The sequence below is a fragment of the Tepidiphilus sp. J10 genome (assembly GCF_006980785.1).
Lineage (GTDB): Bacteria > Pseudomonadota > Gammaproteobacteria > Burkholderiales > Rhodocyclaceae > Tepidiphilus > Tepidiphilus olei.
In genome coordinates, this window is the sequence record NZ_SBHP01000007.1 from 1 (window position 1) to 56660 (window position 56660).

The following is a 56660-nucleotide window of genomic DNA, read 5'->3' on the forward strand; positions in this document are numbered from 1 at the left end:
CATCGAGCGGCGCGGCGATTTTGCTGCCCTGCGTCGCGGGAGTCTCAAATGAGCATCGAAGTCCGACATATCTGCAAGCGTTTTGGCGCCTTCACCGCGCTCGACGACGTCTCGCTCGCCTTTCCCGACGGGGAACTCGTGGCGCTGCTGGGCCCTTCGGGCTGCGGCAAGACCACACTGCTGCGCGTGATCGCCGGTTTGGAGCCGCCAGACTCGGGGCAGGTACTGTTCGACGGCGAGGACGCTTCCGGCACCCACGTGCGCGAACGCCGCGTCGGCTTCGTTTTCCAGCATTACGCGCTCTTCCGGCACATGAGCGTGTTCGACAACGTCGCCTTCGGGCTGCGCATGAAACCACGGCGCGAGCGTCCGAGCGAGGCCGAGATCCGCCGCCGCGTGATGGCGCTGCTCGAACTGGTGCAACTCGATTGGATCGCCGATCGCTTCCCTTCGCAGCTCTCCGGCGGGCAGCGCCAGCGCATCGCGCTGGCCCGGGCGCTGGCGGTCGAGCCCAAGGTGCTGCTGCTCGATGAACCCTTCGGCGCGCTGGATGCCAAGGTGCGCAAGGAGCTGAGACGCTGGCTGCGTCGGCTGCACGACGAGCTGCACGTCACCTCGATTTTCGTCACCCACGACCAGGAAGAGGCGCTGGAAGTGGCCGACCGCGTGGTGCTGATGCACCGCGGCCGCGTCGAACAGGTGGGCACGCCCGAAGCGGTCTATCACCATCCCGCCACCCCTTTCGTCTACGACTTCCTCGGTTCGGTCAACCGCTTCGAGGGGCGGGTGGAAGAAACGGGGCTGCGGGTGGGCGAGGCGCTGCTGCCGCACGAGGCGCCCTTTCCTGCCGGTGAGGAGGTGGTCGCCTTCGCCCGGCCTTTCGAGCTCGACATCGTTGCGGCCGAGTCGGGGCAGGGCGTGCCGGCGCGCGTGGCTCGCGTCCTTGCCTTCGGGGCGAGCGCCCGGGTGGAACTGGACGGGGAGGGCGAGCCCGCGCAGCGCTTCGAGGTCGAACTGCCGCGCGAGCGCTGCGCCGCCTTGGCGCTTTCCCCTGGCCAGCCGGTGCGGCTCGTGCCGGCCCGGCTGCGGGTGTTCGCGGCGCACTAACGTACTAATTCAGTAGTCTTTTTCCAGGTCCTCCACCACGACCGAGAGGGCGTTGGTGGAGATCAGCACTTCCGCGAGCGACAGCAGCAGGGAGAGCACCAGCGCGGCGAGGCTCGTGCCGAAGAGGATCTTGCCGAGCAGGGTCTCGTGCACGAAGAGGGCGAACATCGACAGCGCGCACAGAAGAAATCCGAGCACGCCGAATCCCTGCATGTATTTGATGAGCAGGATGCGGCGTTTCAGGCCCGGGATCTGGCGGCGGACGACTTCGGCCTGGCGATCGGGAAGCGCGTGCAGTTGCCGGATGATCTGGGCGAGCGCCAGGAAACGGTTGCCGTAGGCGAGCAGCACGAGCGAGATCGCCGGAAAGAGAAGGGCGGGCGTGGTCAGATCCATGGTTTGATTTTACCTTCGCCGGCGCGCCAGCAGCTCGCGATAGAAATTGAGCACCGAGCCCTCGTCCTCGCGCTGCTGGCGCCAGGCGAGCGGGGCGTGCGCTGGATCCATCGGTTGCCAGGGCTCGGTACGCGAGAATCCCGCCTGCGGGCGGTGCGCGTCCCAGGGAATGGGGGTGCGCGAGAGGTCGCGGGCGCTGCGGTTCATCTCGGCAAGGATCGCCGTATCGCTCATGCCCTGCGCCCGCAGGGCGGCGATGCGGCGCAGGCTCAAGGGGTCGCGCAGGTCGGACAAGCGGGTGAACCGCGCATTCGGCAGGCCCAGTTCCTGCCCCTGATAGAGCACGGCGAGCCCGCGCTGCAGGTAGGTGGCGGCGGCAAAAGCCTTGGCGGCCAGGGTGCGACGCTCGGGCGGGGCCCAGCGCGAGACGATGCGCGGCAGGTCGTGGTTTTCGAGGTAGAGCGCCGGCAGCGCCCCGTGCGGGGCGAGCGCCCGGTACCAGGCAAGGGCCGTGTCGGAGAAAGCGCGGGTGTCGAGCCCGGGGCGGCCTTGCGCGTCGGCCGTGTCGATGTGCCACAGCTCGAAGTGCAGCAGCGCCGACAGCGGCCCCTGCGGCTCGCCTACCCAAGCGGGGGCGTCCGCGGCGGCGATGCCGTTCGCCTCGCCCAGGGTGAGGTGATCGCGCGTGATGCCGGCGCGTTCGGCGAAGTCGCGCACCCAGTCGAGGAGCCCCGGACGGGCGAGAAAGCGCGACCAGGCCGGGCGCGGGCCGCCGGGTTCGCCAGGGGCGACGTCGGGCAAGCCTTCATCCTTCTTGAGCACGGAGAGGGCGTCGAAGCGAAATCCGTCTACTCCCTGATCCAGCCAGAAGCGGGCGACTTCGGCGAGCGCCTGGCGCACCGCCGGGTTGCTCCAGTCGAGGTCGGGCTGCTCGGGAAAGAAGAGGTGCAGGTAGTATTCGCCCGTGACTTCGTCCAGGGTCCAGGCGGGGCCGCCGAAGATGCTCTCCCAGTCGTTGGGCCGCGCCTGCCAGTAGTACCAGTCGCGCTTGGAGGCGGTGCGGCTCGCGCGCGAGTCGACAAACCAGGGGTGGCGCTCGCTCGTGTGGTTGATGACTAGATCGAGCAGGAGGCGCATGCCGCGGCGGTGAACTTCGGCCAGCAGGGTGCGGAAGTCGGCCATCGTGCCGAAATCGGGGTGCACGTCCAGATAGTCGCTCACGTCGTAGCCGTAGTCGGCGTTGGGCGAGGGGTGGATGGGTGCGAGCCAGATCGCATCGACGCCGAGCCAGCGCAGCTCGTCGAGCCGTTCGGTGAGTCCAAGCAGATCGCCGATGCCGTCGCCGTTGCCATCGGCGAAGCTGCGCGGCCAGACGGTGTAGACGACGCTTTCCTGCCAGGGGCGGGGAGGGAGAGGCATGACGCGGGTTCGAGTGGGGGCGACCCTTCCAGTGTAGCAGCGCCGCCTATAATGAGGCCATGATCCGGTCCGGGAGAGGGCGATGGAACGCGTACGCGGGGTGAATCTGGGTTCGTGGCTGGTGCTCGAGAAGTGGATGGTGCCCAGCCTCTTCGAGGGGGTGGAGGCCACCGACGAGACGACGTGGTGCGTGGCGCTGGGAGATGAGGCTGCGCCGCGGCTGCGGGAACACTGGGCGCGCTGGATCACGCGGGAGGATTTCGCCTGGATCGCCGAGCGGGGTCTGAACGCGGTGCGCATTCCCTTCGGGCACTGGGTGCTGGGCCCGCCTTATCCCTACCATCCGGTCTATGGGGCGCGGCGCGAGCCTTTCGTCCCCGGCGGCGTCGAGGTGCTCGACCGGGCGCTGCGCTGGGCGCAGGAATTCGGGCTCAGGGTGGTGCTCGACCTGCACGCGGCCGCCGGTTGCCAGAACGGCTTCGACAACGGCGGCATCTTGAACGTCTGCGACTGGCACACCAGGGAAGAATACATCGATCATTCGGTGGAACTGCTGGGCCGGCTGGCCGCGCGCTATCGCGCCGAGCCGGCGCTCTTCGCCTTCGAGGTCCTGAACGAGCCCCGCTGGGACGTGCCCACCGAGATCCTGAAATCTTACTATGAACGCGCTTATGCGGCGATCCGGGCGCACTGTCCGGCCGCGGTCGGGGTGATGTTCCACGATGGTTTCCGCGACTGGCGTGAGTACCTCGGCTTCATGAACGCGCCGCCGTACGAGAACGTCTGGTTCGACGTGCACCGCTACCAGTGCTTTACCCCTGAGGATCTGGAAGCGGACATCTACGAGCACCTGCGCAAGACGGTGGTCGACCTGCGGGCCGAGGCTGACGCCATCGTCCGCGAGCTACGTCTGCCGACGGTGTGTGGCGAATGGAGCCTGGGGCTCAAGCTGCAGGAGGTGTCGCTGTGGGCCGACGGGCCGACGACGCACCCGCTCGAAGGATTGGACGCCTTCCAGCAGGAGGTGGCGCTGCGCGGCTACGCGGCGGCGCAGCTCCTCACCTTCGAGCGCTACCGCGGCTGGTTCTTCTGGAACTACAAGACCGAGACCACCCCGGCGTGGTGCCTGCGCGAGGCAGTGGCGCGCGGCTGGCTGCCGGCGCGCTTCAATTGAGGAAAACGACGCGCTCTACCCCGGGATAGGGCTGGTGATGCGGCCAGAAGATCACCAGCGTCGCTTCGGGCAGCCGCTCGCGCAGCAGCGCCACCGGGTCGAACCTGCCCGGCGCGGGCAGGGCGTCGACCGGGGCTTCGTAGAACACCCACGTGGGCCGTTCGAGCAGCGTGCGCGCGAGCGCGAGCCGCTGCTGCACCGAGGCGGTGAGGGTGCGGTTCCAGTCGTCGCTCTCGTCGAGCCGCTCGATCAGGTCGTCCGCCCCTACGGCATGCAAGGTTTCGACGACGCGCTTGCGTTCGATCTGCGCGGGATCCCGGGGGTAGGTGAGGGCAGCGATGAGCGGCCCTTCGGGCAGGAAGGGCCGCTGCGGCACGAAGGCGAGCGTCTCGCCGTCGGGCAGCGCGATGTTGCCCTGACCCCAGGTCCACACGCCGGCGATGGCCTTGAAGAGCGCAATGCCGGTGTTCGGCTCGCCCACGAGCTGCACGGTCTCGCCGCGCGTGAGGATGAGCGAGAAATTCCCTAGTACGGGGTGGCCGTTGGGTAGCGTCAAGGTGAGCCGTTCGATCGCGAGCTGCCCCGCCGGGCCGACGCTGCGGCAGACCTGCCCCGGCAGGCACAGGCGCTCGATCGTCTCGATTTCGCCGAGGTCGTGGTATAGCGCCGCGGCGCGTTCGATCGAGGCGCGGCAGCGGGCGATGTCGCCCATGCTGTGGATGGGCCAGGAGAGCGCGTTGGTGAGCCGCTCGAAGGCCTGTGCCGCCTGCATCAGCATGCCGAGCGTGAGCGCGCCGGCGATGTAGTGCGGCGCGAGCACCAGGATGGGGAAGACCGGCAGCAACGTTCCGTAGGCGGTGGAGAACGACACCAGGCCGAGGTAGCCGAGGGACTGCTTCCACCAGGTTCGCGCCAGCGATTCGAACCGCTCGCGCGTCAGACGGCGCTCGGAGGCTTCACCTTGGGCGAGCGCGATCGCTTCCGACTTGTCGCGGATGTGCGACAACCCGTAGCGAAAGTCGGCCTCGCGCGACTGATGCTGGTCGGTGGCCCGGGTGAGCGGCCGGCCCAGCAGCACCCCGGTGATCGTGCCGATGCCGGCATAGGCAAGCGCAAGCCAGACCATGGTGCCGGGAGGCGAGGCGTGCGGCTCGGCGCCGACTACCCACAGTACGTCGACGAAGAGCACGATGGAGGCGAGCGAGTAGAGCAGCGAGTGGAAGAGTTCGACGGACACTTCCGTGGCGATGCGTACGTCTTCGGCGATGCGGGCGTCGGGATTGTCGTGAGCGCCGGGCAGGTGGCGCAGGCGGTGGTGGTGTCCCCGGCTGAGCCAGTTCTCGAGCAGCTGCTCGGTGAGAAAGCGTCGCCAACCGAGTTGCCAGCCGCGTTTGACGAGGAGGTGGATACCGGTGACGGCCACGCTCAGCAACAGGATGGTGAGGAAGGTGGCGATGAGGGCGGGCAGTTCGACGAGGTCGCGGCGCTCCAAGGCGTCGAAAAGGGCACGTTGCCAGTGGTTGGTCCATAGCGCCAGGCCGACCTGGGCGAGGGTGAGGGCCACGAGCACCGAGGCGCCACCCCAGGCCCGCGGCCGGCGGTAATAGCGCAGGCCCAGCAGGAGGAAGGGCAGCAGGGGGACGGAGGGGGGCGGTGCACTCATGCCCGAGCTCCGGCGAGCAGGCGACAGGCGAAGGCGGCAGCGCCCTTCAAACCCAGCAGGGGATCCTCGGCGAGCAGGATCGGCAGGGTGGCGAGTACTCTGGCATGACGCTCCTTGGCGGCGAAGGCGGCGCGGAAAGTCGGCGCATCCAGCCAGGGGCGCAGGGCAGCGGCGAGCGCGCCCACGAGGTAGACGCCTTCCACAGTCCAGCCGATGAGGGCGAGATCGCCGGCACAGGCGCCCAGCGCGCGCACGAAGGTATTCACCGCCGTTTCGGCGAGCGGCTCTCCTTTTCCGGCCGCGGCGACGATGGCCGGCGCATCCGGCCAGGGCGCGCTTTGGCCGCGTTCGGCGGCGAAAAAGGCGGCAAGCCGCACCAGGCCGGGACCGCAGAGCAGGCTTTCCCAGGAGGCGGTGCGCCCTTCGCGGGCGAGCCACGCGCTCCAAGCGGCGAGAAAAGGAGGGTCGAAACCGCCGAGGTCGGCGTGTCCGCCTTCACTGGGGAAAACGCGCAAAGTCTCGCCCTCGCGCAGGAAGAATCCCATGCCCAGCCCCGTGCCCGGGCCGAGCACGGCGGCAAGCCCCGGTCGGTGTTCCCCTTTTTGTAGGACGTGCAGCGTCCCGGGCGGTGCGGTGGCCAGCCCGAACGCCTGGGCGGCGAAATCGTTCATCAGTTCCACGCGGGGCCAGCCGTAGCGGGCGCTCAGGGCATCGGCGTCGATCGTCCACGGACGATTGGTCAATCTCGTCCGCCGTCCGGTCACGGGGCCGGCGAGCGCGATCACGGCGAGTTTCGGTTCTGCCTCACGGGGACATTCGGCGAGGAAAGCCTTGAGGGCTGCGTCGAAATGGGGAAAGTCGTCGTCCGCGAACACGCGCTGGGATAGCGGTTCCCAGGGCGAATCGGCCTCCGGTCCCCGCCAGCGGGCGAGGAGGAAACGCGCGCGCGTGCCGCCGACGTCGGCGGCGAGAAAGACGGGGGCGCCCCTGGTATTCACGCATCGCCTCCGAAGGGCAAGAAGCGTGCGCGCCACAGGGCTTGCCGTTCTTCGCGGGGAAAAGAGGCCGCGAGGGCGGCGGCCACGCGGGCGGCGGGCGCGGAGAGGATGCCGGCGGGGAGGGTGCCCAGGCGCTCGTCGACGGGGTGCGGGAGCACCGGCCCCAGAGCGCAGCGGCTCGCGCGCACCACGAGGAGCCCGGACGCGGTCGCATCGGCGATCGCCGCTTCCCAGAGTTCGGGCACGCTGCCGTGGCCGGGCAACAGCAACACCGCGGCGGCGGCCCCTGTTTCTTGGGCCTGCCTCAAAGCCTCGGGCGCATCGAGCGCCGTCGCCGCAAGGAGGGCGACCGTCGGCCATGAGGGGGGGATGGGTAGCGGCGAAGGACGCGCTTCGATCGGCGGCAACAACCAGGGGAAGGTCGTACCGAGCGCACCCCGCGGTTCGGCGGCAAACGGCTGGAGCGCGAGCGTGTGCGCCTTGCGTAGCCCCAGTGCGGGGAAGACCTCTTCGCCGAAGACGAGGAAGACGCCCGGCGGGGTGTCCGGATCGGCGGCGAGGCGAATCGCATGCAGGAGGTTGCGCGGCCCGTCGGCTCCTGCCTCGGCGGGCGGGCGCATGGCCCCGGTGAGCACCACGGGCTTGGTCGGTGCGAGGGTGAGCGCCAGCAGCGTGGCCGTTTCTTCCAGGGTGTCGGTGCCGTGCGAGACGACGAGGCCGGCGAATTCGGGACGCGCGAGCGCTTCCGTGATCGCCGTGTGCAGCCTCAGCCAATGCTGCGGCGTGGCGTCCTTGGAATCGATGGCGTAGGGCGAGGCGAGTTCGAGCTCGGCGTACCGGCCTGCTTCGGGGAGCGCTTCGAGCAAGGACTCGGGCGAGAGCGCTCCGGCGCGGTAAGCGATGCCCCGGCCGGCGGCGGCGACGGTGCCGCCGGTGGCGAGCCAAAGCAAGCGCGGGCGAGGAGGTGCGGCCATGGGGAGTGCACTGAAATGCTGTCGTGAAAGTTTAACAGTTCGTTCCCACGGCGCGACGGTTTTGCCGTGACTCATCCCTGGAGGGCTCTGGGGGCTCCCGGCGAAACCACTGCGAACGGGGGCGGGCTTACACGGCGTGGGGCTGGAGTGCGTCTTCTTGGCGCTGCTGGTGGTGCCACAGCTCGGCGTAGCGTCCGCCCCGCGCGAGCAGCTCGGCATGCCGGCCGCGTTCGACGATGCGCCCTTCTTCGAGCACCAGGATTTCGTCGGCGTGCATCACGGTGGACAGACGGTGCGCGATCACCAGCGTCGTGCGCCCTCGGGCGACGCGTTCGAGCTGTTCCTGGATGGCCCGCTCGGTGGCCGAATCGAGCGAGGACGTGGCTTCGTCCAGTACCAGGATACGGGGGTTCTTCAGCAGCACGCGGGCGATCGCCACGCGCTGCTTTTCGCCGCCGGAGAGCTTGAGCCCGCGCTCGCCCACCCGCGTCTCCAGACCCTCGGGCAGACGGGCGACGAGCTCGTCGAGTCGGGCGGCGCGGATCGCGGCCCAGACTTCTTCGTCGCTCGCCTCGGGCCGGCCGTAGCGGATGTTGTAGCCCAGCGTGTCGTGGAAGAGCACCGTCTCTTGCGGCACGATGCCCACGGCACGGCGCAGGCTCTCCTGCTTAAGGTGGCGCACGTCGATTCCGCCCACGCGTACCGCCCCGCCGGTGACGTCGTAGAAACGAAAGAGGAGCCGCACCAGCGTGGATTTGCCGGCGCCGGAAGAGCCGACGACGGCGACGGTACGCCCGGCGGGCAGGGTGAAATCGACTTCGTGCAGGATGGGTCGGCTGGGGTCGTAGTGGAAAGAGACTCGCTCGAAACGTACGTCCAGCGGCCCGTCGGGGAGCTCGATCGCGTCGGGGGCGTCGCGTACTTCCTCTCTTTCGTCGAGCAGGGCGAAGAGCCGTTCGAGATCGACCAGCGCCTGGCGCAGCTCGCGGTAGACCACGCCCAGGAAGTTGAGCGGCAGGTAGAGCTGCAGCAGGAAGGCGTTGACGAGCACGATGTCGCCCAGGGTCATCACGCCTGCCTGTACCCGCGCCGCGGCGAGCCCCATCATGGCGACCACGCCGACGGTGATGATGGCCGCCTGGCCGAGATTGAGCCCAGAGAGCGAGAGCTGGTTGCGGATCGCGGTTTCCTGCCAGCGTTCGAGATCCTGGTCGTAGCGTCGCCGTTCATAGGCTTCGTTGGCGAAGTACTTCACCGTCTCGTAGTTGAGGAGCGCATCGACGGCGCGGCTGTGGGTCTGCGCGTCGATCTTGTTGAGCCGGCGGCGCTGCACGGTGCGCCAGTTGGTGACGACGACGGTGAAGGCGACGTACGTCATGAGCGTGGCGAGCGTGATCGCGCCGAAGGCCGGTTCGTAGCGCGCGAAGAGGATGGCGAGCACGAGCGTGATCTCCACCAGCGTCGGGGCGATGGAGTAGAGCGTGAAGTTGATGAGGCTGCCGATGGCGCGCGTGCCGCGCTCGAGATCGCGGGTGAGTGCCCCGGTTTGCCGTTCGAGGTGAAAGCGCAGCGACAGGGCGTGCAGGTGGGAGAAGACTTCGAGCGACAACGCGCGCACCGCGGCCTGGGTGACCCGTGCGAAGAGGAGCTCGCGCAGCTCGGTGAAAAACGCGGTGCCGAAGCGCGCGAGCCCGTAGGCGAAGACGAGGGCGAGCGGCGGCAAGGCCCAGCGTGGCGCCTGCGGCGGCAGCGACAGGAAATCGACCAGCTCCTTGAAGAGGAGCGGCACGGCGACGTTGGCGAACTTCGCCGCGATGAGTGCGGCAAAGGCGCCGAGCACCCGCCAGCGATAACGCCAGAGGTAGGGCCATAGCCGCCTGATCGTCTCGCGCAGGTGCAGAGGGCGAGTCGCGCCCTCGGCCGGTGGCGGCAGGGATGAATGCGCGCGCATCGCTCAGGCGGGTTGCGCCGCGGCCTCGCGGTAGCGGCGCAGCAGGCGTAGGAGCTCGTCTTCGTCGTAGGGTTTGCCGAGATAGGCGTTTGCCCCCAGCGCCATCGCGTGCGCCTGGTGCTTCTCGGCGAGCCGGGAGGTGATGAACACCACCGGGAGGTCGCGAGTGCGTGCGTCGGCCCGGATCTGGCGCAGCAGCTCGAATCCGTCCATGCGCGGCATCTCGATGTCGGAGAGGATCGCCACGGGCAAGTGCTCCAGCGAAGCGAGTTTGTCGAGCGCATCCATGCCATCTTTGGCGAGGACGACCTCGTAACCCGCCCGCTCGAGGAGCCGCCCCGTGATGCGCCGCACGGTGAGCGAATCATCGACCACGAGGACCAAAGGTTTGGGCTGGGAAACGCCGCTCGGCCGATCGGGAAGCTCGGCCGCGGTCGCTTGGGCGGGCGTGCGCGCGAGCGCCACGGGGTTGAGGATGAGCGTGATTTCCCCATCGGCGAGCAGCGTCGCGCCCAGCATGCCGGCGATACGCTTGAGATGCGGCCCCGCTGGTTTGGCGATGACTTCCTGGTTGCCGGCGAGTTCATCGACGTGCAGCGCGAGCCGCTCTTCGCCGGAAGCGAGCAATATCACCCAGTTACGCCGCTCCAGGGGTTCGACTTGATTCGGACGATCGAGCAGATGGGGAAGATAGCGCAGCGGATAGGCTTTTTCTTGCCAAATGACATGCCCCGTCTGCTGCGCGGCGCGCAGCGCCTCGGCGGGGAGGCGTGCGGTTTGAACGATCAAGTTGGCCGGAATCGCCCAGCGGCGCTCGAGGGCACGCACGAGCAGCGCCTGCGTGATCGCCAGGGTGGCGGGTAGCAGGATGCGGAAGGTCGTGCCGTGAGCGGGGGTGCTCACGAGGTCGATACGTCCGCCCAAAGCCTGGATTTCGCTGTGGACGACGTCCAGCCCCACCCCGCGGCCGGCAATCTGGCTGACTTCTCCGGCGGTGGAGAACCCAGGGAGGAAGACGAGCCGAGCGAGGCCGGCTTCGTCGGGTCGAGCGTCGGGGGCGAGTAGCCCGGCGCTGCGGGCACGTTCGAGGATGGCGGCGTAATCGAGACCTCGACCGTCGTCTTGTACCAAGAATTCGATTTCGCTGCCGAGATTGCGCACGGCCAGCGTGATCTGGCCGAATTCGGCTTTGCCGGTAGCCTGCCGTTCTTGGGGAAGTTCGATCCCGTGGGCGACGGCATTTCGCAGGAGATGTTCGAGCAGCGGCACCATGCGCTCGAGTAGCGCCCGGTCGAGAGTGATTTGCCCCCCCTCGATGTCGAGATTGACGCGTTTGCCCAGTTCCTTGGCCGTCTGGCGCACGACCCGGTGGAGACGCGCGGCGACGCTGGCCACCGGAGCCGAGCGGATCTGCATCAGTTCGTGCTGTACCTCGCGGGTGAGCCGCGCTTGCTGGTTGAGGGCGGACTCGGCATTGTCGAGATGCGAGAGGGCGCTTTGTTGGATGGTGGCGACGTCGGCGATGCCTTCGGCGATCAGGCGTGTGAGCTCTTGTAGGCGCGTGTAGCGGTCGAGTTCGAGTGGATCGAACTCGGCGTGCGTCGCGTCGGCTGTGAGGATGCGCGTCTGCATCTGGGTTTCGGCCTGGATCTCGAGTTCGCGCAGATGGGAGCGCAGACGGATGACGTCGTCGGTGAGCTCGAGCACGGCAGCGCGTAGGGCGTGGAGATCTTGCTCGGCGCGGGCACGCAAGATGCCGATCTCGCCGGCATCGTTGACCAGCCGGTCGATGGTGCCGGCCTGGACGCGCAGGCCGATCTGGCTCTCGGCAGGCTCCCGGGTAGGAGCTCTTTCCGTTTCCGGCATCGCCGCTGCGCTCGCCGCCCCTGGGGTCTGCTCCGGGGGAAAGGCACCAATCGTCGTCGCCGTCGCCGTCGCCGCCACGGGCATAGCTAGTTGGCGGAACATGGCGTAGGCCGCGTCGATGCCGTTGCGTGCGAGATCCCTGGCGGCTGGTCCGGCTTCCTTGAGTTCTTGTTCGAGACGATGGATGCGCTCCCCCAGTTCGAGGGCGCCGGCCATGCGGGCGCTGCCTTTGAGGGTGTGCAGCGTGCGGGCGAGGGCCTCGCGGTTTTTTTCTTCGTTCGTTTCGTCCCAGCGGTCGAGCCGCTCGAAGAGCGTTTCGAAGAGCGCTTCGCCTTCGTCGAGAAAGACCGGTAGAAGCTGGGGGTCGATCTCTTGGGGGAGAGGATGCGCGGCCTCGAGCGATTCCGGCGGGGCTTCCGGGGCCGACCGGGTGGGCAGGGCTGCCGCCTCGGGCGGAGACGGCCGCGGGGAGGTCGTTTCTGCTTCGGGCGGAGACGGCGTCGCGGCGGCGGTTTCGGTGACCGTGCCGACGGCTTCCAAGGCAGACGGGAGTTCGCCGGAAAGTTCGGGGATGCGCCCGGCCTCGACGTGTTCGAGCGCCGTGTCGAGCCACTCGGCGGCGGCACACAGGAGGTCGCGCTCGAGTGCGTCGGGGGGCGTGTGCGACTTGGCCAGCCGTTCGAGTCCGAGTTCGAGCGCGCGGGCCAGATCGTGCATCTCGAAGATCTTGGCGGTGGCCGAGATGCCGGCAAGCGTGTGGACGTGCCGTACGAGCGTGTCGTCGGGTGGGGTGGAAGCCTCCTCGTCGAGGTAGCTGCGCAAGGCGGTGAGCCGTTCGCGCGCTTCCTGGCGAAAGGCGTCGAATACGGTGCGTGAGACGCTACGATCCCCGAAAACGTGTTTCGGCGGTTCGGGGGGGGGAAGAGGTTCGGCTTGCGGTGCGGTTTCGGGGCTTTCGAGCGAGCGCAGGCGCTCGGCTTCGGCCGCGAGCGCGGCGGCCCGCGCCGGAGTTTCGATCCGGCCGGCAGCGATCGCCTCCACCCAGTCGGCGAAGAGGCGGTGGGCCTGCTGGAGCAACTGAATCAGCACCGGGGTGGCTGGCCATTGGCGCTGTAGCCAAGCGTTGAGGGTCTGCTCCAGAGCCCAAGCACATTCGCCGAGCTCGTTCAGGCCGACCATGCGGCCACTGCCCTTGAGCGTGTGGATGCTGCGACGCACTTCCGTGAGCGCGTCGACATCGTCCGGTCGTTCTCGTAGCTCCGGGATGCGGCACTCCAGGGTGGCGAGGACTTCGCGGGCCTCTTCGAGGAAGATGTCGAGCAGTTCGTCCTCGGCCGCCGCTTCTTTTTGTTCTTCGCTGGGCGGCGCGGGGATGGGCTCGATCGCTTGCTCGGGAAGAGGGGACGGAGCGAGTTCCGGAGCGAGTATCGACGCTTCCTCGGTGGACGACTCTTCTTCGAGCAACAAGTCGGTACCCAGCGCTTCTCCTTCCTCGGCGAAGAGTTCTTGCAGGGGAACGGCGGTGGCCTGGGGAACGGATGCCGCGGATTCCTCGAGGGATTCACCACGCGCCAAGGCTTCGGTTCGGGTATGGAGATAGGCGAGCGTCTCGACGAGCTGGCGCTGCTCGGAGTCTTCGAGGATGCCCTGTTCGGCCAAGCGCTCGACCAAGGGAGGCAGTTGGGCGAGCGCCTTGGCCTCTTCGTCGGCGCCGATGAGCAGCAAAGTGGCGCGTGCCTCCGCGAGCAGGCGGTTGACGTGGGCCTTGTCGAGGAGCTCGGTCGGATCGCGATAGTAGCGGTCGAGCAGGGTTTCGGCTTCTGCCAGGAGGCGCGAGAGTTCTTTGCCGATGCTGCGGCTGTCGGCTTCGGTGGCCTGGGCCTCGAATTCGGGGAGAGGACGGCCTTCGACGAAGGCGCGCAAGCGCTCGATCTGGGTTTGGAGGCGACGCTCGATGCGTTCGTCCCAATGGGCGGCGCGGCAGTAGGCCGAAAGGATGAGGAGCGTGCGGGCGAGCTCCAACTGGGCCTGAGCGGCGAGGGATTCGTCGGGTTGCTCTTCCATCCACTGCACGAGCGCGGCGAGCGCCTCGATGGCCCGATCGATGCTTGCCCGGCCCAAGGGTTGGGCGAGTCGGCGCAAGGCGTCGAGTTCTTGGCTGAATGCCCCAAGCGGCGGACTCGACGCCTGGGTGAGCCGCTCCCAGTGTTCGATCAGCCGGTCGATCCCCTCGGCCAGGGTGTCGAGCTGGGCGCGAAAAGGGATTTCGGCCAGAGGAAGATCTTGGTCTTCCAACGCTTCGGCGAGCCGCCAGTGTTCGTGCAACAACCGCTGCGCCCGGCTGCGGGGTTCGAGCCGGGCGACGGGATAAGTGAGCGCTTGCAAGAGCCGGCGCGGGGGCTGGGGGCATTCGCCAGCGTGGCGCATCGTACGATGCAGATCGTGCAGGATGCGTTTGGAGACCTCGTCGCGCGGCAGGCGAGCTTCACGCAGCGCGTCGGCGTAGGCGAGGGCGGCCAGCCACAGCGGCTCCAGAGGACGGCCGGCATCCAGCTTGAGGAAGCCGGCGAGCGCCTCGCGTATGGGCGTGAGGGCCGCGATGGCCTCGCGCTCGTCGGCCGGTTTGAACCAGCCGACCAAACCCTTTTCGAAGCGACGCAGCAAGGCGGCACGGATGCGCCCTTCATCGGAGACGACGGGTTGCGGTCGAGGTTGGGTCGAGACTTCGAATTGGAAGAGATCGCTCACCGCGGCGCTGGGTTCTCCGGCGAGTGCTGCGAGCTCGAGGTAGTACCGACCTAGCCGTAGGGGTTGGTCTTTGCCGGAGTGGATGAGCTCGAGGAAATAATTTTCGGCGGCGATCGCGGCGCGCTGCAATCGATCCATCGCTTCCGGATCGGGATCGGGACGAGTGGAGACTTTCTCCATGGCCCGCCCCAGCATGTCGAGGTACTGGGCGAAGCCTTCGAGGCCGGCGACGATGAGCACGCCCCGGGTCTCGTGTAGCGACGATGCCGTTTGCCGTAGTGTTTCGGGGTCGTAGTGTGGGTCGTAGTGTGCGCGGGCCCGCTCAAAGGCCAAGCGCGCCCCTGCAAGGACGCGTTCGACTTCGGGGGCGATCCAGGATAGAGGCTCGGGGGCTGGGCGATGCACCATGGCCTTCGTCTCGGGCGATCAGACGCGGAAACCGGCGACCGAACCGCGCAGATCGGCGGCGAGTTCACCCAGGGATTCGATGGACTGGACGGTGCGCTCCGTTCCTTCGCGGGTCTGCTGGGTGATGGCGAGGATCTCGCGCATGAGCGCGGAGACCTGGGCGCCTCGTTCGGCCTGAGCCTGGATGTCGTGGGCGATCCGGGTGATGCGGGTGGCGGTTTCCTTGGCAGCGCGCGAGATTTCTTCCAGTGCGGCGCCGGCCGAATCGGACAGGGCCGTTCCGGCGACGACCTCGCGCGTGGCGGCTTCCATCGAGCCGACCGCATCCTGGGTATCGGTTTGGATGGTCTTGACGATGGCGGCGATCTGCTTGGTGGCTTCGGCCGAGCGTTCGGCCAGCCGCTGCACTTCCTCGGCCACGACGGTGAACCCGCGTCCGGCTTCGCCCGCGGCGGCAGCCTGGATGGCGGCGTTGAGCGCGAGCACGTTGGTCTGGTCGGTGATGTCGGAGATGAGCTCCACGATCTCGCCGATCTCCTGGGAGGATTCGCCCAGTCGTTTGATGCGCTTGGCGGTTTCCTGGATCTGGTCGCGGATGCGGTTCATGCCCTGGATGGTTTCGTTGACCGCCTCGGTCCCTTTGGCGGAGGCCTCGAGCGAGCGGCCGGCAGTACCTGCCGCTTCTTCGGCCGAAGCGGCCGTCTCGCGCAGGGCGTTGGCCACGTCTTGGACGATGGCGTCGGCTTCCTCGATTTTGTCGGCTTGGGTTTGAGCCGCCTCGAGCAGTTCCCCGGAGATGCGGCGCGCTTCTTCGGTGGAGTCGGTGATGCGTTCTGCCGTGTCGTTGATGCGGCGCACGAGCGAGCCGAGTTCTTCGATGGCGTAGTTCACCGAGTCGGCGATCGCCCCGGTGACGTCTTCGGATACGGTGGCGCGAATGGTGAGGTCACCGTCGGCCAGGTCCGAGATCTCGTTGAGCAATTGCATGATGGCCTGCTGGGTACGGGCGTTTTCTTCCTCGAGCCGTTGGCGCTGGCGCTCGGTTTCGAGCTCGCGGGCGCGGGCGTCATCCAAGTAGGTTTTGCTCAACGCAACGAAGACGCCAACGATGACGATCGCAGCGAGCATGATGAAGAGGTAACGCGTGGAAATGGCGGTCTCGCCGGCGATCTGGACGGCGTCGCGTAGCTCGTTGGCGTCGGCGATGAGGCGGTCGATTTCTCCGAGCAGCTTGAATGCGCTCTCGGTGAGCTCCTGTGCTTCGGGCGCAGACTCGCGAAAGGCGCGCAGCGAGGGTTCGGCGTCGAGGAATCGTTGCAAAAGAGGCTGTATCAGTCGCCAACGGGTTTGCAGTTCGGCGGTCTGGGGATGTTTGGCGGCTTTCGTGACCAGGACGGAGAGGGATTCGTCGAGGGTGCGGCGGTTTTGCCGCAGGGCGGTGAACGCTTCGGCCTCGCCGCGCAGCGTCCAGGGTAGGGTGCGTCCGAGCGCATGAGCGGCGTCCTTGACCCGTTCGATCGCGGCGATACGCTCTTCGACGGCGAGCCCGGCCTGGTTGACCGAGACGACGAGCCAGCCAATGGCTGCGACCATCACGATCAATACGCTCGCCAGGAGGATCAGACGGCGCCGCAGAGCGTCTGGCGAGAGCCGAGGGGGGGCGTCGGTGTGTTCATCGGATGCGCTACCAGCAGGAGCTTGGCTCTTGAAGAGACTGAACGCCATGATGATTCCTCGTTGCTCGGATACGTGTCGGGTGTCAGGGTGCGCCGGGGGTTCACCCCGGCGAGGTGATGCCAAAGAACAGAGGATCCGCCACCAGACGCGCCGTGTCGATCAGGAACCAGGGTTCGGGATCGTCGGCGCTGTGGTAGGCGCGCGCGTGCCAGGGGTGGATACCGGATTCGTTGTCGACGGGGGTGAATGCGTTCATTGGGCGCAGACCGGCCGTTTCCTCGAGTAGCAGGGCGGTGTTTTCGATGAGGCGGGGTGCCAGAACGAGCAGCAGGGACTGCTTGCCCAATGTGGTTTCGGTGCCATTCTCCAGCCAGCCGAGATCGACGACGCCGACGAGGTTGCCGCGCACGTTGGCCAGCCCGCGATAGCCGCCCGGCGCATGGGGAATGGGGGCGAGCGCGAATTCGTCGGCGATGGCCGTCGCGTCGGTGAGCGGCAGGAGCAGGCGCCGTCCACCGGCACGGAGTACCAACCAGTGCTCGAGGCGGCTTACGGAAGCTTCGTGCAGCCGCTTGGCGAGCTGCTGCTGGAAGTCACGAAGGGAAATCCGCCGGGCCATGGATGGTTAGCCCATGCTGCGGATGGCGGCAAGCAGCGCCGCTTCGTCGATGGGCTTGACGAGATAGGCCACGGCGCCCTGTCTCAAGCCCCAGACCCGGTCTGCTTCTTGGCCCTTGGTGGTGCAGATGATCACCGGGATGTGCTTGGTGGTTGCGTCGCGCTGCAGCTGGCGTGTGGCCTGATAGCCATTGATGCCGGGCATGACGACGTCCATCAGCACGAGATCGGGCGATTCGGTACGGGCCAACGCCAGGGCCTGATCGCCGTTCTCGGCAGTGATGACCTGGTAGCCTTCATGGGTGAGGAGCTCGGTGAGCGCGAGTCGCTCGGTGGGGGAGTCGTCGACGACGAGAATGCGGCGGATGGGCATGGGATCATTCTCCTTGCACTGAAGCGTGCGCTTCGGACTTGGGCGGCCAGTGCCGGGCGATCGCCGCGAGCAGCTCGTTCTTGGTGAAAGGCTTGGTGAGGTATTCGTCCGAGCCCACGAGCTGCCCACGCGCCCGGTCGAAGACGCCGTCTTTCGAGGTGAGCATGATCACGGGGATGTGGCGGAATTTGGGATTTTGCTTGATGAGGGCGCAGGTCTGGTAGCCGTCGAGACGGGGCATCATCACGTCGATGAAGATGATGTCCGGCATGAAATCGACGACCTTGGCGAGCGCCGAGAACCCGTCCTCGGCCAGCACGATCGTATGGCCTGCCTGGCCGAGAAAGATTTCCGCGCTGCGGCGGATGGTATTGCTGTCGTCGACCACCAGGATGCGTGGTTTGCGTTCGGTGTTCACGTCGGATCCCCGTTCTCGGCATTCAGGCCGTTTTCAGGCCGTGGCGGCGATGATCCATGATACCATGATTCAATGCAAACGCGTTTTTCTCGGCTGCCCGGACGCGGCCTGTATCTGATCACCCCCGACGAACCCGACGACGACGTTCTCCTTGCGCGGTTGCGCACGGCGCTGCTCGCCGGGCCGGTGTTGGTGCAATACCGCAACAAGGCGCTCGATGACGTTGGCCGATCGCGCCAGCTCGAGGGCATCGCGCCGCTGGTGCGGGCTGCCGGGGCGGCGCTCGTCGTGAACGACGACGTCGAACTCGCCGCCCGGTTCGAGGCGGGCGTGCATCTGGGGCGTGAAGACGGTTCGATCGTACGGGCGCGGGAGCGGCTCGGACCCGGCGCGCTCATCGGGGCGAGCTGCTACGCCGATCTCGAACGGGCGAGGGCAGCGATCGCGGAAGGGGCGAGCTACGTCGCCTTCGGCGCGATGTATCCTTCCCCGACCAAACCCCAGGCGCAATGCGCCTCGCTCGAGCTGCTGCGCCGCGCCCGTGCCGAGCTGGCGGTGCCCATCGCCGTGATCGGCGGCATCACCCTCGAGCGCGCCGACGAGCTCGTCGCGGCCGGGGCGGATTGGCTCGCCGTGATCTCGGATCTCTTCGCCGCGCCCGATCCGGTCGAGCGGGCGCTCGCCTGGGCGGCGTGGCACAATCGCGTTTTCGGCACGGAAGGGAAGAAACGATGACGGATCGCAACGAGGCGTGGTTCGAACGGGCCCGGCGCGTGATTCCGGGCGGGGTCAATTCGCCGGTGCGGGCGTTTCGCTCGGTGGGCGGCACGCCGCGCTTCATTCGCCGCGCGCAAGGCGCCTATCTCTGGGACGAAAACGGGACGCGCTACATCGACTACGTCGGCGCCTGGGGGCCGGCGATCGCCGGGCACGCGCACCCGAAAATCGTGGAAGCGGTGCAGCGGGCGGCCGCCGACGGCCTCTCCTTCGGCGCCCCCACGGCGCTGGAGGTGGAGATGGCCGAGCGGCTCACGGCGCTTCTGCCTTCGCTCGAAATGGTGCGGCTGGTGAGCTCGGGCACCGAGGCCACGATGAGCGCCATTCGTCTGGCGCGCGGCTACACGGGGCGCTCGCGCATCGTCAAGTTCGAAGGGTGCTACCACGGTCACGCCGACGCGCTGCTCGTCAAGGCGGGCTCCGGCGCCCTCACGTTCGGGCACCCGAGTTCGGCCGGCGTGCCCGAAGGGGCGGCGCGCGATACCCTGGTGCTGCCCTACAACGAGCTGGCAGCCGTGGAGGCGGCCTTTGCCGAGTGCGGCGACGAGATCGCGGCGGTGATCGTGGAGCCGGCCGCCGGTAACATGAACCTCGTCAAGCCGCGTCCCGGGTTTCTCGAAGGCTTGCGCGCGCTGTGCGACCGCCACGGCGCGGTGCTCATTTTCGACGAGGTGATGACGGGGTTCCGCGTGGGGCTGCAGGGGATGCAGGGGCGCACCGGCATCCGGCCCGACCTCACCACGCTGGGCAAGGTGATCGGCGGCGGCATGCCGGTGGCCGCGTTTGGCGGGCGGCGCGAGATCATGGAGTGCGTCGCTCCGCTCGGCGCGGTGTACCAGGCGGGCACGCTCTCCGGTTCGCCCGTGGCGGTGGCCGCCGGGCTTGCTTCGCTCGAGCTCGTCGCCCAGCCGGGTTTCTACGAGCGGCTCGAAGCGCTCACCGCGCGCCTCGTCTCGGGCCTGCAGCGCGCGGCCGAGGAGGCGGGCGTGCCGTTCTCGGCCGATTCGCTCGGCGGCATGTTCGGCCTTTATTTCGCGCCTCAGGTGCCGGGTTCCTACGCCGAGGTGATGGCCTGCGACGTCGAGCGCTTCAAGCGCTTCTTCCACGCCATGCTGGCGGCGGGGCATCATTTCGCGCCCTCCGCCTTCGAGGCAGGGTTCGTGTCGGCCGCGCACACCGAGGCCGACATCGACGCCACGGTGGAGGCGGCGCGTCGGGCATTCTCTCCCCTTTGATCCTCAGCCCGTGAGCGCGGCGCGCAGGCGTTCGTACACCGCCTGCGCGTCCGGGCGCACGCCGCGCCAGAGGAAGAAGCTCTCGGCGGCTTGCTCCACCAGCATCCCCAGCCCGTCGGCGGTGCGCGCACCGTGGCGCGCCGCCTCGCGCAGGAACGGGGTGGGCGCGGCGCCGTACATCATGTCGTAGACGAAGGGCCGCGCGGCGAAGAGCTCCGGCGGCAGCGGCGGCAGCTCGCCGGCCAGGCTCGCGCTCGTGGCGTTGATGACCACGGTGAACGGCAGGCGTAGCGTTTCCCACGTATGTACTTCCAGCCTCACGCCCGTTTCGTCGGCGAGCGCCGCGAACGCCTCGGCGAGCGCCTCGGCGCGGGCGGGGGTGCGGTTGGCAAGCACCAGGCGCTGCGGCCGTTCGCGCAGCAGCGGCCCCAGCACGCCGCGCGCGGCCCCGCCCGCGCCCAGGAGGAGCACTTCGGCACCGGCGAGCGGTACGTCGTGGCGCTGCGTCACATCGCGCACCAAGCCCACCCCGTCGGTGTTGTCGGCCAGAAGTCGCCCCTCGCGCGCGATGAGCGTGTTGGCGGCTCCGGCCTCGCGCGCGCGCGGCAGCGCCTCGTCGGCGAGCCTCAGCACCTGCTCTTTGAAGGGCAGCGTCACGTTGGCGCCTTTCCCGCCCTCGGCAAAGAATCGCCGCGCGGCCGCGGCGAAGCCCTCGGCGCCGGGGTCGATCGCCTCGTAGCGCAGGTCTTGCCCCGTTTGCTCGGCAAAAGCGTGATGGATGAAGGGAGATTTACTGTGCGCCACGGGATGGCCGAAAACGGCGTAACGATCGGTCATGGTTTAGTTCCCTTGCAGGCGCGATTCACGGGTGAAGGTCCAGGTGCGCTTGATGACGATCACGTCGGTGTCGGCACGGATCTCTGGCGGGAAGGGCGCATAAGGGGCACCGAGCCGCACGATGCGCAGCGCCGCCTGGTCGAGCACCGGATGGCCAGAGGAGCGTTCGATGCGTGCCTCGAGCAGCTCGCCGTCGGCACCGATCGCCACCGACATGAGCAGGCTACCGTAGAGCTTGCCTCGGGCTTCCTCGGGGTAGTTGAGCGTGCCGATGCGCTCGACTTTCAGCCGCCAGTCTTCGATGTAGCGGGCGAAACGGTATTCCTTCACGTTGGCCCCGAAAAAGCGCCTGCGCGGTCCGTTCAGGGGCTGGTTCTTTTCGTCGAGCGCCGCATGCAGGCGGGCGATGCTCGCCGTCTGATCGAGCAGGTCCAGTCCGCTCGGGGTCGGAGTGCTGGGCCGAGTCTGCGGGGAATCGGACGCCGCTGTTTCGCCGTTGCGGCGGCTGAGCGTGGGTTTCGCCGGGGAGGGTTTCTCGCTGTGACGGGCGCGCGTCTCGACGGGGCTTTCCGTGGAACGTTCGCGCTCGCGCGGTTTTTCGGTCGTGGTCGGCGTGGGCGCGTTTCGTTCGCTTCCTCCGCCGATGAGGGAAGACTGTCCGAGGACCTTGGCATCCGTTGGTGTTTCGCGGTTTCGTGCATTGACGAGCACGATCTCCAGACCTTCGTCTCGTTTGGCCGACGCGGAGGGTTCGGGAGGCGTGAATTCGAGGGCGAGCAGCACGAGGTGCAGGCTCACGGAGAGGAGCATGGCCCAGGCGAGGGGCCAGTGCCGGACCCGGCGCCATAGCCGTGGCAGCGCAGGAGCTGCAAAGGAGGGCAGGAAAGACGCGTTCATTGCACCGTGGTGGTGGATTCGTCGGGCGCGGCTTCGGTCGCCTCACCTGGTCCGATGAGACGCCGGAATCGCAGTTTGAGTTCCAGGTCGATGAGTTCGGTGCTTTCCACTTCCAGCTCTACCCTGCAGCCGGGGTCGAGCGGAGGGAGGGAAGGAACTTTCACGATCAGCGGCAGGCGCTCACAGCGTACGAGATCGTCGCGCAGCACCGTGGCGTAGAGCCGCGCGATGCGGTGCTGCCGTAGCCAGCGCAGGCACCAGTAGCGCTCCATGTGGCGCTGGAACTCCTGGTAAGAGAGATAGGCTGCCTCGAACTGGCGCACGATCGAGAGAAGCTCGGGGCCGCGCTCGGGGAAGGGCGCAGGGGTGCCGCGAACCGTAGCGATCAGCTGCATCTGGTTCACCAGATCGACGTAACGGCGCAAGGGGGAGCTCGACCAGGCGTAGCAATCGACGCCCAGTCCCTCATGGCTTTCGGCGGCCAGTGCCATGCGCACCTTGCCGCCGGCAGGCTGGACCCGATAGATGCCGGGCAGATCGTGCTCGGCCAGCCGCCGGCCCCAGGTCTGGTTGGTGAGGATGGCGAATTCGCTCACCAATTTGTCGATGGGCGCCCCTCGCGGCCGCGGCGTGATCGTTACCCAGCCCGGCCCGTCTTCGGTCGTCACCGCCCAGTCGACATGGAAGATGTAATCCATCTGGTTCTGCGCCACGGATGCCTTGCCGCGCCCGGCTTCCAGCACCGTGGCCAGCTCCCAGAGCAGTTTCAACTCGGTTCGCCAGGGCAGATCCTCGGGCAAGGCGTCCTGCAGGGTTTCCTCGTTGAAGAAGGGTTCGAGCGCATGCAGGCGCAGATTGGCGGCGATGGGCACCCGTTCGAGCCGCGTCTCCATGCCCTGGATGGCGAGCGAGGCGTCTACGTCCAGATAGAGCGACAACGCCGGCGGAGTGTGCCCCTCGGCGAGAGTGAATCGTTCCACCACCGCCGGAGGGAGCATGGTGATCTTGCGCCCTGGCATATAGACCGTGGACATGCGGTTGCGGGCGATGGCATCGATCGTGTCCCCGGGGGAGATTCCCAGGGCGGGGGCAGCGATGTGCACGCCGATGCGCCAGCCGCCGCCGGGGCGGGGCGAGACCGAGAATGCATCGTCGATCTCGGTGGTGGACAGGTCGTCGATGGAGAACGCCTCGACGTCGGCCGTGGGCAAATCTTGCGGCAAGGCCGGCACGGCATGCTCGGGGAAATCGAGTCCGTCGGGAAAGGCCTCGAAGACGAAACGGCCAAAGTGATAGTCATGCGTCGAGGCGATCGCACCCACCGAAAGCAGCAGCTGGGCGGTCGAGCAGCGCAGGGCGACGCTGGCGGCTTCCAGCGCCTGGGTCTCTGGGCGGTTGCGATCGGGCCGGTAGAGGATCTGCGGCAATGCGGCGGCGATCTCTCCGGGCAGCTGCCCGGCCAGGAGCTCGTCGCGCATGCGCTCGATCGCCTCCTGGCGCTTGCGTTTCTTTTCCAGGCCGGCGAGCGCCGCCTGCAGGATCTCGGGCGGAGCCTTCTGGAACCGCCCCTTGCCCTTGCGGTGAAAGTAGATCGGAGCAGCGTGCAGCCGCAGCAGCAGCGCGGCCGCGTCGACCGCGGAGGGCTCGGCGCCATGGTATTCGCGCGCAAAGTCGAGGAAGGAGAACTCGTCCTCCCCGCAGACTTCCCACAGGAAATCGACGTCCAGCGCTTCGGCCCGTGCCTGCGCTTCGTCGAGCAAGACCTGGGGCGGCGGCTCGTCGAAGCGTAGCAAAACCGCGTTACGCTTGACCTTGAGGCGCCGCCCGGAGGGGAGCTCGACGTGCAGCGTGGTTTCTTGCTCGGAAACGACCGTGCCGGCCTTGAATGCGCCGGCGTCTTCGAAAAGGACGAACATGGAAATGACATCGTAGGGCGGAATCCAGTGCAGTTTACCCGAAATCCACGTCGGTGCCGCCGCCTTCGGGAGCTCAAGTTTTTTTCGCTACTGCCGATAACGAACGTATCGAGAGCGGCTGGGCGCGGCGGAGCGGGTCATCATGGGACGCGGAATCATGACGATACGATGGTGGAGACGTCTGCTCGTGCTGCTCGTGCTGGGTGCGCTTGGCACGGTGGCGCGAGCCGAATGGCAGACCGTGGCCCGTGACCGCGACCGCCTGGTGCAGATCGATCCGGATACGCTCATCCCCGCCGAAGGCGGGGTCAAAGTCGTATGGGGGCGGGTGACGTTCAGCCCGGCAGAATCCCGGCGGCGGGGTTATGCCGCGGTGAAGGCGCTCAACCGCTTCGACTGCCAGCGCCGTACCTACACCACGGTGAAGCGGGTGTATCTCGACGCGAACGATCTTCCCGTGACCGAAGAGACGATCGAGAGGCCGCAACCGGCGCCGGTCTTGCCCGGTACGGTCGATGAGCGCCTGTGGATGGTAGTCTGTAGCCCCCCTTCGGCGGAAGCCTTGCAACGCATCGCCCAAGAGGTCCTCGCCTCGGCCGGTAGCGCCATGGAAGGAAACGGGACCAAGCCGTCTGTCGCCGCGCCTCCGGTCTTGCCCCTCGGGGTGGACCTCGTGGATCCGAAGTCTCTCCCGCCCGAAATCGCCGGTTTGCCGCTTCCCTCGCCACCTGGGGGCACTCCGATGCCGCAGCAGCCGCGGCCTACGCCCCCGGCGGCATCCCCACCGGCACCTCCCCCGGCCCCTTCACGCCCGCCGCCGGGGCTGCTTGCTCCGCCGGTGGTCACTCCCGCTCCGGCGCCGAGCCGAGTCGCCACGACGCCGCCTCCGCCGCGCAGGGTCGCGTCGGCCCGCGCCGCGCCGCGTCCCATGCCGGAGGAATGGACGTACGCCGACGGCCCGGCCGGTCCCGCCCGCTGGCACCTCCTCTCGCCCGACTGGCGCCTGTGCCGCGAGGGCAAGCGTCAATCCCCCATCGCGCTCGAAGGCGCCACGCCGGCCGATATTCCGCCCCCTTTCTTCCGCTACCAACCCAGCCGCGTCGTCCTGAAGCAGGACAAAACGGGCTTGCTGCTCGAACCGACGCGGGAACAGCGCCTGGGGTGGCAAGGAACGTGGTATCGGCTGGAGCGGATCGGCTGGCATCACCCCGGAGCGCACCGGCTCGGGATGCGCGTCGCTTTGGGAGAGATGGTTCTGCAGCATCGGGCGGAAGACGGCTCCCGGCTCTTCGTGGCACTGCGCGTGGTCGCCGCCGAGCGCACCCATCCGCTGCTCGCCGCGCTGGCGGACTGGGCGGAGCAGGGAAGCGCCGCGCCGCGCGAATTGCCGCTCGACCTGCGCACGCTCGAGCCGGTCGACGTCTCTTACTTCACCTACGAGGGCTCCGAGCCTTGGCCGCCGTGCCGTGAAGACGTGCGCTGGATCGTCTTTCGCGAACCGCTCGAGGCCATCCCCGCCGAGATCGCCCCGCTCACGCAAGGGCCGCGCACCAGCCGGCCGCTACAGCCGCGCCATGACCGGCCCCTGTTCGGCGTCGTGCGCTGAGTCGGTCTCACAGGTCGGAAGGCAGTGGCGGCTGGTCGGCGGCCTTGTCGAGCACCGCCAGCGCTGCGGATTTGTCGCTGGTTGCGGCAAGCTCGCGCAGCCGCTGGAGGTAGAGGCGCTGCTCGTGCATCAGCAGACCGTCGTGAATCAGCTCGGCGTAGAGCCGGTTTTCCGAAACGCCCAAGGCCTCGGCCACCCGTTTGGCGCGCGCGTTCGTCTTCATCGAGCCGCAGGGGATAGGAAGTCTTTGCCATCGTCGTTTTCTCCCTAGATGAGATCGGCGGCCATTCTTATCTTGTTGGCGGTCATGGGCAAACCGGCTCGTTCCAAAATGTCGGCAAATTCGCTCGGACCCGAACGAGGTTTTTTGCGACGGGCACGCATTTGCTTGAATGCCAAGATCGCCCCGATGGGATCCATATCCCACTGCTCGATGATGAAAGAATCGGGATCCGACAAGATTATCCCGTGTTCATTCAAGATGTCTCGTGGAAAGTCCTTGAAATTGAAAGTAACTATGTAATCTGCATTACAGGCGATGGCTGCGGCCAGGACGTGCGCGTCGTTCGGGTCAGGAAGATGGATACCTGGCACCAAGGGGCCCCAGGCCGATTCCGGGACCTCCCAGTCTTGGATGGCTTCTCGCATGCTGTCACGGCGGACCCCCAGTTTGCCGACGAGGTCTGGTCGCTGCCGCTCGAGCGCGCCCATCCACTCCTCCTCGATGCGTACGGTCCATTTGGCTGTGAATACCCCTTCCGCGGCCATGCTTACGAGGGCATCGGCTATTGCAATGGGGTACAGAACGCACGCATCCAGAATCGCTGTGTGAAGGGGGGAGACGATCATCAGTAGTCCAACCCCAACTCGCGCTCGTTTTCTGCCAGGCGTTCGAGCGCTTGCCGTTGCCTTGCCCGCATCTCCTTGGCGTACGCCAGAAGATCATCGAGGGCAACGCGCCGATGCGAGCCCACCTTGCGATACGGTAGGCGGCCGGCCTCCATCTCTTTGATGAGAAATGGGCGTGAGACATTGAGCAGATGCGCCGCTTGCACCGTCGTCAGCTCTTGAGTGCCCGGCATCAGCACGACGGTATGCCCCTCGCTCAAGGCCCCCAGCAACTGGCCGATCAATCTCAAGGTGGCCGGCGGCAGCTCGACGACGGGGGAAGAACCTCCCTCGTCCGTTCGCAAGGTGATCGTCGCGGCCCGCGCATGGTCCAGCGAGGCCATGATGCAGCGCTGAGCGGCCTTGGCCAGTTCCTTGTCCTCATCGGAAAGCAAAGGAGGGGAAACACGGTGAAGATGATCGAGGGTACGCATGGTTCGCTCCTGAAGCAGTGATCCTTGCCAACCTTAGCACAATAAGTGCAACAAGTGAAACGCCCTGCACCTAAATTGACGCTCGAGGCGTTCCTGGAATGCCGACGATGAGTCGTTTTCCGCGCAGCGCCTCACACGGCAGGCCGTTCCTATCACGACCCCGCGCTCCCACGTCGCAGGCTCGAGGAACGCTATAGATCGGAGGGAAGTGGCGGCTGGTCGGCGGCCTTGTCGAGCACCGCAAGCGCTGCGGATTCGTCGCTGGTTGCGGCCAGCAGCGCGAGCAATTCCTCACCCCAGCGCTCCCGTTTGCGCGCACCGATCCCTTCGATTTGGGCGAGTTCCGCGAGCGTTGCCGGGGCGCGGCGCGCGAGTTCGCGTAGGGTCTTGTCGTGGAAGATCACGTAGGCCGGCACGCCGTCGGCCTGGGCCTGCTGCAGGCGCCAGCGCCGCAGACGCTCGAAGCGCGCCTGCTCGGCCGGCGAGAGGGTGTCGCTTGCCGGCACCGTAGCCGCGGTCGCGTCGCGGGCCGAGCCCTTGGGCGTCGCGCTCGGCAGGACGAGGGTGAGGGATTCCTCGCCGCGCAGCAGGGGCCTCGCGCGGGGCGTGAGCACCAGGGCGCGATGCCGCTCGAAGTCGATCGAGAGCCGGCCGCGCAACAGCAGCTCGTCGAACACCGCCTGCCAGGTCTCTACGGGCAGATCGACCCCCAGGCCGTAGGTACTCAGCCGGTCGTGCCCGCGGCGCACCACCGCCTCGGTGGCGTGACCGCGCAGCACGTCGATGAGGTGCGCCGCGCCGTAGCGCTGGCCGGTGCGATAGACGGTGGAGAGCGCCTTGCGCGCCGCGTCCGTCGCCTCCCACGGCCGCACCGGCGCGAGGCACCGGTCGCAGCGCCCGCAGGGGCCGACGGTCTCGCCGAAATAGGCGAGGATCGCCTGCCGCCGGCAGCCGGTGCCCGCGACCATGTCCACCAGCGTGTCCAGCCGCCGGTGCGCCATCTCCTTTTGCTCCGGCAGCATGTCGGAGGTCTCGATCATGTGCCGATGCCACACCGCGTCCTCGCCGCTCCACAGGAGATGGGCTTGCGCCGGTTCGCCGTCGCGGCCGGCGCGTCCCGTCTCCTGGTAGTAGCCTTCGAGCGAGCGCGGCAGATCCAGGTGGGCGACGAAGCGCACGTCCGGCTTGTCGATGCCCATGCCGAAGGCGATGGTCGCCGTCATCACCAGGCCGTCCTCGGCAAGAAAGCGCCGCTGGTGGCGCTCGCGCACCTCGTGCGTGAGCCCGGCGTGGTAGGGCAACGCCGGGATGCCCCGATCGTTCAGCCAGCGGGCGAGTTTCTCCGTCTTGCCGCGCGACAGGCAATAGACGATGCCGCCGCCCTCCGGCTGCCGCCGCAGGAAGGCAAGGAGCTGCGCCCGTCCGTCGCCGCGCTTGCGCTCGGCGGCGTAGAAGAGGTTGGGGCGATCGAAACTGGTGACGAAGCGGCGCGCCTCGTGCAGCGCCAGACGAGCGGCGATCTCCTCGCGGGCCGCCGCGTCCGCCGTGGCGGTGAGCGCGATGCGCGGCACCCGGGGGTAGCGCGCCGGTAGCATCGCCAGGTGCAGGTAGTCGGGACGGAAATCGTGCCCCCACTGCCACACGCAGTGGGCCTCGTCGATGGCAAAGAGCGCGATCGCCCCCCGCGCGGCGAGCGCATCCAATAGCTCGAGGAAACGGCGCGTCTGCAGACGCTCCGGCGCACAATAGAGGAGTTTCACCCGCCCCGCGCGGGTCGCCTGCTCGATCGACTCGGCCTCTTCCGGGGCGATGCCCGAGTGCAGCGCCGCCGCGGCCACGCCGTTCTCCCGCAGCGCCGCCACTTGATCCTCCATCAGCGCGATGAGGGGCGAAATCACGATCCCCACTCCCTCGCGCAGCAGTGCCGGCAGCTGGTAGCACAGCGACTTCCCGCCGCCCGTGGGCATCAACACCAGCGCGTCGCCGCCGCGCGCCACGTGCGCCACGATCTCGGCCTGCGGTCCGCGAAAACGCGCATGCCCGAAGACACGGGCGAGCAGCGCCTGCATGCGCGCGGCGAGCGCCGCGTCTTCCGATTCCGCTACGGACGCGCTCATCGTCTCGACGCTATTCGGGACGATAGAGCTCGGCCCCACCGCGCACGAATTCGTCCGCCTTTTCCTCCAGGCCCGCGGCGAGCGCCGCTTCTTCGGAGAGCGCTTTCTCCTCGGCGTAGACGCGAACTTCCTGCGTGATCTTCATCGAGCAGAATTTCGGCCCGCACATCGAGCAGAAATGCGCCACCTTGGCCGATTCCTTGGGCAGCGTCTCGTCGTGGAATTCGCGCGCCTTGTCCGGGTCGAGCGAGAGGTTGAACTGGTCCTGCCAGCGGAACTCGAAGCGCGCCTTGGAGAGCGCATTGTCGCGGATCTGCGCCCCCGGATGCCCCTTGGCGAGATCGGCCGCGTGCGCCGCGAGCTTGTAGGTGACGATGCCTTCCTTCACGTCGGTCTTGTTCGGCAGCCCCAGGTGCTCCTTGGGCGTGACGTAGCACAGCATCGCCGTGCCGTACCAGCCGATCTGCGCCGCACCGATGGCGCTGGTGATGTGATCGTACCCCGGAGCGATGTCGGTGGTGAGCGGTCCGAGCGTGTAGAACGGCGCCTCGTCGCACCATTCGAGCTCCTTCTCCATGTTTTCCCGGATGAGCTGCATCGGCACGTGTCCCGGCCCTTCGATCATCACCTGCACGTCGTGTTTCCAGGCGATGCGGGTGAGCTCTCCCAGCGTCTTCAGCTCCGCCAGCTGCGCCTCGTCGTTCGCGTCGTAGATCGAACCGGGGCGCAGCCCGTCGCCCAGCGAGAAGGCCACGTCATAGGCTTTCAGGATCTCGCAGATCTCCTCGAAGTGCGTATAGAGGAAATTCTCCCGGTGGTGTGCCAGGCACCACTTCGCCAGGATCGAACCCCCGCGCGAGACGATCCCCGTGAGGCGCTGGGCGGTGAGCGGGATGTAGGCGAGCCGCACGCCGGCGTGGATGGTGAAGTAATCCACCCCCTGTTCGGCCTGCTCGATGAGCGTGTCGCGGAAGAGCTCCCAGGTGAGCTCCTCGGCCTTGCCGTCGACTTTCTCCAGCGCCTGGTAGATGGGCACCGTGCCGATCGGCACGGGGCTGTTGCGGATGATCCACTCGCGCGTCTCGTGGATGTGGCGGCCGGTGGAGAGATCCATCACCGTGTCGGCCCCCCAGCGGATCGCCCAGGTCATCTTGTCGACTTCCTCCTGGATGTCGGAGGCGAGCGCCGAGTTGCCGATGTTGGCATTCACTTTCACCAGGAAGTTGCGCCCGATGATCATCGGCTCGGATTCGGGGTGATTGATGTTGGCCGGGATGATCGCCCGGCCGGCGGCCACTTCCGCGCGCACGAATTCCGGCGTGATCTCCTCGGGGATGTGCGCCCCGAAACGCTGCCCCGGATGCTGGCGCGCGAGGATCTGCGCAAGGCGCTCGCCGCGCGGCCCGCTTCGCGCCAGCGCCTCGAGATACGCCCGGCGGTTTTGGTTCTCGCGGATGGCGATGAACTCCATCTCGGGCGTGATGAGGCCGCGGCGCGCGTAGTGTAGTTGCGTCACGTTGGCCCCGGGCTTGGCGCGGCGCGGCGTGCGCGCAAGGCCCGGAAAGCGCAGCGCGGCGGTGGCGGGATCCTCCAGGCGCGCCCGCGCGTGCGCACTCGTCGGCCCGGGCAGCACCTCGGTATCCCCGCGCTCCTCGATCCAGGCCCGGCGCAGCGGCGGCAGACCCCGGCGGATGTCGACGTGCGCCTCAGGATCGGTGTAGGGGCCGGAGGTGTCATAGACGTAGATCGGCGGGTTGGGCTCGGCGCCGAAGGAGGCCGGCGTGTCCGCCTGCCGGATCTCGCGCATGGGCACGCGAAGGTCGGGGCGCGAGCCCTGCACGTAGATCTTGCGCGAATTGGGGAAAGGCTGGACCGCGGCGGCATCGACGCGCGCGCTCGCGGCGAAAAAATGGTCTCTGGCGTTCATAGGCGCGCTCTCTGTATGGGGGCCGGGCGACATGCCCGTCGGCTCATTATAGCCAGAGCGCGTGGAAGTGATGCAGCGGCCCGTGCCCGTGGCCGACCGCGAGTGCGCCGCTCGTCGCGATCGCCCCTTGGAGATAGCGATGCGCCTCGGAGACCACTTCGCGCATCGCCGCGTCGGTGCGCGGCGAGCCGGCGCGGGCGGCGAGCGCCGCGATCGCCGCGGCGTAGGTGCAGCCGGTGCCGTGGGTGTTCTTCGTCGCCGCCTTGGGAGCGACGAATTCGTGCAGATGCTCGCCGTCGAAGAGCAGATCCACCAGTTCGCTCCCCGGCAGATGCCCGCCTTTGAGCAGCACCCAGTGGCCGTCGTCGGTGGGCAGGAGCGCGCGCAGCGCCTCGGCCGCGCGGATCATCTCGCGCCGGCTCTCCGGCGCCGTGCGCCCCAGCAGCACCGCCGCCTCCGGCAGGTTGGGCGTGATCACGGTGGCGAGCGGCAGCAGCGCCTCCACGAGCGCGCCCACCGCCTGGCGATCGAGGAGCGTATCCCCGCTCTTCGCCACCATCACCGGATCGACCACCAAAATGGGGCTCTGCCCCTGCGCCCGCCAGTGGGCGAGCCGCTCGGCCGTGGTCTCGATCACCGCGGCGCTGGCGAGCATCCCCGTCTTCGTGGCGGCGATCGCCACGTCGGCGAAGAGCGTGTCGAGCTGCGCACGCAGGAACTCCACCGGCGGCACGTGCACCGCGCGCACGCGCTGGGTGTTCTGCGCCGTGAGCGCCGCCACCACGCCGCAGCCATAGGTGCGCAGCGCCGCGAAGGTCTTGAGATCGGCATAGAGCCCCGCCCCGCCGGAAGGGTCGATGCCGGCAATCGAGAGCACGTTGGGCACGGCCTCAGGCATGGGCGGGCACCTCCGCACTCATGCCCTGCGTCAGCCACGCGCGCAGTTTCTTGATCGCCGCCGCCTCGATCTGGCGGATGCGCTCGGCCGAAACGCCGTATTCCGCCGCCAGCGCCTGCAGCGTCTCCGGCTCCTCGGCCAGCCAGCGCCGGCGCACGATGTCGGCACTGCGCGCATCGAGCTTGGAGAGCGCTGCGCGCAACCCCTCGTCGGCGAGCCAATGCGCCTCGGCTTCCAGCACCGCCTCCTCGGGCGTCGCTCCCGGATCGGGCAGATAGGCGATCGGCGCGGGGAGCGCATCTTCCTCGTTTTCCCCCGTGGGCGCCTCCAGCGGCACCTCTGCTCCGGCAAAGCGCGCCTCCATCTCCAGCACCTCTTCGGGCTTCACCCCCAGCTCGTCGGCGATCGCCCGCGCCTCGGCCGGCTGCAGGGCATTGCTCGAGCCTTTCAGGCGGCGCAGGTTGAAGAAGAGCTTGCGCTGCGCCTTGGTGGTGGCGATTTTCACCAGACGCCAGTTGCGCACGATGAACTCGTGGATCTCCGCCTTGATCCAGTGCACCGCGAAAGTGACGAGCCGCACGCCGCGGGTCTCGTCGAAGCGGCGCACCGCCTTCATCAGCCCCACGTTGCCCTCCTGGATGAGGTCGGCCTCCGGCAGACCGTAGCCGAAATACTGCCGGGCGATTGCCACCACGTAGCGCAGGTGCGCCAACACCAGGCGCCGCGCCGCCTCTAGATCGCGCTCCAGCCGCCAGCGCCGGGCGAGCTCCTTTTCCTCCTCGGCGCAGAGCGGCGGGATGCTGCGCACCGCCCGCACGTACTGCTCCAGGCTGGAGACGGGGCTCGGCAAGCCCGGGGCGTATCCCAGCGGTACGACTGCATTGCTCGTCATGCTGCTCCTTCCTCGATGGTTTGCTGTGGTGAATTTAGCACTCGATACCTGAGAGTGCCAATACGCTCAGGGGTTCCGCGTTGTTGCATCGGTGCAACAAGAATGCGCGTTTCTTCCGGGGATTCGCATTCGGGCTCTTGTCAAGGGCTCGGGGCGTGCGCAACAATGCATCTCAAGCTTCGCCGACGGTGGTGATGCTTTTGGGTGGGCGGAGCGGTTCCGCCCCAAACGGGCTTCCTTCTTGCAAGAGAGGAGAAACACATGCAAAAGAAACTGATCGCACTGGCGGTGGCGGGCCTCGTCTCGGCGCCGGTGTTCGCCCAGTCGAACATCCAGGTCTACGGCGTGGCCGACGCCTACTTCAAGGCTGGCGATTTCATGGGTGACAGCACGATGGGCGTCGACTCCGGCGGTCTGGCAGGCAGCCGCCTCGGCTTCCGCGGCGAGGAAGACCTCGGCAGCGGGCTGAAGGCCGTGTTCGTGCTGGAACAAGGCTTCAACATCGACACGGGTAAGTCGACCGCGATGTCGAGTGGTGATAACAGCGACACTAAGGGCGACCAAACCTTCACCCGCCAGGCCTACGTCGGCCTGAAAGGCAACTTCGGCCAGGTCGCCCTGGGTCGTCAATACGCCCCGGGCTACTTCACCAGCGAGTACGACGCTGTGCGCAATGCCTACATCAGCCCGATGAGCCTGCTGTCCGACTTCACCCGGCTCACCATCACCCCGAACTCGGCTGCGCGCTGGAACAACTCGGTCACCTACAACGGCACGTTCCAGTCGGTGAGCGTGGCCGGTATCTACTCGGCGGGTAACCAGGAGACCGACTCCAAGCTCGGTACGGGTGCGGATTACAGCGACGACGACAAATATGGCATCTCGCTGAAGTACGACAACGGTCCGTTGAAGATCGGCGGCATCTATCAGGCGGTGAAATTCAAGTCTGAGAACGCTGGAGCTCCAGGCGCTTTCAGGCCGCGAACTACCAACAACGAAACCCAGAAAGAATGGCTGATCGGCGCCTCCTACAACTTCGGCATGGCCACGCTCGCCGGTTCCTACCAGCAGGCCCGTGACGTGGCTGGTATCAATAACCTCGACGTCGATCTGTGGCAGCTCGGCGTGATCGTGCCGGTGGGTGCGGGCAACATCCATGTCGCCTACGCCCAGGCGGACGTCGATAAAGTTCCGAGCCAAGGCCTCAATAAAGACGTCAAACCCAAGGCCTTTACCGTCGCCTACACCCATGCACTCTCCAAGCGCACCACCGGCTACCTCGGCTACACCAAGGTCGATTACGACGATCTGACGTGGGGTAATGTTACGGGTCTGAGGTTGGGTGGTATCTCTGACTCCAATGGCCACGCTGGTACTGACAGAGTGGACGACACCGACCTCTTCTACGTCGGTATCAACCACCGCTTCTGATCCAGCCTAGCCGCAAGGCGAGTCTGATCCAGGGAAGGGAAGAGGGTACACCTCTTCCCTTTTTTTCGTGCGCTCGGGCTCCCGGGTGTGCACTCGCCGTGTGGAGACGGCGGAAGTTTCCGCGGCTCGGCGTTCGTTTCCAGGATCCGCTCGTTGCGTCGCGCCGGGGGTCGACACGATGAAATGCTCTCCTTCATGCTTGGCGCGAGTCCTCGCGCCGTGCGCCCTGCTCTTCGCCGCCTTGCCGGGGTGGGCGGAGGAATCCGTGGTCTACCGCTGCACCGCTGCCGACGGTAGCATCCGCTTCGAGGCGAACCCCTGCGGCCCCGATGCCGCGGCGGTCACGCTGAGTCCGTCGCCGGCTGCACCGCCGGCAGCGACCAAAAAAACGCGCGAGGCGGTGGCCGAATCACCGCAGTCCTTCGCCCTGCGCCAGCAGCGGCTCGCGCAGATCGAGGGTGAGCTGCGCGATCTGGCGCGCGAGCGCGAGGCGCTGCGCGCCCGCCACGCCGACGAGCGCATGGCGCTGGCGGTGCGGGAGGCTCCCGCCGACCTGAAACCCGCCCAGCGCGCGGCGTTCGAGAAAGCCCGGGTGCGTGAGCGCGAAGGGGTGGAGCGGCGGCAAGTGAAGGAGATGGAGCTGCTCGAGCGCCGCGCGGCTCGCCTGGAGCGGGAACGCACGCGGCTGCTGCAGCCTGCGGGCCGCTGACATCCATCGTCGGGTAGGGCCGGGTGCATGATGCGCGCGCCGGCCTGCTCCAAGCCATCGGCGAGGCCGTTCTTTTCGGTTGACGTTGACGTCAACGTCATCTTCGCGCTACATTCCCGTTCGAGAAACCGCATCGAACGAGGAGGGACATTTCATGAGCGATCCGCACATCCAGCAGAAAATCGCCCCGTACAAGCCGAAGAACAAGGTGCGCTTCGTCACCGCGGCGGCGCTCTTCGATGGGCACGACGCCTCGATCAACATCATGCGCCGCATCCTGCAGGCGACCGGCTGCGAGGTGATCCACCTGGGGCACAATCGCTCGGCGGGCGAGATCGTGCGCGCGGCGCTGCAGGAGGACGTGCAGGGCATCGCTGTGACGAGTTACCAGGGCGGGCACGTCGAGTTCTTCAAGTACATGGTCGATCTGCTGCGGGCGAACGGCGGGGAGAAGATCAAGGTGTTCGGCGGCGGCGGCGGGGTGATCGTGCCGCCCGAGATCCGCGAGCTCGAGGCCTACGGGGTCGAGCGCATCTATTCGCCCGAAGATGGCGCCCGCCTGGGGCTGCAGGGCATGATCAACGACGTGGTCCGGCGCGCCGACTTCGACCTCAGCCACGAGGCGCCGGCGACGCTCGAGGCGATCCTCGAGCGCTTGGGGCAGGGGGACTGGCGCACGCTCGCGCGCGTGATCACGGCGCTGGAGAACGACGCCTATCCCGATTCCATCCGCCGGGGGCTGCTGGAGGCGGCCGCTTCGCTGCGCGTGCCCACGCTCGGCATCACCGGCACCGGCGGGGCGGGCAAGAGCTCGCTCACCGACGAGCTGGTGCGTCGCTTCCGGCTGGATCAGGGGGATCGGCTGAAGATCGCCGTCATCTCCATCGACCCCTCGCGCAAGCGCACCGGCGGGGCGCTGCTGGGCGATCGCATCCGCATGAATTCGATCGAGCACGAGAACATCTACATGCGCTCGCTCGCCACGCGGGATACCGGCAGCGAGGTGTCGCGTTCGCTCAAGGAGGTGATCGCCGCCTGCAAGCTCACCGGTTACGATCTTGTCATCGTCGAGACTTCCGGCATCGGTCAGGGGGATGCGGCCATCGTGCCGTACGTGGATACCTCGCTCTACGTGATGACGCCGGAGTTCGGCGCCGCGAGCCAGCTCGAGAAGATCGACATGCTCGATTTCGCCGATTTCGTGGCGATCAACAAGTTCGACCGCAAAGGGGCGGAGGATGCGTTGCGCGACGTGCGCAAGCAGTATCAGCGCAACCGCGAGCTCTTCCATCTGGCCCCGGAAGAGATGCCCGTGTTCGGCACCATGGCCTCGCGTTTCAACGACGACGGCGTCACCGCGCTCTACCAGGCCATGCTGCCGCGGCTGGTGGCGCAGGGGTTGAAGGCGGAGATTCCGGGCAAGCTGCCGCTGGTGTCGGTGCGCGCGTCCAGCAAGGGGCGGGCCATCATCCCGGCCGAGCGTGCCCGTTATCTGGCCGAGATCGCGCAGACGGTGCGCGACTACCATCGCCACGTGCAGGCGCAGGCCCGCATCGCGCGCGAGCGTCAGTCCCTGCGCATCGCCAAGGCGCTCTTCGAGCGCTGCGGCAAGCCGGCCGAGCACTTCGACGAGCTCATCGCATGGAAGGACGGGGAACTCACGCCGCACGCCAAGAAACTGCTCGACCAATGGCCGACGCTGCGCGAGCTCTATGCCCAGGACGAGTACGTGGTGAAGATCCGCGACAAGGAGATCCGCACCAAGCTCTATCACGAGTCGCTCTCGGGCAACAAGATCCGCAAGGTGGCGCTGCCCGCCTTCGAAGACGAAGGCGAGGTGCTCAAATTCCTCATGAAGGAGAACGTTCCCGGTTCTTTCCCTTATACCGGCGGAGTGTTCGCCTTCAAGCGCGAGAACGAGGACCCGACGCGCATGTTCGCCGGCGAGGGCGATCCGTTCCGCACCAACCGGCGTTTCCGCAAACTCACCGAGGGGATGCCGGCGGCGCGGCTCTCCACCGCCTTCGATTCGGTCACCCTCTACGGCTGCGATCCGGACGAGCGTCCCGACATCTACGGCAAGATCGGCAACTCGGGCGTGTCGGTGGCCACGCTCGACGACATGAAGGTGCTCTACTCGGGGTTCGATCTGTGCGCGCCCAACACTTCGGTGTCGATGACCATCAACGGGCCCGCGCCGATGATCCTGGCGATGTTCTTCAACACCGCCATCGACCAGCAGCTCGACAAGTTCCGCGAGCAGAACGGGCGCGAACCCACCGAAGAAGAGGCGGAGAAGATCAAGGAGTGGGTGCTCTCCACGGTGCGCGGCACGGTGCAGGCCGACATTCTCAAGGAGGATCAAGGCCAGAACACGTGCATCTTCTCCACGGAGTTCGCCCTGAAGCTGATGGGCGACATCCAGGAGTACTTCGTCCATCACGACGTGCGCAACTTCTATTCGGTGTCGATCTCGGGCTATCACATCGCCGAGGCCGGCGCCAACCCGATCACCCAGCTCGCCTTCACGCTCGCCAACGGGTTTACCTACGTGGAAAGCTATCTGGCGCGCGGCATGCACATCGACGACTTCGCGCCCAACCTTTCCTTCTTCTTCAGCAACGGCATGGATCCGGAGTACGGCGTGATCGGGCGCGTGGCGCGGCGCATTTGGGCGATCGCCATGAAGCATCGCTACGGCGCCAACGAGCGTAGCCAGAAGCTGAAGTACCACATCCAGACTTCGGGGCGCTCGCTGCACGCGCAGGAGATGGATTTCAACGACATCCGCACTACCTTGCAGGCGCTCATCGCCATCTACGACAACTGCAACAGCCTGCACACCAATGCCTACGACGAGGCGATCACCACGCCCACGGAGGAATCGGTGCGCCGGGCGATGGCGATCCAGCTCATCATCAACCGCGAGTGGGGGCTGGCGAAGAACGAGAACCCGAACCAGGGCAGCTTCATCATCGAGGAGCTCACCGACCTCGTGGAAGAGGAGGTGCTGCGGGAATTCGAGCGTCTGGCCGAACGCGGCGGGGTGCTGGGGGCGATGGAGACGGGCTATCAGCGCAGCAAGATCCAGGAGGAATCGCTCTATTACGAGCAGAAGAAGCACGACGGGAGCCTGCCCATCATCGGGGTGAATACCTTCCGCAATCCGAAGGGCGACGTCATCCCCGAGAAGCTCGAGCTCGCGCGCTCGACCGAGGAAGAGAAGCAAAGCCAGCTGCGCCGCCTGCGGGAATTCCACGAGCGCAACCGCGAGGAGGCGCCGAAGTGGCTCGCCAAGGTCAAGGAGACGGCCATGGCCGGCGGCAACGTCTTCGCGGTGCTGATGGATGCGGTGCGCTACTGCTCGCTGGGGCAGCTGTCGCAGGCGCTCTACGAGGTGGGCGGGCAGTACCGGCGCAGCATGTGAGCCGCGAGGGAAGGACGGGGGCGCCAGGGAGGCAGCGCCCGTCCGCGTCGCTCATCGGCCGGCGGCGTGGTCGCGCTGCACCAGCGTCTTGATGAGGGCGAGCTTGCCGTGGAAGAAGTGGTCCGCCCCGGGGATGACGACGACGGGCCGCGTCTGTGGGCGGGCCCAGTCGAAGACGCGCGCGAGCGGGGCGATGTCGTCGTGCTCGCCGTGGATCAGCAGTGCCGGCAGCGTCTCGGGAAGTAGAGGAGTGTCGTATTGCTTGCCGCTGCCGAGCGCGAGGCCATGCGGCAGACCCACGAGGGTGAGGTGGCGCGGCGGGCCGGGGAGCCGGCCGACGACGCGGGTCTGCACGTAGGCGCCGAAAGAAAAGCCCGCGAGCGCAAGTTCGCCCTCGCCCCAACGCCCGCGCGCCCAAGCCAGCAGCGCCAGCATGTCTTCCGTTTCGCCTTCGCCGTGGTCGTGCCGGCCGGCGCTTTGCCCGACGCCGCGAAAGTTGGGCCGCAGTGCGGCGTAGCCGAGTTCGGCGTAGGCGCGCGCGAGGGTGTAGGTGACCTTGTTGGTGTTGGCTCCGCCGAAGAGCGGGTGGGGGTGGCAGACGAGCGCCACGCCGCGTGGCGCGGCGGGCAGGTCGGCGAGGACTTCGATCGTGCCGGCCGGGCCGGGGGCGAGCAGAGTCTCGACGCGAATCCGGGTCATGATCGTTCGGGCAGTCGCAGACGCTCGACGGGGCGGCCACCGACGAGATGCTCGTCGATGATCTCGTCGATGTCGGCCTCGTCGAGGTAGGTGTACCACACGCCTTCGGGGTAGACGACCAGCACCGGCCCTTCGTCGCAGCGCCCGAGGCAGCCGGCCTTGTTGATGCGTATTGCCCCCTTGCCCTTCAAACCCAGCGCCTCGATGCGGGCCTTGGCATGCGCGAGCAGGGCGCTCGCACCGTGATCCTCACAGCAGGCTTCGCCCGCCGGGCGCTGGTTGCAGCAGAAGAAGACGTGGTGGCGAAAGTAAGCCATCGTCAGAATTTCACTTCGAGCACGACGTGATGCAGGCTGAGTCCGTCGTTCTCGCTGGCGATGCCGGCATTGGAGTAGTGGGAGAAGCGATAGCCGATCGACCAGGTCTGGTCGATCGAGACGCCGACGCCGATCTGCTCGGTGAACTGGAAGGCGCTGCCCAGATCCTTGTTGCCAAGGTGGGTATCGGTAAAGCCGGCAGCGCCCAGGCCGAGATCGAGGTAAGGACGAACGGCGCCGACGCCGCGTTCGAGGCGGAAGCGCACGAGGCCGCCAAGCTCGCCCGAGGAGTCGTTGCCCGGGTGTCTGCCGTTATATTCGAGGTAGGAGGCTTCGATTTCGGGCGAGAGCGAGGCGTGCCAGCCGCCCCAGACATCACCCCAGAAGGGTTTGAAGCGCCAGGAGAGGCCATAGCGGTCGATGTCGCTCTCGTGGCCGTAGAAAGCGGTCATCGCATTCTTGTCCTGCGCAAGCACGGGCAGGCTCAGACAGGCGGCGATCAGTGCCGGGACGAGACGTTTCATCGGGTGCTCCCCATGTGGTCGTTATGGTACGAATCATACGCCGAAACGCTCCGGGCCGTATCCACGGGCGAGTTCGCGGGCGTCGGGTTCGGCGAGCAGCAAGGCGACGAAGTCGGAGAGAGTTCAGTATAGTCCGTCCGCGTCAGGGAAACGCTGAATGATTGGCTGCGCGGGCGAATCGCTGCGTTGCGCGGTGCTCGCTCCCTCGCCTATCCACTCGATATGTCTCGGTCGCTGCGCTACCTTCCGCCTTGCGTTTCATCCCGCTCGCTCATTTCTTCAGCGTCCCCTAGAGGGCGAGGCTGCGTCCGCCGTCGACGGCAAGGATCTGGCCGGTGACGTAAGGGGCGTCTTCCAGAAGGAAGCGCACGGCGCGGGCGATGTCGCCGGGTTCTCCCAGGCGCTGCAGCGGGATCTGGGCGAGGATGCGTGCGCGCTCGGCGGGCGGGTATTGATCGTCTTCCGGCCAGAGGATGGCACCGGGCGCGACGCCGTTGACCCGCACCGCTGGGGCGAGCTCGACGGCGAGCGCCCGGGTGAGCCCGGCGAGCGCCGCCTTGGCGGCGGTATAGACGGGATAGCGGGGCAACGGTCGTTCGGCGTGGATGTCGACGACATTGACCACGGCACCGCGCCGGCGCGCGAGTTCGGGCGCGGCCGCCTGGGTGAGGAAGAAGGGGGCGCGGGCGTTGGCGCCGAGCAGGTCTTCCCACTGCTCGGGGGTGACCTCGGGAATCGGGGTGGGATAGAAGGTCGAGGCGTTGTTGACCAAGGCGTCGAGCCGGCCGAAACGATCGAATACGGCGGCGACGAGCGCAGGGGCATTCGCCGGGGCGGCGAGCTCGGCGGCAAAGCAGGCGGCGCTGCCGGGGCGTTGGGCGTCGAACTTCGTGGCGAGCCGCTCGGCGGCCGAGGCCGAGGTGCGATAATGCAGCGCGACGTTCCAGCCGTGCGCGTGCAGATGGCGGGCGATGGCCGCGCCGATGCGCCGGGCGGCGCCGGTGACGAGAACGACGGGGCGGTGCTCGGAGGGCGAGGGGGTCATGGCTTCGTCCGTCGGGCAAGGATCGGATTATGGTAGCGTGAAACGGGGGCGCGACGAGCGGCTGACGGCGAACTTGGCGGGCTTGCGCGCCTGGGCGCGTTCGCGGTTATATTCACTCGTCGTTTGACGGAAAAAAGGGGGGCGGTTCCCTAGACCGGCATTTCCCCTACTGCCAAGAAATCCCCCTGGTCCTCGTCCTGCAAACTGAGAGACTCGAGACGCCACTGATCCACGCGACGCAGATCGGCCAGCGTCATGGAGATATCTGCCACGGCTTCGCAGTGATCGAGCGCAATTTCGCTGGCAACCTCTGCTTTGCCATAGACCTGTTCGAATAGTGTGCGCAGCTTCGTAGCCGCCTGCTCGGCGAGTCGCCTGACATCGACGCCTTTTGCGGTGTCGTATACAACCGATATGGATAGTGCATAGGGCTCACCTTCGGGTGCCTCAATCCCCCGCTGTTGGCCCAGATCGAAGAAGAGTCCGATCAGGTACTGTGCATCCGGTTGCAGGATCTTTGCGATCTTGCGTTCGAGATTGCCCTTGCGCAGACGCCTTTCAAACTCGTTCGGAAATGCAGGACGTCCGTATCGCGCCGCCAGCCATTGCTTCAGAATCCGTTTGGCATCGATGGGCAAAACGATGGATGTATCCTGGCGCGCCCACTGCGAGAAATCCGCCTTTGGTACGCTGCGGCGGTGACTCTGACGCAGTTCGAGAAACAACGGGGAACCTTGTCGTGCGACTTCATACGCAAGATGAAGTCGGCGCGGATTCTTGGCATAGGTGTAGAGAGGGTCGATTCGTTCGACGGCCTTGGCAACGATCAATTCGACTTCAGGTTCGTCCTTGTGGGGCAAGTCGCAGTCATGAGTAATGACGATGACTCTCGCCCCGCCATCGGCCGTGTCGATCAAATTCAAGGCCGCCGCAGACTCGCACGTCAGAACATCGCCTTGCCGCCACTGTGTATCGCGTTCAAGCATGGCACATCCGTCGGCAAATTACTCAATCGTTCCGGGAATGGATATCTCTGAGCGCCAGTCGTCGGTGGGGGTTGCGGTCGAACGTGCCAGAGCGGAGCGCTCGTAGGCGGATTCCATGGCCCGGGCTTCGGCAATGAGCGACTCGACCTGAGTCCGCGTAAGCTGGCCGGCGGCGGCCAGATCCAACAAAGAGCGCCCCTCGAACACGTTCATCTTCACGAGCGCGGGGGCTCGCGTGACGCCGGCCTGGCGCAAGGCGTCGGCCGCTTGGCTCAGGGCGCGAAGGCGCGCGAATTTGTCCGCTTCGGGTGTAGTTTCCGCATTCATCCACTTGTAGATCGCCTGTCGGGAGACGCCAAACACGGCGGCCAGATCCGCGATGGTCGGATGCATCACCTCACGGATGTTGGCGAGGTGTTCCGCGGCGGTGCGCACGTCCAGGCGCGGTTCGTTTTCTGCCCGTTGCACCACGATAGGGAAAGAAATACGCAGCGTGATCATCGGGCGCCAATGAGCCAGCCGGGAAATGTCGAGCATGCTGCCCGTACCGCCGATGCAGAGAAACATGCTTGCCCCGGGTGCAACCTCTTTGACTCGTCCCCTCGTTCCCATGATGGTCGTGGTGTTCATGTTCGCCTCGCCGCATCAGGCCCACACGTTTCGCGCGTGATCCGTGATAATCGCATAAAAAACCGACTTGATGGCCGCGTGCAGCGCGAGCAGTTGCTCGTGGAGCCCGTCGCGGTCGATCGGTAGTCGGCCTTCGGCGAAATGATCCATATCGATGATCGCGTGTGTGCGGTGTTCTTGTAGCCGAAATTTTGGATCGATCACCAATCCTGTCGGTTGAATGTCGGGCGGAAAACCTAGAGGCGCATCCGCGCTGTAGACTCGCGCCACGAGCGTTCCCGTGGGGATCACGGAACCAGGCTCGGTTCTGAAGACCGATTCGGTCAGCCTGTAGAGCGGTTGCGCGGAGAATTCAATCCCGTGCAATCCCCTTGCGAGATACTGCTCGACACGCTCGCCCTGGCGGGGCAGCACGGCATTGAGGTAGCGTAACCCCAAGCGGCTGACGTGATCGAGGGTCACTGCATCGTGCACGGCGACCAAGCCGCGCAGCAGCTCGGCAATAAACCGCTCATGCGTGTCGTAGCGGGTCGTGTGATAAGTGATGGATGAAGGGGTCAAGATGAATCCCGCCATGCGATCGCTGCGGGCGATCACCCAAAAGACCGTATGCACGACCTGAGGTTCGGCGGCGTGCACCTGGGCTGGTTGCGGCACGATCAGTTCCGTAATTTGCTGCGGCTCGTAGAGAGGATAGCCTTCGAGCCGCAGTCGATCCTGAATCTGATCCACGTATTTCGACATTGCGGCGACAGGATTAAAGTGTGCCTGCGCAAGCGCGTAGTACACCGGCGCATGGTGCATCCTTTCGCTCACGAGCATCCCCTTCTTTTATCGTCGTTGACACTTTGGTTGTCATTCTAGAATCGATGGCGTACGAAGTCAAATCGCGGATTTCCCGGCTCGGCGATCCCTTGTAGGAGATGGAATCGGTGATCGATTTTGCGGCGTTGACCGAGGAAGTGGAGAAGATTGCTCCGCTCGAGGATCAACCCAAAGGCGGGCGGCCCCTACATCTGGCCGCAGAGAAAGACCGAGAACAGAGATGCCCCGTCGGGGCGGGAACGGCGCTCGGGTGGCGTGCGCGTCCGCAAGGCGCCGCCCGGAAACCGCGCCAACACTGGCGTTGCGAGCAACAAAAAAGGCCAACCGAGAACGGTTGACCTTTGGGTATTGGTGGAGCCGGGGGGAGTCGAACCCCCGTCCGGAAGCCCTCCACAGCCAGGTCTACATACTTAGCCTACCGTTTGAGTTTAGCGCCGGTATTGGTGGGTAGGCTCACCGCACCGACGCGAGCCGCCTTGGTTTTAGGCCCCGAGCCAAGCGGCCCGACTCGGGGACGAGCCTCTGTGAATGACGCTGCGAGATGGCTTACGCCATCATCCGGCCCAGAGGCCAGCCGGTGCAGCGCTCGCCGCCCTTAGGCGGCGAGAGCGAAACGCTCGTCGTTGGCGTTTGTTTGCTTTCCAGTGGATTTACGAGGGGACTGGTCCTCGGTATGCGCTGTGCTGCTTTGCGACCCCCGTCGAAGCCAGGTACGGCCCCAGTGGGTTTGCATTTTGTTAGTGCCTCGTGCAGCGAAAAAGTTCCGCCGATCGGTGCACTTTTTTACGCCGCCTTGCGGGTAGCGAAAAGGTAGTTTACCGCAGTTTCTTCGATCAGACGATAGGTTTGGGTGAGGGGGTTGTAGCCCAGCCCTTGCAGGGCGACCGGTTCGAGCCCGTTCGCCCGTGCCCAGTGGGCGAGTTCGGAGGGGCGGAGGAATTTGGCGTAGTCGTGCGTGCCGCGCGGCAGTAGCCTCAGCAGGTATTCCGCCCCCAGAATCGCGTGCAGGTAGGCTTTGGGCGTGCGGTTGATGGTGGCGAAAAAGGCCCAGCCGCCGGGGGTGAGCGCCTTGGCGCAGGCGGCGACGATGGATTCGGGCTCGGGGACGTGTTCGAGCAGCTCCATACAGGTGACGATCTCATAGGCGCCGGGATGCGCTTCGGCGTGGGCCTCCGCGCTCTCGAGGCGGTAGTCCACCGATAGGCCGGATTCGAGGAGATGGAGTTTGGCGACTTCGAGAGCGGCAGCGGAGAGGTCGATGCCGGTGACCCGGGCGCCACGCCGCGCCATGCCTTCGGAGAGAATGCCGCCGCCGCAGCCGACGTCGAGCACGCGCTTGCCGGCGAGCGCGACGTGGGACTCGATCCAGGAGAGCCGTAGCGGATTGATTTCGTGCAGTGGCCGGAATTCGCTCGTCGGATCCCACCAGTGGTGGGCGTGCTCCTCGAATTTGGCCAGTTCCAGCGGATCGACGTTCGTCATGGGGAATCCTCCAAAGAAAAACCCCGCCAGGGCGGGGTTTTCCGCAGACCTCGGACGACCAGGATTACTTGTCGGTACCGATGACTTGGATTTCGACGCGACGGTCGGGTTGCAGGCAGTCGATGAGTTTCTTGTTGTTCCGGTTTTCCGGACCCATGTTCTTGCACTTGTCACCGGTGACGGGCATCGTCTCGCCTTTGCCTTCGGTGTAGATGCGATTGGCCGGGACGCCTTTACTGGTCAGATACGCTTTGACGGCGTCGGCACGGCGCTCGGAGAGTTTCTGGTTGTAGGCGTCGCGGCCGATGCGGTCGGCGTGGCCCACGGCGAGGATGACTTCGACGTTGTACTTACCGAGCTGGGCGACGACTTCGTCGAGCTTGGCTTTGCCTTCGGGGCGAAGCGTGGCTTTGTCGAAATCGAACAGCGTGTCGGTGGAAATCTTCACTTTCTGTTCGGCCGGCTTGGGCGCGGGGCGCGGCGCAGCTGCGGCAACCGGCTTGGGCGGCTCGCATTTCTCTTTGGCGATCAGGTCGGGATCGCAGCTGCAGGCAAGCGGCTTGCCATTGGCGTCTTTGGCCTGCTCGGCGGCCGCCGGCGACCAGCTGGCGCCCGCGCGGACGCAGGCACCTGCGCCACTCGTGACGACGACGTTGCGGGAATCGGTGACATAGGGAACGACGCCTTTCGGATCGACCACGACGTCGGCGGACATCGCACTCATGGAAAACCCGATCGTCCCAAGGACGACGGCGAGGAGCTTGAAGCGGGTGTTTTTGGTGGTCATGGTAGCATCCTTTCTTGGGAAAACGGTTGGGACAAGGTCTAGGATCGTATCCTTGGATTCATTATACAAGCACTTTTTCAGCGGATTTGCAACTGGATTCGTTGCCGCCAGTTTTGCGCCAGAGCGGACAAAGGTCTGTTGTTTTCCTGCAACAGCAAGATTTTTCCGGAGATACGACGGCGTCCGGCGACCCAGACGTCGCTGACGTGCTCGCGTCCGGCGACGAAGACGAGGTGCGAGCAGGGGTCATAACAGGGCTGGGTTTCGACGGCATCGAGGGCGACGGCGACGAGGTCGGCGGCCTTGCCCGGGCGGATCGAGCCGAGGCGATGTTCCAGCCCGAGGGCGCGGGCGGCGCCGATCGTGGCGAGTTCCAAGATTTGCATGGCTGGCAGCACGTCGGCACGCCCCTGGCCGACCTTGGCGAGCAAGGCCGCGTGGCGCATCTCCTGAAAGAGGTCGAGCCGGTTGTTGCTCGCCGCCCCGTCGGTGCCCAGGCCGACGGGGATACCGGCATCGAGCCACCGGGGTACGGCGGCGATGCCGCTGGCGAGTTTCATGTTGGAGGTGGGGCAGTGCACGAGGGCGGCGCCGCGCTCGGCTAGCAGCGCGATTTCGCTTTCGGTGAGGTGTGCGGCGTGCACGCCGATGAGCCCCGGCCCCAGGAGGCCCATGTGATCGAGCCGCTGCAGGGGCGTTTCTCCGTGGCGTGCCAGCGATTCTTCCCGCTCCTGTGCTGTCTCGAGCAAGTGGATTTGGACTGGCAGGTCGAGCTGGGCGGCGAGGGTGGCGATGCGCTCGAGGGTCTCGTCACTCACCGAATAGGGGGCGTGCGGCGCGAGCAGGAAGGAGACGAGCGGTTCATCGCGCCAGGCGTCGCGCACGGCGAGCCCTTTGGCGAGCGCCTCGTCGGCGTCGGCCGCGTACGGCGTGGGAAAATCGATGACGGTGATGCCGAGCACCGCCCGCACGCCCATGGTGGTGAAGGCCCGTGCGGCGGCCTCGGGATAGAAGTACATGTCGACGGCGGTGGTGATGCCGCCGCGCAGCATCTCGGCGGCGGCGAGCAACGTGCCGTCGTAGACGAATGCCTCGCTCATCAGAGCCGCCTCGCGCGGCCAGATCGCCTCTTCGAGCCAGCGGCGCAAGGGGAGATCGTCGCCAATGCCACGCAGCAGGGTCATGGCCGCGTGCGTGTGGGCGTTGATGAGGCCGGGCAGCAACACGTGATCGGGCAGTTCGACGCGCTCGCGCGGCCGCCAGCGCCGCTCCAATTCCTCGGTCGGCCCGACGTCGAGGATCGTCTCGCCGCGGATCGCGACGGCGTGGCCGGTTAGCAGCGCACCGGCCGGCTCCATCGGCAGGAGCCAGCGGGGGATGATGAGGGCGTCGGCGGGCTGGAGGGCGATCGATTCGGGCATCGGCGGGCTCCCGGAAAGGGTGTGGACGGCGTGATAAAATAGCGAATTCTACGGATTTGTACGGCGGTTTTTGCTCCATGGATTCCTTCGCCCGCGAAACCCTGCCCGTGCCGCTCGAAGAGGAGATGCGGCGCTCCTATCTCGACTATGCCATGAGCGTCATCGTTGGCCGGGCGCTGCCCGACGTGCGCGATGGTCTCAAGCCCGTGCATCGGCGGGTGCTCTATGCCATGCATGAGCTGGGCAACGACTGGAACAAGCCCTACAAGAAGTCGGCGCGCATCGTCGGTGACGTGATCGGTAAATACCACCCGCACGGCGATACGGCCGTCTACGACACCATCGTGCGCATGGCGCAGGATTTTTCCCTGCGCTATCCCCTCATCGACGGTCAGGGCAACTTCGGCTCCGTCGACGGCGACAGCCCCGCCGCCATGCGTTACACCGAGATCCGCATGTCGCGCATCGGGCACGAGATGCTGGTCGACATCGACAAGGAGACCGTCGATTTCGGTCCGAACTACGACGGCAGCGAGCGTGAGCCGCTGGTGCTGCCTTCCCGCATTCCCAATCTCCTCATCAACGGTTCGAGCGGCATCGCGGTGGGCATGGCCACCAACATCCCGCCGCACAATCTCGGCGAGGTGATTCGGGCGTGCCTGGCGTTGCTGGAAAACCCCGAACTTTCCGACGACGATCTGATGCAGTACGTGCCGGCGCCGGATTTTCCGACGGCCGGGCTCATCGTCGGGCTCGAGGGCGTGCGCGAGGGCTACCGCACGGGGCGGGGCCGCGTGGTGATGCGGGCGCGTACCCATTTCGAGGAAATCGGCCGCGGCGACCGGCAGGCGATCATCGTCGACGAGCTGCCGTATCAGGTCAACAAGAAGACGCTGCTCGAACGCATCGCCGAGCTCGTCAATGAGAAGCGCATCGAGGGTATCAGCGAGATCCGCGACGAATCGGACAAGTCCGGCATGCGCGTGGTCATCGAATTGAAGCGCGGCGAGCATCCCGAGGTGATCCTCAATCAGCTCTTCAAGCACACGCAGATGCAGGACACCTTCGGCATGAACCTGGTGGCGCTCGTCGATGGACGGCCGCAGACGCTCACGCTCAAGGAGCTCGTCGGCCATTTCCTGGCGCACCGGCGCGAGGTGGTGACGCGGCGCACCGTCTTCGAGCTGCGCAAGGCGCGCGAACGGGGGCACATCCTCGAAGGCTTGGCGGTGGCGCTTTCCAACGTCGATGAGATCGTCGCGCTCATCAAGGCCTCGCCCACGCCGGCTGCCGCCAAAGAGGCGCTGCTCGCGCGGCGCTGGCATTCACCGGTGGTGGCCGAGCTGGTGGCGCGTGCGGGCGAAGGCGCGGCGAAGTTTCGTCCGGAAGGGCTGGAGGCCGACGTCGGTTGGTCGAGCGAGGGCTATCGTCTGTCGGAAGCGCAGGCGCAGGCGATCCTGGATCTGCGGCTGCAGCGCCTCACGGGGCTCGAGCAGGACAAGATCGTGCAGGAGTACCGCGAGGTGATCGAGCGCATCGCCGATCTGCTCGACATCCTCGCCAAGCCCGAGCGCGTCTCGGCCATCATCGGCGAGGAGCTGCGTGCGATCGCCGCACAGTACGCCGATCCGCGCCGCAGCGAGCTCGTGCTGGAAGCCGACGAGATCCGGCTGGAGGATCTGGTGGCGCCGCAGGACATGGTGGTGACCCTGTCGCATGCCGGTTATGTCAAACGCCAGCCGCTCGACGACTACCGGGCGCAGCGCCGCGGCGGGCGGGGCAAGCAGGCGGCTTCGGTCAAGGAGGAAGATTTCCTCGAGCAGGTATTCGTGGCCAACACCCACGATTGGCTATTGTGCTTCTCCAGTCGCGGGCGAGTCTACTGGTTGCGCGTCTTCGAACTGCCCGAGGGCGCTCGCGGGGCGCGCGGCAAGCCCATCGTCAACCTCGTGCCCATGGGGCCGGACGAGCGTATCCAGGCAGTGCTGCCGGTGCGCGAATTCGACGATGCGCACTACGTCTTCTTCGCCACCGCTTCGGGCGTGGTGAAGAAGACGGCGTTGTCGGCCTTTGCCAATCCGCGCAAGGCCGGCATCGTGGCGCTGTCGCTCGGGGATGACGACCGCCTGATCGGCGTGGATCTCACCGACGGCAGCTGCGACGTGATGCTCTTTTCCGACGCGGGCAAGGCGGTGCGTTTCGCCGAGGACGACGTGCGTCCCATGGGGCGCGAGGCGCGAGGCGTGCGCGGCATGGCGCTCGAAGACGGCCAGCAGGTGGTGTCGATGCTGGTGGTGCGCGACGAGTCGGGTTCGGTGCTCACGGCTACCGAGGCGGGCTACGGCAAGCGGACGCCGGTGGCCGAATTTACGCGCCACGGGCGTGGCACCAAGGGGATGATCGCCATCCAGACCAGCCGTCGCAACGGCCGGCTCGTGGCCGCCTGCCTGGTGCAACCGGGCGACGAGATCATCCTCATCTCGCAAAGCGGGGTGCTCATCCGCACTTCGGTCGACGACATCCGCGAGATGGGGCGCTCGACGCAAGGGGTGACGCTGATGGCCTTGGACGACGGCGATCGCCTGGTGACGGTGGTGAAAGTGGCGCGCACGCCGGTGGTCGGGGACGAGGGTGCAGAGGCGGACGATGCGGGTGTTTAACTTCAGCGCCGGGCCGGCGATGCTGCCGGAGCCGGTCTTGCGTACGGTACGAAAAGAGCTGCTCGATTGGCACGGGATCGGCTCGAGCATCATCGAGGTGAGCCATCGCGGCAAGCACTTCTCGGAGGTGATCGCGCGGGCGGAGGCCGATCTCAGGAAGCTGCTCTCCATTCCCGAGGATTACGCCGTGCTCTTCCTGCAGGGAGGGGCGACGCTGCAGTTCTCCGCCATTCCCATGAACCTGCTCGGCGGCGGCTCGGCCGATTACGTCGTCACCGGCGCCTGGTCGCAGAAAGCGTTCGTGGAGGCGCAGCGCATCGCGCCCGTGCTCGGCGGCCGGGTCCGTCTGGCCGGCTCCACCGAGGAAAGCGGCTTCACCCGCGCGCCGCGCCCCGAGGAGCTTTCGCTCGATCCCGAGGCGCGCTACGTGCATGTATGCACCAACGAGACGATCCACGGCGTGGAGTGGCTGGAGCTCGAGGCGTTGGAAGCCTCTGGCGTGCCCATCGTCGCCGACATGTCCTCGCATCTGCTGTCGCGCCCGATCGACGTGCGCCGCTTCGGCCTCATCTATGCCGGGGCGCAGAAAAACATCGGCCCGGCGGGGCTGACGCTCGTGATCGTGCGCCGCGATCTCATGGCCTCGCCCTGGGAGGGCACCCCGCCGGTGCTGCGCTACGACCGCATGGCCGAGAACGGCTCGATGCTCAATACGCCGCCCACTTTTGCCATCTATGTGGCCGGTCTCGTGTTCCAGTGGCTCGAATCGCTCGGCGGCTTGGCGGCGATGGCGCAGCGCAACGAAGCCAAGGCGCGTCTGCTCTACGAGTGCATCGATGCCACGCCCTTTTACCGCAATGCCGTCGAGCCGCGCTGGCGCAGCTGGATGAACGTGCCGTTTCGCCTCGCCGACGAGTCGTTGAACGAGCGCTTTCTGCAGGAGGCCGAGGCCGCCGGGCTCAAGTACCTCAAAGGGCACAAGATGGTGGGCGGGATGCGGGCGTCGATCTACAACGCCATGCCGCGCGAGGGGGTGGAGGCGCTCGCCGCTTTCATGGACGACTTCGCCGCGCGGTACGTCTGAGAAAAAAGGGGGGGAGATGGACGAGTCGGAACTCTTGGCGTTGCGTCGGCGCATCGACGCCATCGACGAGGAGATCCTCAACCTGCTTGCGGAGCGCGGGCGCTGTGCGCGGCGCGTGGGCGAGCTCAAGCAGGGTGCGCTCTACCGCCCCGAGCGCGAGGCGCAGGTGTTGCGCCGTATCGCCTCGCTCAATCCGGGGCCGCTGCCCGAGAGCGCGGTGCGCACGATCTTTCGCGAAATCATGTCGGCCTGCCTCGCGCTCGAGCAGCCGCTCAAGGTCGCCTATCTCGGTCCGGCCGGAACCTTCTCCGAGGCGGCGGCGCGCAAGCATTTCGGCAGCGCGCCGCAGTTCCTGCCGCTCGCCTCGATCGACGAGGTCTTCCGCGAAACCGAGGCGGGTAACATCGACTACGGGGTGGTGCCCATCGAGAACTCGGTCGAGGGCATGGTCGGCGTCACGCACGATCTGCTCCTGCTGCATCCGCTGCAGATCTGCGGCGAGGTGATGTTGCGCATCCATCAGCACCTCATGTCGCTCGCTCCGAGCCTCGCAGCGGTCAAGCGCGTCTATTCCCACGCCCAGTCACTCGCACAGTGCCACGAATGGCTCGCGCGACACTTGCCCGATGTCCCCTACGTGCCGGTGGCGAGCAATGCCGAAGCGGCGCGGCTCGCCGCACAGGATCCGGACGCGGCGGCCATCGCTGGCGAGGCGGCGGCCGAGCGCTATGGGCTTACGGTGCTCGCGGCCAACATCGAGGACGACCCGAACAACACCACGCGCTTCCTCGTCATCGCCAAGCACGATGCTGCCGGCCCTTCGGGGCGGGACAAAACCTCGCTCGTGTGCTCCACGCCGAACAAGCCTGGTGCCATGCACCGCCTGCTCGAGCCTTTGGCGCAGTATGGCGTGAGTATGACCAAGCTGCAATCACGCCCCGCCAAGAGCGGTTTGTGGGAGTACGTCTTCTACATCGACCTGGAGGGACATCGGCTCGACGAGCCGGTTCGCCAGGCGCTCGCGGCGCTCGAGGAACGCGCGACCTTCCTCAAGCTGCTCGGTTCCTATCCGGCCGCGGCGTGGTGACTGTGGGTAACGATGCGAGGAGGAGAAGAGATGCGCGTCATCGATCACGTTCCGGCGGCGATCCGCTCGCTCGCCCCTTATCAACCGGGTAAGCCCATCGAGGAACTCGCCCGCGAGCGCGGTCTGCGGGAGACCGACATCGTCAAGCTCGCTTCGAACGAGAATCCGCTCGGCATGAGTCCGAAAGCGCGGGCCACCTTGGATGCGACGGCGGCCGAAGGAGCCCGTTATCCCGACGGCAATGGTTTCGTGCTCAAGGAGGCGATCGCGCGCAAGTTCGGCGTCGCGCCCGAACGTCTGGTGCTCGGCAACGGTTCGAACGACGTGCTGGAACTGGCTGCGCGCATCGTACTGCAGCCGGGCGCCGAGGCGGTGTATTCCCAATACGCCTTCGCGGTCTATCCGCTGGTGACGCAGGCGCTGGGCGCCCGGCCGGTCGAGGTGCCCGCCAAGGACTACGGGCACGACCTCGAGGCGATGCTCGGGGCGATCACGCCGCGCACGCGCATCGTCTTCCTTGCCAATCCGAACAATCCCACCGGCACCTTCGTGCCCGGCGAGGCGCTGGAATCCTTCCTTGCGCGGGTGCCCGAGGACGTGCTGGTGGTGCTCGACGAAGCCTACGGCGAATACCTCGATCCCACCGAACGCTACGAATCCCTCGCGTGGGTCGATCGCTTTCCCAACCTGCTCGTGTGCCGGACGTTTTCCAAAATCTATGGGCTCGCCTCGCTGCGTGTGGGCTACGGCGTGGCGCGCCCCGAACTCGTCGATGTGATCAACCGCATCCGGCAGCCTTTCAACGTCAACGCCTTCGCGCTCGCGGCGGCGGCGGCCGCCCTTGAGGATGAGGCGTTCGTCGCGCGCAGCGCCGAGCTCAACCGCCAGGGGCTGCTGCAGCTCTACGAAGGATTCGCGCGGCTGGGTCTGCGTTGGGTGCCTTCGCGCGGCAACTTCGTGATGGTGCACGTGGGCGACGCGGGTGCGGTGAACGAGGCGCTGCTCGATCGCGGCGTGATCGTGCGTCCGATCGCCGGCTATGGCCTGCCCGAATGGCTGCGCGTCACCGTGGGTCTGCCCGAAGAGAATGCCCGCTTCCTCGAAGCGCTCGCCGACATCCTTTGCATCTGAAAGGGGGCTTTCATGAAGACGAAACCGGTGGGACGGCTGGTCGTGTGCGGTGTCGGGCTCATCGGCGGTTCCTTCGCCCTGGCGCTCAAGGCGGCCGGCATGGTGCGCGAAGTGGTGGGCATCGGTCGTTCGCGGGTTTCACTCGAACGGGCGCTCGCCTTGGGCGTGATCGATCGAATCGCCGCAGACTGGGGCGATGCGCTCGCCGGGGCAGAAGTCGTGCTGCTCGCCATGCCGGTGGGTCAGACGGAAGCGGTGGTCAAAGCCATGGCGCCACATCTGGCGCCGGGCACCCTCGTCACCGATGCGGGCAGTACCAAGCGCAACGTGATCGAAGCTTTTTACCTGCACTTGGAGCCACACCTGGCGCATACCGTACCGGGGCATCCCATCGCCGGTGCGGAGAAGAGCGGCTGCGAGGCGGCCGATGCGACGCTCTTCCGCGACCGTAAAGTGGTGCTCACGCCGCTGCCGGAGAACGAGCCTGGCAGCGTGCTGCGGGTGGCGCAGCTCTGGCAGGCCTGTGGTGCGCTCATTCGCGAGATGTCACCGCAGGAGCACGACCGGGTCTTCGCCGCCGTGAGTCATCTGCCGCACGTGCTCGCCTATGCGCTGGTGCACGACCTCGCCGAGCGTGCGAATGCCGAGCAACTCTTCGAGTATGCCGCCGGGGGGTTTCGCGATTTCACCCGCATCGCCGCGAGCCACCCAGAGATGTGGCGTGACATCTGCCTCGTCAATCGCCAGGCGATCCTGGCCGAGCTCGACCAGTATCTCTCCGAACTTGCCTTCATCCGCGCGCTCTTGCTCTCGGCCAACGGCCCGGGTCTGGAGGATGTCTTCGCCAAGGCGCGCGCGGCCCGCATGGCCTGGGGCGAACGCTACGCTAACGGAGGAGGATCGGACGAATGAGCGGGTTTCTCGATCTGCCGCCCCTACTGCACGCCCGGGGCGGGGTGCGGCTGCCGGGCAGCAAGAGCATCTCCAACCGCGTGCTGCTGCTCGCGGCGCTCGCCGAGGGCGACACCCACATCCGCGATCTGCTGCACTCCGACGACGTCGCGCGCATGCTCGAGGCGCTCGAGGCGCTGGGCGTGCGCTGGGAGCGCACCGGCGAGCAGGACTACGTGGTCCATGGCACGGGTGGCGCCCCCTTTCCGGTGCGCGAGGCCGAGCTCTTTCTGGGCAATGCGGGTACGGCGTTCCGGCCGCTCACCGCCGTGCTCGCCTTGATGGGCGGGGAATACCGCTTGCGCGGGGTACCGCGCATGCACGAGCGGCCCATCGGCGATCTGGTCGAGGCCTTGCGTCAACTGGGGGCGCGTATCGAGTACCTGGAAAACGACGGCTATCCGCCGCTCGCGATCCACTCACCCGCGCCTACTTCCGTCGAGACCGTCCGTATCCGGGGCGACGTCTCCAGTCAATTCCTCTCGGCGCTGCTCATGGCGCTGCCCCTGCTCGGCCGGCCGATCACCGTCGAGGTCGTGGGGGAGCTCATTTCCCGCCCCTACGTGGCCCTCACGCTCGCGCTGATGGCGCGCTTCGGGGTGGAACTCGCCGAACGCGACCAGCGGTTCCACTACGATGGCCGGGCGCGCTACCGCTCGCCAGGGGAAATCTACGTCGAAGGGGATGCTTCTTCCGCGTCTTATTTCCTCGCCGCCGGAGCCTTGGGGGGAGGACCGGTGCGCGTCGAGGGCGTGGGTCGAGCGAGCCTGCAGGGCGACGTGCGCTTCGCCGAGGCCCTGGAGGCGCTCGGCGTCCGCATCAGTATGGGGGACAACTGGATCGAGGCCTGTGCCCCTGCAAACGGCCGGCTGCAGGCGTTCGATCTCGATCTCAACCACATTCCGGATGCGGCCATGACGCTGGCGGTCGTGGCGCTCTTTTGCGAGGGGCCCTCGCGCCTGCGCCGCATCGGCAGTTGGCGAGTGAAAGAGACCGATCGCATCGCCGCCATGGCCACCGAGTTGCGCAAGCTCGGTGCCTCGGTCGAAGAGGGGCCGGATTTTCTCGTCATCACCCCGCCCGAGCGGCTACGGCCGGCGGCGATCGCCACCTACGACGATCATCGCATGGCGATGTGTTTTTCGCTCGCCGCTTTCGGCGACATCTACGTACGCATCCTCGATCCCGAGTGTGTCAACAAGACTTTCCCTCAGTATTGGCAGGCATACCGCTCGGTCGTGCGGCCGGTGCCCGTGGTGGCGATCGACGGTCCGACGGCAAGCGGCAAGGGCACCGTGGCGGCGCGCCTGGCCGAACGGCTCGGTTGGCACTATCTCGACAGCGGCGCCCTCTACCGACTGGTGGCGCTGGCGGCGCTGCGCCGCGGGGTGCCCGCCGAGGAGGTTGCGATGCTCGCGCGGCTCGCGCGCGAACTGGAGGTGCGCTTCGCCGGCGATCGCATCTTTCTTGCCGGTGAAGACGTGACCGAGGCCATTCGGACGGAAGAGGTCTCCGCTGCCGCTTCGCGCATCGCCGTGCACGGCGACGTGCGCGAGGCGCTGCTCGAGCGTCAGCGGGCCTTCCGCCGCCGCCCGGGGCTAGTAGCCGAGGGGCGCGACATGGGCTCGGTCGTCTTTCCCGATGCCGAGCTCAAGGTCTTTCTCACCGCTTCCGTCGAGGTGCGCGCCGAGCGACGCTTCAAGCAGTTGATCGACAAGGGAATGTCTGCTAACATTGAAAGATTGCGCGAAGAGCTCGAGGCACGCGACCTGCGCGACCGGGAACGTGCCATCGCTCCTTTGCAGCAATGCCCCGACGCTCTGCGGCTCGATACGTCCCTCATGGGCGTGGAAGAGGCCGTGGAGGTCATTTTCGATTGGGTCCGGACACGTGGGCTCGCGTGATCCGGGAATGTTTATTCATACTTTTTGTCTTGCGTTTTTCCTGAGGGAGAAACGTCTTTGGAAACCGAACCGATGAACTCAACCGCCGTAGCCACTCAACCCACCGAAACCCAAGAAAGCTTCGCCGATCTCTTCGAGCAGAGTCTCGTGCTTCAGGAAATGACGCCGGGGCAGGTGATCACCGCCGAGGTCGTCGGCATCGACGACAACTTCGTGATCGTCAATGCCGGCCTGAAATCCGAGAGTTACATCCCCAAAGAAGAATTCATGAACGACCGCGGCGAGCTCGAAGTCAAGGTCGGCGACTTCGTGCACGTGGCGATCGAGGCCCTCGAAGACGGCTACGGCGAAACGCGTCTGTCGCGCGAGAAAGCCAAGCGCCTGGAGGCGTGGAACGAACTCGAACAGGCCTTCGAAGAAGGCCGTATCGTCAAGGGCGTGGTCACCGGCCGCGTCAAGGGCGGCCTCACGGTCATGCTCAACGGGCTGCGCGCCTTCCTGCCCGGCTCCCTGGTCGACATTCGTCCGATGAAGGACACCACCCCGATCGAGGGCAAAGAGCTCGAGTTCAAGGTCATCAAGATCGATCGTAAGCGCAACAACATCGTCGTGTCGCGCCGCGCCGTGCTCGAAGAGACCATGGGCGAGGATCGCGAAAAACTCCTCGAGTCCCTGCAAGAGGGCTCCATCGTCAAAGGCGTGGTCAAGAACATCACCGATTACGGTGCTTTCGTCGACCTGGGCGGCATCGACGGGCTGCTGCACATCACCGATCTCGCTTGGCGGCGCGTCCGTCATCCCTCCGAAGTCGTCAATGTGGGCGACGAGGTCGAGGCCAAAGTACTCAAGTTCGACCGCGAGAAGATGCGCGTCTCCCTGGGTCTCAAGCAACTCGGCGAGGATCCCTGGGTTGGCATTTCCCGCCGCTATCCCGCCGGCACGCGCCTCTTCGGCAAGGTCACGAACCTCACCGACTACGGCGCCTTCGTCGAGATCGAGCCGGGCATCGAGGGTCTGGTGCACGTCTCCGAGATGGACTGGACCAACAAGAACATCCATCCGAGCAAGGTCGTGCAGGTCGGCGACGAAGTCGAAGTGATGATTCTCGAGATCGACGAAGATCGTCGTCGCATTTCGCTCGGCATGAAACAGTGCCAGCCCAACCCCTGGGAAGAGTTCGCTCAGAACCACAAGAAAGGCGACAAGGTTCGCGGCCAGATCAAGTCGATCACCGACTTCGGCGTTTTCATCGGCCTGGATGGCGGCATCGATGGCCTGGTGCACCTCTCCGACCTCTCTTGGACCGAGCCGGGCGAGACGGCCGTGCGCCGCTACAAGAAAGGCGA

General features: G+C 66.6%; 47 protein-coding genes and 1 other RNA gene (1 of these 48 running past the window's edge). 16 read left to right on the forward strand and 32 right to left on the reverse strand.

The genetic code is table 11. From position 1 onward, the window contains the following. Positions 1 to 48 precede the first annotated feature (48 nt). On the forward strand, positions 49 to 1107 hold the full coding sequence (locus EPD81_RS09070) for a sulfate/molybdate ABC transporter ATP-binding protein (protein ID WP_142805127.1): 1059 nt from the start codon (positions 49 to 51) through the stop codon (positions 1105 to 1107). Between the two features lie 9 nt (positions 1108 to 1116). On the opposite strand, the gene EPD81_RS09075 is transcribed toward EPD81_RS09070, so the two are convergent. Then, positions 1117 to 1503 (reverse strand): DUF2721 domain-containing protein, encoded by a 387-nt coding sequence (locus EPD81_RS09075; RefSeq protein WP_142805128.1) that lies wholly within the window; start codon positions 1501 to 1503, stop codon positions 1117 to 1119. A gap of 9 nt (positions 1504 to 1512) precedes the next feature. Then, positions 1513 to 2922 (reverse strand): alpha-amylase family glycosyl hydrolase, encoded by a 1410-nt coding sequence (locus EPD81_RS09080; protein WP_142805129.1) that lies wholly within the window; start codon positions 2920 to 2922, stop codon positions 1513 to 1515. Between the two features lie 82 nt (positions 2923 to 3004). On the opposite strand from EPD81_RS09080, the gene EPD81_RS09085 reads away from it, so the two are divergent. Next, complete coding sequence (locus tag EPD81_RS09085; RefSeq protein ID WP_142805130.1) at positions 3005 to 4096, forward strand: glycoside hydrolase family 5 protein; 1092 nt, start codon at positions 3005 to 3007, stop codon at positions 4094 to 4096. Here the strand turns inward: EPD81_RS09085 and EPD81_RS09090 are convergent. From EPD81_RS09090 to EPD81_RS09130, 9 genes are all read right to left on the reverse strand, one after another. Then, entirely contained in the window at positions 4089 to 5759 is a 1671-nt protein-coding gene (locus tag EPD81_RS09090) for an ABC transporter ATP-binding protein/permease (protein ID WP_142805131.1), read from the reverse strand. The two genes, EPD81_RS09085 and EPD81_RS09090, sit on opposite strands and share 8 nt — an antisense overlap. After that, positions 5756 to 6757 carry a glucokinase gene (locus EPD81_RS09095; protein ID WP_185955413.1) on the reverse strand — a complete coding sequence of 334 codons (1002 nt, stop codon included), beginning with the start codon at positions 6755 to 6757 and terminating at the stop codon, positions 5756 to 5758. The genes EPD81_RS09090 and EPD81_RS09095 overlap by 4 nt, the downstream gene beginning before the upstream one ends. Beyond that, positions 6754 to 7731, reverse strand: coding sequence for an asparaginase domain-containing protein (locus EPD81_RS09100; RefSeq protein ID WP_185955414.1), 978 nt, complete (start codon positions 7729 to 7731; stop codon positions 6754 to 6756). The genes EPD81_RS09095 and EPD81_RS09100 overlap by 4 nt, the downstream gene beginning before the upstream one ends. Before the next feature lie 127 nt (positions 7732 to 7858). Then, positions 7859 to 9682, reverse strand: a complete 1824-nt coding sequence (locus tag EPD81_RS09105; protein ID WP_142805134.1) for an ABC transporter ATP-binding protein/permease — start codon at positions 9680 to 9682, stop codon at positions 7859 to 7861. A gap of 3 nt (positions 9683 to 9685) precedes the next feature. Beyond that, positions 9686 to 14704: an Hpt domain-containing protein gene (locus EPD81_RS09110; protein ID WP_142805135.1), complete on the reverse strand. Its 5019-nt coding sequence runs from the start codon at positions 14702 to 14704 to the stop codon at positions 9686 to 9688. An 18-nt stretch (positions 14705 to 14722) separates the two neighbouring features. Then, the gene (locus EPD81_RS09115) at positions 14723 to 16429 is read right to left on the reverse strand and encodes a methyl-accepting chemotaxis protein (protein ID WP_142805136.1); all 1707 of its coding nucleotides are present in this window, start codon (positions 16427 to 16429) and stop codon (positions 14723 to 14725) included. 52 nt (positions 16430 to 16481) lie between these two features. Next, on the reverse strand, positions 16482 to 17000 hold the full coding sequence (locus EPD81_RS09120; protein WP_142805137.1) for a chemotaxis protein CheW: 519 nt from the start codon (positions 16998 to 17000) through the stop codon (positions 16482 to 16484). 6 nt (positions 17001 to 17006) lie between these two features. After that, positions 17007 to 17372: a response regulator gene (locus EPD81_RS09125; RefSeq protein ID WP_142805138.1), complete on the reverse strand. Its 366-nt coding sequence runs from the start codon at positions 17370 to 17372 to the stop codon at positions 17007 to 17009. Positions 17373 to 17376: 4 nt separating this feature from the next. Next, positions 17377 to 17790: a PleD family two-component system response regulator gene (locus tag EPD81_RS09130; RefSeq protein WP_142805139.1), complete on the reverse strand. Its 414-nt coding sequence runs from the start codon at positions 17788 to 17790 to the stop codon at positions 17377 to 17379. A gap of 72 nt (positions 17791 to 17862) precedes the next feature. On the opposite strand from EPD81_RS09130, the gene thiE reads away from it, so the two are divergent. Together thiE and hemL are read left to right on the forward strand one after the other, a co-directional pair. After that, entirely contained in the window at positions 17863 to 18525 is a 663-nt protein-coding gene (gene thiE / locus EPD81_RS09135) for a thiamine phosphate synthase (protein ID WP_142805140.1), read from the forward strand. Further along, positions 18522 to 19802, forward strand: coding sequence for a glutamate-1-semialdehyde 2,1-aminomutase (gene hemL / locus EPD81_RS09140; RefSeq protein ID WP_142805141.1), 1281 nt, complete (start codon positions 18522 to 18524; stop codon positions 19800 to 19802). Before thiE ends, hemL begins: the two co-directional genes overlap by 4 nt. 3 nt (positions 19803 to 19805) lie before the next feature. Here the strand turns inward: hemL and aroE are convergent, their stop codons facing one another. Genes aroE through EPD81_RS09155 form a run of 3 tightly spaced genes read right to left on the reverse strand, consistent with a single transcriptional unit; the run spans position 19806 to position 23452 of the window. Beyond that, entirely contained in the window at positions 19806 to 20639 is an 834-nt protein-coding gene (gene aroE, locus EPD81_RS09145) for a shikimate dehydrogenase (RefSeq protein WP_142805142.1), read from the reverse strand. Positions 20640 to 20642: 3 nt separating this feature from the next. Beyond that, positions 20643 to 21536, reverse strand: a complete 894-nt coding sequence (locus tag EPD81_RS09150) for an energy transducer TonB (protein WP_142805143.1) — start codon at positions 21534 to 21536, stop codon at positions 20643 to 20645. Then, entirely contained in the window at positions 21533 to 23452 is a 1920-nt protein-coding gene (locus EPD81_RS09155) for a ribonuclease catalytic domain-containing protein (protein ID WP_142805144.1), read from the reverse strand. Before EPD81_RS09155 ends, EPD81_RS09150 begins: the two co-directional genes overlap by 4 nt. Before the next feature lie 142 nt (positions 23453 to 23594). Between EPD81_RS09155 and EPD81_RS09160 the strand changes: the two genes are divergently transcribed. After that, positions 23595 to 25058 (forward strand): surface-adhesin E family protein, encoded by a 1464-nt coding sequence (locus tag EPD81_RS09160; protein ID WP_142805145.1) that lies wholly within the window; start codon positions 23595 to 23597, stop codon positions 25056 to 25058. A 7-nt stretch (positions 25059 to 25065) separates the two neighbouring features. Here EPD81_RS09160 and EPD81_RS09165 read toward each other — a convergent pair whose 3' ends face one another. From EPD81_RS09165 to rpoH, 7 genes are all read right to left on the reverse strand, one after another. Beyond that, a complete protein-coding gene (locus EPD81_RS09165; protein ID WP_142805146.1) occupies positions 25066 to 25281 on the reverse strand; it encodes a toxin-antitoxin system HicB family antitoxin in 216 nt (71 codons plus the stop codon). A 44-nt stretch (positions 25282 to 25325) separates the two neighbouring features. Further along, positions 25326 to 25907, reverse strand: a complete 582-nt coding sequence (locus tag EPD81_RS09170) for a PIN domain-containing protein (protein ID WP_142805147.1) — start codon at positions 25905 to 25907, stop codon at positions 25326 to 25328. After that, the gene (locus EPD81_RS09175; protein ID WP_142805148.1) at positions 25907 to 26380 is read right to left on the reverse strand and encodes a helix-turn-helix domain-containing protein; all 474 of its coding nucleotides are present in this window, start codon (positions 26378 to 26380) and stop codon (positions 25907 to 25909) included. Before EPD81_RS09175 ends, EPD81_RS09170 begins: the two co-directional genes overlap by 1 nt. 191 nt (positions 26381 to 26571) lie before the next feature. Then, positions 26572 to 28497, reverse strand: a complete 1926-nt coding sequence (recQ, locus tag EPD81_RS09180) for a DNA helicase RecQ (protein WP_142805149.1) — start codon at positions 28495 to 28497, stop codon at positions 26572 to 26574. A 10-nt stretch (positions 28498 to 28507) separates the two neighbouring features. Further along, entirely contained in the window at positions 28508 to 30424 is a 1917-nt protein-coding gene (thiC, locus tag EPD81_RS09185; RefSeq protein WP_142805150.1) for a phosphomethylpyrimidine synthase ThiC, read from the reverse strand. Positions 30425 to 30470: 46 nt separating this feature from the next. Further along, positions 30471 to 31322, reverse strand: a complete 852-nt coding sequence (thiD, locus tag EPD81_RS09190) for a bifunctional hydroxymethylpyrimidine kinase/phosphomethylpyrimidine kinase (protein WP_142805151.1) — start codon at positions 31320 to 31322, stop codon at positions 30471 to 30473. Next, entirely contained in the window at positions 31315 to 32214 is a 900-nt protein-coding gene (gene rpoH / locus EPD81_RS09195) for an RNA polymerase sigma factor RpoH (protein ID WP_142805152.1), read from the reverse strand. The genes thiD and rpoH overlap by 8 nt, the downstream gene beginning before the upstream one ends. 261 nt (positions 32215 to 32475) lie before the next feature. Between rpoH and EPD81_RS09200 the strand changes: the two genes are divergently transcribed. The 3 genes from EPD81_RS09200 (at position 32476) to icmF (ending at position 37781) form a co-directional block, all read left to right on the forward strand. Then, positions 32476 to 33645, forward strand: coding sequence for a porin (locus EPD81_RS09200; RefSeq protein WP_142805153.1), 1170 nt, complete (start codon positions 32476 to 32478; stop codon positions 33643 to 33645). A 199-nt stretch (positions 33646 to 33844) separates the two neighbouring features. Then, positions 33845 to 34354 carry a DUF4124 domain-containing protein gene (locus tag EPD81_RS09205; protein WP_185955415.1) on the forward strand — a complete coding sequence of 170 codons (510 nt, stop codon included), beginning with the start codon at positions 33845 to 33847 and terminating at the stop codon, positions 34352 to 34354. A gap of 154 nt (positions 34355 to 34508) precedes the next feature. Further along, positions 34509 to 37781 (forward strand): fused isobutyryl-CoA mutase/GTPase IcmF, encoded by a 3273-nt coding sequence (icmF, locus tag EPD81_RS09210; RefSeq protein WP_142805155.1) that lies wholly within the window; start codon positions 34509 to 34511, stop codon positions 37779 to 37781. A 51-nt stretch (positions 37782 to 37832) separates the two neighbouring features. On the opposite strand, the gene EPD81_RS09215 is transcribed toward icmF, so the two are convergent. The 4 genes from EPD81_RS09215 to EPD81_RS09230 form a co-directional block, all read right to left on the reverse strand. Then, complete coding sequence (locus tag EPD81_RS09215) at positions 37833 to 38480, reverse strand: alpha/beta hydrolase (protein ID WP_142805156.1); 648 nt, start codon at positions 38478 to 38480, stop codon at positions 37833 to 37835. Then, positions 38477 to 38797: a ferredoxin gene (locus EPD81_RS09220; RefSeq protein WP_142805157.1), complete on the reverse strand. Its 321-nt coding sequence runs from the start codon at positions 38795 to 38797 to the stop codon at positions 38477 to 38479. Before EPD81_RS09220 ends, EPD81_RS09215 begins: the two co-directional genes overlap by 4 nt. A 2-nt stretch (positions 38798 to 38799) precedes the next feature. Beyond that, positions 38800 to 39321 (reverse strand): acyloxyacyl hydrolase, encoded by a 522-nt coding sequence (locus tag EPD81_RS09225; RefSeq protein ID WP_142805158.1) that lies wholly within the window; start codon positions 39319 to 39321, stop codon positions 38800 to 38802. 289 nt (positions 39322 to 39610) lie between these two features. Further along, positions 39611 to 40366 carry a pteridine reductase gene (locus EPD81_RS09230; RefSeq protein WP_142805159.1) on the reverse strand — a complete coding sequence of 252 codons (756 nt, stop codon included), beginning with the start codon at positions 40364 to 40366 and terminating at the stop codon, positions 39611 to 39613. Between EPD81_RS09230 and EPD81_RS10860 the strand changes: the two genes are divergently transcribed. Further along, a complete protein-coding gene (locus EPD81_RS10860) occupies positions 40365 to 40493 on the forward strand; it encodes a hypothetical protein (protein ID WP_255446508.1) in 129 nt (42 codons plus the stop codon). The genes EPD81_RS09230 and EPD81_RS10860 overlap by 2 nt on opposite strands. A gap of 22 nt (positions 40494 to 40515) precedes the next feature. Here EPD81_RS10860 and EPD81_RS09235 read toward each other — a convergent pair whose 3' ends face one another. From EPD81_RS09235 to EPD81_RS09265, 7 genes are all read right to left on the reverse strand, one after another. Beyond that, positions 40516 to 41352, reverse strand: a complete 837-nt coding sequence (locus tag EPD81_RS09235) for a hypothetical protein (RefSeq protein ID WP_142805160.1) — start codon at positions 41350 to 41352, stop codon at positions 40516 to 40518. An 18-nt stretch (positions 41353 to 41370) separates the two neighbouring features. Next, positions 41371 to 41982: a helix-turn-helix transcriptional regulator gene (locus tag EPD81_RS09240; protein ID WP_221929286.1), complete on the reverse strand. Its 612-nt coding sequence runs from the start codon at positions 41980 to 41982 to the stop codon at positions 41371 to 41373. 15 nt (positions 41983 to 41997) lie between these two features. Beyond that, positions 41998 to 42798, reverse strand: coding sequence for a TIGR04255 family protein (locus EPD81_RS09245; RefSeq protein ID WP_221929287.1), 801 nt, complete (start codon positions 42796 to 42798; stop codon positions 41998 to 42000). Between the two features lie 358 nt (positions 42799 to 43156). Beyond that, positions 43157 to 43527, reverse strand: a transfer-messenger RNA (tmRNA) gene (ssrA, locus tag EPD81_RS09250). A gap of 63 nt (positions 43528 to 43590) precedes the next feature. After that, a complete protein-coding gene (ubiG, locus tag EPD81_RS09255; protein WP_142805161.1) occupies positions 43591 to 44289 on the reverse strand; it encodes a bifunctional 2-polyprenyl-6-hydroxyphenol methylase/3-demethylubiquinol 3-O-methyltransferase UbiG in 699 nt (232 codons plus the stop codon). A 64-nt stretch (positions 44290 to 44353) separates the two neighbouring features. Further along, entirely contained in the window at positions 44354 to 45076 is a 723-nt protein-coding gene (locus tag EPD81_RS09260; protein WP_142805162.1) for an OmpA family protein, read from the reverse strand. Between the two features lie 77 nt (positions 45077 to 45153). Then, on the reverse strand, positions 45154 to 46497 hold the full coding sequence (locus EPD81_RS09265) for a TRZ/ATZ family hydrolase (protein WP_142805163.1): 1344 nt from the start codon (positions 46495 to 46497) through the stop codon (positions 45154 to 45156). Positions 46498 to 46574: 77 nt separating this feature from the next. On the opposite strand from EPD81_RS09265, the gene gyrA reads away from it, so the two are divergent. The 7 genes from gyrA to rpsA form a co-directional block, all read left to right on the forward strand. Continuing rightward, a complete protein-coding gene (gene gyrA, locus EPD81_RS09270) occupies positions 46575 to 49157 on the forward strand; it encodes a DNA gyrase subunit A (RefSeq protein ID WP_142805164.1) in 2583 nt (860 codons plus the stop codon). Then, a complete protein-coding gene (serC, locus tag EPD81_RS09275; protein ID WP_142805165.1) occupies positions 49144 to 50241 on the forward strand; it encodes a 3-phosphoserine/phosphohydroxythreonine transaminase in 1098 nt (365 codons plus the stop codon). Before gyrA ends, serC begins: the two co-directional genes overlap by 14 nt. A gap of 16 nt (positions 50242 to 50257) precedes the next feature. Further along, positions 50258 to 51328, forward strand: coding sequence for a prephenate dehydratase (gene pheA / locus EPD81_RS09280; protein ID WP_142805166.1), 1071 nt, complete (start codon positions 50258 to 50260; stop codon positions 51326 to 51328). 30 nt (positions 51329 to 51358) lie between these two features. Continuing rightward, entirely contained in the window at positions 51359 to 52459 is a 1101-nt protein-coding gene (hisC, locus tag EPD81_RS09285; RefSeq protein WP_142805167.1) for a histidinol-phosphate transaminase, read from the forward strand. A 12-nt stretch (positions 52460 to 52471) separates the two neighbouring features. Continuing rightward, positions 52472 to 53371 carry a prephenate dehydrogenase/arogenate dehydrogenase family protein gene (locus EPD81_RS09290; RefSeq protein WP_142805168.1) on the forward strand — a complete coding sequence of 300 codons (900 nt, stop codon included), beginning with the start codon at positions 52472 to 52474 and terminating at the stop codon, positions 53369 to 53371. Further along, the gene (locus EPD81_RS09295; RefSeq protein WP_142805169.1) at positions 53368 to 55314 is read left to right on the forward strand and encodes a bifunctional 3-phosphoshikimate 1-carboxyvinyltransferase/cytidylate kinase; all 1947 of its coding nucleotides are present in this window, start codon (positions 53368 to 53370) and stop codon (positions 55312 to 55314) included. The genes EPD81_RS09290 and EPD81_RS09295 overlap by 4 nt, the downstream gene beginning before the upstream one ends. Positions 55315 to 55386: 72 nt before the next feature. After that, positions 55387 to 56660, forward strand: partial view of a 30S ribosomal protein S1 gene (gene rpsA / locus EPD81_RS09300; RefSeq protein ID WP_142805170.1) — the 5' portion only. 448 nt of this gene lie beyond the right edge of the window; only the first 1274 of its 1722 coding nucleotides appear in the window; it begins with the start codon at positions 55387 to 55389; the stop codon falls past the right edge of the window.

Excerpts from the sequence above, each read along its gene's own strand:
- EPD81_RS09070 (WP_142805127.1), top strand. The coding sequence starts at position 49 with ATGAGCATCGAAGTCCGACATATCTGCAAGCGTTTTGGCGCCTTCACC.
- EPD81_RS09075 (WP_142805128.1), bottom strand. The coding sequence starts at position 1,503 with ATGGATCTGACCACGCCCGCCCTTCTCTTTCCGGCGATCTCGCTCGTG.
- EPD81_RS09080 (WP_142805129.1), bottom strand. The coding sequence starts at position 2,922 with ATGCCTCTCCCTCCCCGCCCCTGGCAGGAAAGCGTCGTCTACACCGTC.
- EPD81_RS09085 (WP_142805130.1), top strand. The coding sequence starts at position 3,005 with ATGGAACGCGTACGCGGGGTGAATCTGGGTTCGTGGCTGGTGCTCGAG.
- EPD81_RS09090 (WP_142805131.1), bottom strand. The coding sequence starts at position 5,759 with ATGAGTGCACCGCCCCCCTCCGTCCCCCTGCTGCCCTTCCTCCTGCTG.
- EPD81_RS09100 (WP_185955414.1), bottom strand. The coding sequence starts at position 7,731 with ATGGCCGCACCTCCTCGCCCGCGCTTGCTTTGGCTCGCCACCGGCGGC.
- EPD81_RS09105 (WP_142805134.1), bottom strand. The coding sequence starts at position 9,682 with ATGCGCGCGCATTCATCCCTGCCGCCACCGGCCGAGGGCGCGACTCGC.
- EPD81_RS09110 (WP_142805135.1), bottom strand. The coding sequence starts at position 14,704 with ATGGTGCATCGCCCAGCCCCCGAGCCTCTATCCTGGATCGCCCCCGAA.
- EPD81_RS09115 (WP_142805136.1), bottom strand. The coding sequence starts at position 16,429 with ATGGCGTTCAGTCTCTTCAAGAGCCAAGCTCCTGCTGGTAGCGCATCC.
- EPD81_RS09120 (WP_142805137.1), bottom strand. The coding sequence starts at position 17,000 with ATGGCCCGGCGGATTTCCCTTCGTGACTTCCAGCAGCAGCTCGCCAAG.
- EPD81_RS09125 (WP_142805138.1), bottom strand. The coding sequence starts at position 17,372 with ATGCCCATCCGCCGCATTCTCGTCGTCGACGACTCCCCCACCGAGCGA.
- thiE (WP_142805140.1), top strand. The coding sequence starts at position 17,863 with ATGCAAACGCGTTTTTCTCGGCTGCCCGGACGCGGCCTGTATCTGATC.
- hemL (WP_142805141.1), top strand. The coding sequence starts at position 18,522 with ATGACGGATCGCAACGAGGCGTGGTTCGAACGGGCCCGGCGCGTGATT.
- aroE (WP_142805142.1), bottom strand. The coding sequence starts at position 20,639 with ATGACCGATCGTTACGCCGTTTTCGGCCATCCCGTGGCGCACAGTAAA.
- EPD81_RS09150 (WP_142805143.1), bottom strand. The coding sequence starts at position 21,536 with ATGAACGCGTCTTTCCTGCCCTCCTTTGCAGCTCCTGCGCTGCCACGG.
- EPD81_RS09155 (WP_142805144.1), bottom strand. The coding sequence starts at position 23,452 with ATGTTCGTCCTTTTCGAAGACGCCGGCGCATTCAAGGCCGGCACGGTC.
- EPD81_RS09160 (WP_142805145.1), top strand. The coding sequence starts at position 23,595 with ATGGGACGCGGAATCATGACGATACGATGGTGGAGACGTCTGCTCGTG.
- EPD81_RS09165 (WP_142805146.1), bottom strand. The coding sequence starts at position 25,281 with ATGAAGACGAACGCGCGCGCCAAACGGGTGGCCGAGGCCTTGGGCGTT.
- EPD81_RS09170 (WP_142805147.1), bottom strand. The coding sequence starts at position 25,907 with ATGATCGTCTCCCCCCTTCACACAGCGATTCTGGATGCGTGCGTTCTG.
- EPD81_RS09175 (WP_142805148.1), bottom strand. The coding sequence starts at position 26,380 with ATGCGTACCCTCGATCATCTTCACCGTGTTTCCCCTCCTTTGCTTTCC.
- recQ (WP_142805149.1), bottom strand. The coding sequence starts at position 28,497 with ATGAGCGCGTCCGTAGCGGAATCGGAAGACGCGGCGCTCGCCGCGCGC.
- thiC (WP_142805150.1), bottom strand. The coding sequence starts at position 30,424 with ATGAACGCCAGAGACCATTTTTTCGCCGCGAGCGCGCGCGTCGATGCC.
- thiD (WP_142805151.1), bottom strand. The coding sequence starts at position 31,322 with ATGCCTGAGGCCGTGCCCAACGTGCTCTCGATTGCCGGCATCGACCCT.
- rpoH (WP_142805152.1), bottom strand. The coding sequence starts at position 32,214 with ATGACGAGCAATGCAGTCGTACCGCTGGGATACGCCCCGGGCTTGCCG.
- EPD81_RS09200 (WP_142805153.1), top strand. The coding sequence starts at position 32,476 with ATGCAAAAGAAACTGATCGCACTGGCGGTGGCGGGCCTCGTCTCGGCG.
- icmF (WP_142805155.1), top strand. The coding sequence starts at position 34,509 with ATGAGCGATCCGCACATCCAGCAGAAAATCGCCCCGTACAAGCCGAAG.
- EPD81_RS09215 (WP_142805156.1), bottom strand. The coding sequence starts at position 38,480 with ATGACCCGGATTCGCGTCGAGACTCTGCTCGCCCCCGGCCCGGCCGGC.
- EPD81_RS09220 (WP_142805157.1), bottom strand. The coding sequence starts at position 38,797 with ATGGCTTACTTTCGCCACCACGTCTTCTTCTGCTGCAACCAGCGCCCG.
- EPD81_RS09225 (WP_142805158.1), bottom strand. The coding sequence starts at position 39,321 with ATGAAACGTCTCGTCCCGGCACTGATCGCCGCCTGTCTGAGCCTGCCC.
- EPD81_RS10860 (WP_255446508.1), top strand. The coding sequence starts at position 40,365 with ATGGCTTCGTCCGTCGGGCAAGGATCGGATTATGGTAGCGTGAAACGG.
- EPD81_RS09230 (WP_142805159.1), bottom strand. The coding sequence starts at position 40,366 with ATGACCCCCTCGCCCTCCGAGCACCGCCCCGTCGTTCTCGTCACCGGC.
- EPD81_RS09235 (WP_142805160.1), bottom strand. The coding sequence starts at position 41,352 with ATGCTTGAACGCGATACACAGTGGCGGCAAGGCGATGTTCTGACGTGC.
- EPD81_RS09240 (WP_221929286.1), bottom strand. The coding sequence starts at position 41,982 with ATGAACACCACGACCATCATGGGAACGAGGGGACGAGTCAAAGAGGTT.
- ubiG (WP_142805161.1), bottom strand. The coding sequence starts at position 44,289 with ATGACGAACGTCGATCCGCTGGAACTGGCCAAATTCGAGGAGCACGCC.
- EPD81_RS09260 (WP_142805162.1), bottom strand. The coding sequence starts at position 45,076 with ATGACCACCAAAAACACCCGCTTCAAGCTCCTCGCCGTCGTCCTTGGG.
- EPD81_RS09265 (WP_142805163.1), bottom strand. The coding sequence starts at position 46,497 with ATGCCCGAATCGATCGCCCTCCAGCCCGCCGACGCCCTCATCATCCCC.
- gyrA (WP_142805164.1), top strand. The coding sequence starts at position 46,575 with ATGGATTCCTTCGCCCGCGAAACCCTGCCCGTGCCGCTCGAAGAGGAG.
- serC (WP_142805165.1), top strand. The coding sequence starts at position 49,144 with ATGCGGGTGTTTAACTTCAGCGCCGGGCCGGCGATGCTGCCGGAGCCG.
- pheA (WP_142805166.1), top strand. The coding sequence starts at position 50,258 with ATGGACGAGTCGGAACTCTTGGCGTTGCGTCGGCGCATCGACGCCATC.
- hisC (WP_142805167.1), top strand. The coding sequence starts at position 51,359 with ATGCGCGTCATCGATCACGTTCCGGCGGCGATCCGCTCGCTCGCCCCT.
- EPD81_RS09290 (WP_142805168.1), top strand. The coding sequence starts at position 52,472 with ATGAAGACGAAACCGGTGGGACGGCTGGTCGTGTGCGGTGTCGGGCTC.
- EPD81_RS09295 (WP_142805169.1), top strand. The coding sequence starts at position 53,368 with ATGAGCGGGTTTCTCGATCTGCCGCCCCTACTGCACGCCCGGGGCGGG.